54 protein-coding genes and 1 tRNA gene (1 of these 55 only partly in view) are annotated in these 55,798 nt (G+C 70.1%); 36 read left to right on the top strand and 19 right to left on the bottom strand.

Translation table 11 applies throughout. The features are described from left to right. Window positions 1-52: 52 nt before the first annotated feature. From ACIBVP_RS25520 to pdhA, 3 genes are read right to left on the bottom strand one after another with little or no spacing between them, the layout of a single operon-like run. Window positions 53-1,363, bottom strand: a complete 1,311-nt coding sequence (locus ACIBVP_RS25520; protein ID WP_396108824.1) for a dihydrolipoamide acetyltransferase family protein — start codon at window positions 1,361-1,363, stop codon at window positions 53-55. Window positions 1,364-1,366: 3 nt separating this feature from the next. Continuing rightward, window positions 1,367-2,383, bottom strand: coding sequence for an alpha-ketoacid dehydrogenase subunit beta (locus tag ACIBVP_RS25515; RefSeq protein WP_396108823.1), 1,017 nt, complete (start codon window positions 2,381-2,383; stop codon window positions 1,367-1,369). Beyond that, complete coding sequence (gene pdhA / locus ACIBVP_RS25510) at window positions 2,383-3,588, bottom strand: pyruvate dehydrogenase (acetyl-transferring) E1 component subunit alpha (protein ID WP_396108822.1); 1,206 nt, start codon at window positions 3,586-3,588, stop codon at window positions 2,383-2,385. The genes ACIBVP_RS25515 and pdhA overlap by 1 nt, the downstream gene beginning before the upstream one ends. 430 nt (window positions 3,589-4,018) lie before the next feature. Here pdhA and ACIBVP_RS25505 point away from each other — a divergent pair, with 430 nt between their 5' ends. Then, window positions 4,019-4,168 carry a hypothetical protein gene (locus ACIBVP_RS25505; protein ID WP_396108821.1) on the top strand — a complete coding sequence of 50 codons (150 nt, stop codon included), beginning with the start codon at window positions 4,019-4,021 and terminating at the stop codon, window positions 4,166-4,168. Between the two features lie 15 nt (window positions 4,169-4,183). After that, complete coding sequence (locus ACIBVP_RS25500) at window positions 4,184-5,614, top strand: M20/M25/M40 family metallo-hydrolase (protein WP_396108820.1); 1,431 nt, start codon at window positions 4,184-4,186, stop codon at window positions 5,612-5,614. Here the strand turns inward: ACIBVP_RS25500 and ACIBVP_RS25495 are convergent. Further along, window positions 5,599-6,651 carry an ADP-ribosylglycohydrolase family protein gene (locus tag ACIBVP_RS25495; RefSeq protein WP_396108819.1) on the bottom strand — a complete coding sequence of 351 codons (1,053 nt, stop codon included), beginning with the start codon at window positions 6,649-6,651 and terminating at the stop codon, window positions 5,599-5,601. The two genes, ACIBVP_RS25500 and ACIBVP_RS25495, sit on opposite strands and share 16 nt — an antisense overlap. Before the next feature lie 80 nt (window positions 6,652-6,731). Here ACIBVP_RS25495 and ACIBVP_RS25490 point away from each other — a divergent pair, with 80 nt between their 5' ends. Continuing rightward, the gene (locus ACIBVP_RS25490; RefSeq protein ID WP_396108818.1) at window positions 6,732-7,829 is read left to right on the top strand and encodes an MFS transporter; all 1,098 of its coding nucleotides are present in this window, start codon (window positions 6,732-6,734) and stop codon (window positions 7,827-7,829) included. Here ACIBVP_RS25490 and ACIBVP_RS25485 read toward each other — a convergent pair. Then, entirely contained in the window at window positions 7,818-8,567 is a 750-nt protein-coding gene (locus ACIBVP_RS25485) for an ESX secretion-associated protein EspG (protein WP_396108968.1), read from the bottom strand. The genes ACIBVP_RS25490 and ACIBVP_RS25485 overlap by 12 nt on opposite strands. A gap of 164 nt (window positions 8,568-8,731) precedes the next feature. Between ACIBVP_RS25485 and ACIBVP_RS25480 the strand changes: the two genes are divergently transcribed. The 8 genes from ACIBVP_RS25480 to ACIBVP_RS25445 all read left to right on the top strand — a co-directional run bounded on the left by ACIBVP_RS25480 (window position 8,732) and on the right by ACIBVP_RS25445 (window position 19,223). Beyond that, window positions 8,732-11,419 (top strand): MGH1-like glycoside hydrolase domain-containing protein, encoded by a 2,688-nt coding sequence (locus ACIBVP_RS25480; RefSeq protein WP_396108817.1) that lies wholly within the window; start codon window positions 8,732-8,734, stop codon window positions 11,417-11,419. Between the two features lie 93 nt (window positions 11,420-11,512). After that, window positions 11,513-12,502: an ABC transporter substrate-binding protein gene (locus tag ACIBVP_RS25475; RefSeq protein ID WP_396108816.1), complete on the top strand. Its 990-nt coding sequence runs from the start codon at window positions 11,513-11,515 to the stop codon at window positions 12,500-12,502. A 2-nt stretch (window positions 12,503-12,504) separates the two neighbouring features. Beyond that, window positions 12,505-13,425 carry an amino acid ABC transporter permease gene (locus ACIBVP_RS25470; protein ID WP_396108815.1) on the top strand — a complete coding sequence of 307 codons (921 nt, stop codon included), beginning with the start codon at window positions 12,505-12,507 and terminating at the stop codon, window positions 13,423-13,425. Continuing rightward, window positions 13,422-14,201 carry an amino acid ABC transporter ATP-binding protein gene (locus tag ACIBVP_RS25465; RefSeq protein ID WP_396108814.1) on the top strand — a complete coding sequence of 260 codons (780 nt, stop codon included), beginning with the start codon at window positions 13,422-13,424 and terminating at the stop codon, window positions 14,199-14,201. Before ACIBVP_RS25470 ends, ACIBVP_RS25465 begins: the two co-directional genes overlap by 4 nt. Window positions 14,202-14,299: 98 nt before the next feature. Beyond that, window positions 14,300-16,552: a hypothetical protein gene (locus ACIBVP_RS25460; protein WP_396108813.1), complete on the top strand. Its 2,253-nt coding sequence runs from the start codon at window positions 14,300-14,302 to the stop codon at window positions 16,550-16,552. 12 nt (window positions 16,553-16,564) lie between these two features. Further along, window positions 16,565-17,038, top strand: a complete 474-nt coding sequence (locus ACIBVP_RS25455) for an SRPBCC family protein (RefSeq protein ID WP_396108812.1) — start codon at window positions 16,565-16,567, stop codon at window positions 17,036-17,038. Between the two features lie 54 nt (window positions 17,039-17,092). Then, window positions 17,093-17,386, top strand: a complete 294-nt coding sequence (locus ACIBVP_RS25450; RefSeq protein WP_396108967.1) for a GroES family chaperonin — start codon at window positions 17,093-17,095, stop codon at window positions 17,384-17,386. A gap of 13 nt (window positions 17,387-17,399) precedes the next feature. Continuing rightward, window positions 17,400-19,223 (top strand): VanW family protein, encoded by a 1,824-nt coding sequence (locus ACIBVP_RS25445; RefSeq protein WP_396108811.1) that lies wholly within the window; start codon window positions 17,400-17,402, stop codon window positions 19,221-19,223. A gap of 68 nt (window positions 19,224-19,291) precedes the next feature. On the opposite strand, the gene ACIBVP_RS25440 is transcribed toward ACIBVP_RS25445, so the two are convergent. The 3 genes from ACIBVP_RS25440 to ACIBVP_RS25430 form a co-directional block, all read right to left on the bottom strand. Further along, window positions 19,292-19,570 (bottom strand): GlsB/YeaQ/YmgE family stress response membrane protein, encoded by a 279-nt coding sequence (locus tag ACIBVP_RS25440; RefSeq protein ID WP_396108810.1) that lies wholly within the window; start codon window positions 19,568-19,570, stop codon window positions 19,292-19,294. Window positions 19,571-19,720: 150 nt separating this feature from the next. Next, window positions 19,721-21,553, bottom strand: coding sequence for an acyl-CoA dehydrogenase (locus ACIBVP_RS25435; protein WP_396108809.1), 1,833 nt, complete (start codon window positions 21,551-21,553; stop codon window positions 19,721-19,723). 135 nt (window positions 21,554-21,688) lie between these two features. After that, the gene (locus tag ACIBVP_RS25430; RefSeq protein WP_396108808.1) at window positions 21,689-22,408 is read right to left on the bottom strand and encodes a LuxR C-terminal-related transcriptional regulator; all 720 of its coding nucleotides are present in this window, start codon (window positions 22,406-22,408) and stop codon (window positions 21,689-21,691) included. 148 nt (window positions 22,409-22,556) lie between these two features. Between ACIBVP_RS25430 and ACIBVP_RS25425 the strand changes: the two genes are divergently transcribed. From ACIBVP_RS25425 to ACIBVP_RS25405, 5 genes are read left to right on the top strand one after another with little or no spacing between them, the layout of a single operon-like run. Next, window positions 22,557-23,012, top strand: coding sequence for a DUF4304 domain-containing protein (locus ACIBVP_RS25425; RefSeq protein WP_396108807.1), 456 nt, complete (start codon window positions 22,557-22,559; stop codon window positions 23,010-23,012). A gap of 42 nt (window positions 23,013-23,054) precedes the next feature. Next, window positions 23,055-23,498: a helix-turn-helix transcriptional regulator gene (locus ACIBVP_RS25420; RefSeq protein ID WP_396108806.1), complete on the top strand. Its 444-nt coding sequence runs from the start codon at window positions 23,055-23,057 to the stop codon at window positions 23,496-23,498. A 10-nt stretch (window positions 23,499-23,508) separates the two neighbouring features. Continuing rightward, window positions 23,509-23,919 (top strand): VOC family protein, encoded by a 411-nt coding sequence (locus tag ACIBVP_RS25415; RefSeq protein WP_396108805.1) that lies wholly within the window; start codon window positions 23,509-23,511, stop codon window positions 23,917-23,919. Between the two features lie 36 nt (window positions 23,920-23,955). Then, on the top strand, window positions 23,956-26,340 hold the full coding sequence (locus tag ACIBVP_RS25410) for an ATP-binding cassette domain-containing protein (RefSeq protein WP_396108804.1): 2,385 nt from the start codon (window positions 23,956-23,958) through the stop codon (window positions 26,338-26,340). After that, complete coding sequence (locus tag ACIBVP_RS25405) at window positions 26,327-26,908, top strand: class I SAM-dependent methyltransferase (RefSeq protein ID WP_396108803.1); 582 nt, start codon at window positions 26,327-26,329, stop codon at window positions 26,906-26,908. Before ACIBVP_RS25410 ends, ACIBVP_RS25405 begins: the two co-directional genes overlap by 14 nt. 10 nt (window positions 26,909-26,918) lie before the next feature. Here ACIBVP_RS25405 and ACIBVP_RS25400 read toward each other — a convergent pair. Then, a tRNA-Gly gene (locus ACIBVP_RS25400) sits at window positions 26,919-26,992 on the bottom strand. A 49-nt stretch (window positions 26,993-27,041) separates the two neighbouring features. Here ACIBVP_RS25400 and dcd point away from each other — a divergent pair. Then, window positions 27,042-27,623: a dCTP deaminase gene (dcd, locus tag ACIBVP_RS25395; RefSeq protein ID WP_396108802.1), complete on the top strand. Its 582-nt coding sequence runs from the start codon at window positions 27,042-27,044 to the stop codon at window positions 27,621-27,623. On the opposite strand, the gene ACIBVP_RS25390 is transcribed toward dcd, so the two are convergent. Next, the gene (locus ACIBVP_RS25390; RefSeq protein WP_396108801.1) at window positions 27,579-28,775 is read right to left on the bottom strand and encodes an MFS transporter; all 1,197 of its coding nucleotides are present in this window, start codon (window positions 28,773-28,775) and stop codon (window positions 27,579-27,581) included. The two genes, dcd and ACIBVP_RS25390, sit on opposite strands and share 45 nt — an antisense overlap. Window positions 28,776-28,944: 169 nt before the next feature. Here ACIBVP_RS25390 and ACIBVP_RS25385 point away from each other — a divergent pair, with 169 nt between their 5' ends. The 7 genes from ACIBVP_RS25385 (at window position 28,945) to ACIBVP_RS25355 (ending at window position 34,758) form a co-directional block, all read left to right on the top strand. Then, window positions 28,945-29,655, top strand: a complete 711-nt coding sequence (locus ACIBVP_RS25385; RefSeq protein ID WP_396108800.1) for a DUF4097 family beta strand repeat-containing protein — start codon at window positions 28,945-28,947, stop codon at window positions 29,653-29,655. Window positions 29,656-29,804: 149 nt separating this feature from the next. Then, entirely contained in the window at window positions 29,805-31,661 is a 1,857-nt protein-coding gene (gene dnaK, locus ACIBVP_RS25380) for a molecular chaperone DnaK (protein ID WP_396108799.1), read from the top strand. Next, window positions 31,658-32,374 carry a nucleotide exchange factor GrpE gene (grpE, locus tag ACIBVP_RS25375; RefSeq protein WP_396108798.1) on the top strand — a complete coding sequence of 239 codons (717 nt, stop codon included), beginning with the start codon at window positions 31,658-31,660 and terminating at the stop codon, window positions 32,372-32,374. Before dnaK ends, grpE begins: the two co-directional genes overlap by 4 nt. Window positions 32,375-32,395: 21 nt before the next feature. Then, a complete protein-coding gene (gene dnaJ, locus ACIBVP_RS25370) occupies window positions 32,396-33,583 on the top strand; it encodes a molecular chaperone DnaJ (RefSeq protein WP_396108797.1) in 1,188 nt (395 codons plus the stop codon). Further along, window positions 33,583-34,011: a heat shock protein transcriptional repressor HspR gene (locus tag ACIBVP_RS25365; RefSeq protein ID WP_396108796.1), complete on the top strand. Its 429-nt coding sequence runs from the start codon at window positions 33,583-33,585 to the stop codon at window positions 34,009-34,011. Before dnaJ ends, ACIBVP_RS25365 begins: the two co-directional genes overlap by 1 nt. 82 nt (window positions 34,012-34,093) lie before the next feature. After that, on the top strand, window positions 34,094-34,363 hold the full coding sequence (locus tag ACIBVP_RS25360) for a type II toxin-antitoxin system VapB family antitoxin (protein ID WP_396108795.1): 270 nt from the start codon (window positions 34,094-34,096) through the stop codon (window positions 34,361-34,363). After that, entirely contained in the window at window positions 34,360-34,758 is a 399-nt protein-coding gene (locus tag ACIBVP_RS25355) for a type II toxin-antitoxin system VapC family toxin (RefSeq protein WP_396108794.1), read from the top strand. Before ACIBVP_RS25360 ends, ACIBVP_RS25355 begins: the two co-directional genes overlap by 4 nt. 8 nt (window positions 34,759-34,766) lie before the next feature. Here ACIBVP_RS25355 and ACIBVP_RS25350 read toward each other — a convergent pair whose 3' ends face one another. Next, entirely contained in the window at window positions 34,767-35,945 is a 1,179-nt protein-coding gene (locus ACIBVP_RS25350) for a globin domain-containing protein (protein WP_396108793.1), read from the bottom strand. A 319-nt stretch (window positions 35,946-36,264) separates the two neighbouring features. Here ACIBVP_RS25350 and ACIBVP_RS25345 point away from each other — a divergent pair, with 319 nt between their 5' ends. Together ACIBVP_RS25345 and clpB are read left to right on the top strand one after the other, a co-directional pair. Next, entirely contained in the window at window positions 36,265-36,918 is a 654-nt protein-coding gene (locus ACIBVP_RS25345; RefSeq protein ID WP_396108792.1) for a pyridoxamine 5'-phosphate oxidase family protein, read from the top strand. 288 nt (window positions 36,919-37,206) lie between these two features. Further along, window positions 37,207-39,798 (top strand): ATP-dependent chaperone ClpB, encoded by a 2,592-nt coding sequence (gene clpB, locus ACIBVP_RS25340; RefSeq protein WP_396108791.1) that lies wholly within the window; start codon window positions 37,207-37,209, stop codon window positions 39,796-39,798. Between the two features lie 54 nt (window positions 39,799-39,852). On the opposite strand, the gene ACIBVP_RS25335 is transcribed toward clpB, so the two are convergent. From ACIBVP_RS25335 to ACIBVP_RS25320, 4 genes are read right to left on the bottom strand one after another with little or no spacing between them, the layout of a single operon-like run. Next, window positions 39,853-41,973 carry an alpha/beta hydrolase family protein gene (locus tag ACIBVP_RS25335; protein WP_396108790.1) on the bottom strand — a complete coding sequence of 707 codons (2,121 nt, stop codon included), beginning with the start codon at window positions 41,971-41,973 and terminating at the stop codon, window positions 39,853-39,855. Between the two features lie 9 nt (window positions 41,974-41,982). Continuing rightward, window positions 41,983-42,966 (bottom strand): ABC transporter permease subunit, encoded by a 984-nt coding sequence (locus tag ACIBVP_RS25330; protein ID WP_396108789.1) that lies wholly within the window; start codon window positions 42,964-42,966, stop codon window positions 41,983-41,985. Beyond that, window positions 42,963-43,844 carry an ABC transporter ATP-binding protein gene (locus ACIBVP_RS25325; protein ID WP_396108788.1) on the bottom strand — a complete coding sequence of 294 codons (882 nt, stop codon included), beginning with the start codon at window positions 43,842-43,844 and terminating at the stop codon, window positions 42,963-42,965. Before ACIBVP_RS25325 ends, ACIBVP_RS25330 begins: the two co-directional genes overlap by 4 nt. Then, entirely contained in the window at window positions 43,841-44,230 is a 390-nt protein-coding gene (locus ACIBVP_RS25320; RefSeq protein ID WP_396108787.1) for a GntR family transcriptional regulator, read from the bottom strand. The genes ACIBVP_RS25325 and ACIBVP_RS25320 overlap by 4 nt, the downstream gene beginning before the upstream one ends. A gap of 120 nt (window positions 44,231-44,350) precedes the next feature. On the opposite strand from ACIBVP_RS25320, the gene ACIBVP_RS25315 reads away from it, so the two are divergent. The 6 genes from ACIBVP_RS25315 to ACIBVP_RS25290 all read left to right on the top strand — a co-directional run bounded on the left by ACIBVP_RS25315 (window position 44,351) and on the right by ACIBVP_RS25290 (window position 48,527). After that, entirely contained in the window at window positions 44,351-45,049 is a 699-nt protein-coding gene (locus ACIBVP_RS25315; RefSeq protein WP_396108786.1) for a hypothetical protein, read from the top strand. Then, window positions 45,049-45,828, top strand: a complete 780-nt coding sequence (locus ACIBVP_RS25310; protein WP_396108785.1) for an SDR family NAD(P)-dependent oxidoreductase — start codon at window positions 45,049-45,051, stop codon at window positions 45,826-45,828. Before ACIBVP_RS25315 ends, ACIBVP_RS25310 begins: the two co-directional genes overlap by 1 nt. Window positions 45,829-45,887: 59 nt before the next feature. Next, window positions 45,888-46,706 (top strand): phospholipid scramblase-related protein, encoded by an 819-nt coding sequence (locus ACIBVP_RS25305; RefSeq protein WP_396108784.1) that lies wholly within the window; start codon window positions 45,888-45,890, stop codon window positions 46,704-46,706. A gap of 92 nt (window positions 46,707-46,798) precedes the next feature. After that, window positions 46,799-47,353 (top strand): orotate phosphoribosyltransferase, encoded by a 555-nt coding sequence (gene pyrE / locus ACIBVP_RS25300; protein ID WP_396108783.1) that lies wholly within the window; start codon window positions 46,799-46,801, stop codon window positions 47,351-47,353. A gap of 188 nt (window positions 47,354-47,541) precedes the next feature. Further along, the gene (locus tag ACIBVP_RS25295; protein WP_396108782.1) at window positions 47,542-47,931 is read left to right on the top strand and encodes a DUF2784 domain-containing protein; all 390 of its coding nucleotides are present in this window, start codon (window positions 47,542-47,544) and stop codon (window positions 47,929-47,931) included. Next, window positions 47,877-48,527: a TrmH family RNA methyltransferase gene (locus ACIBVP_RS25290; RefSeq protein ID WP_396108781.1), complete on the top strand. Its 651-nt coding sequence runs from the start codon at window positions 47,877-47,879 to the stop codon at window positions 48,525-48,527. Before ACIBVP_RS25295 ends, ACIBVP_RS25290 begins: the two co-directional genes overlap by 55 nt. 1 nt (window position 48,528) lies before the next feature. Here ACIBVP_RS25290 and ACIBVP_RS25285 read toward each other — a convergent pair whose 3' ends face one another. Then, window positions 48,529-49,164 (bottom strand): BTAD domain-containing putative transcriptional regulator, encoded by a 636-nt coding sequence (locus ACIBVP_RS25285; RefSeq protein WP_396108780.1) that lies wholly within the window; start codon window positions 49,162-49,164, stop codon window positions 48,529-48,531. Between the two features lie 143 nt (window positions 49,165-49,307). Between ACIBVP_RS25285 and ACIBVP_RS25280 the strand changes: the two genes are divergently transcribed. Further along, window positions 49,308-49,520 (top strand): DUF397 domain-containing protein, encoded by a 213-nt coding sequence (locus ACIBVP_RS25280; RefSeq protein WP_396108779.1) that lies wholly within the window; start codon window positions 49,308-49,310, stop codon window positions 49,518-49,520. Between the two features lie 34 nt (window positions 49,521-49,554). Here ACIBVP_RS25280 and ACIBVP_RS25275 read toward each other — a convergent pair whose 3' ends face one another. Then, window positions 49,555-50,424, bottom strand: coding sequence for a helix-turn-helix domain-containing protein (locus tag ACIBVP_RS25275; RefSeq protein ID WP_396108778.1), 870 nt, complete (start codon window positions 50,422-50,424; stop codon window positions 49,555-49,557). 118 nt (window positions 50,425-50,542) lie between these two features. After that, window positions 50,543-52,681, bottom strand: a complete 2,139-nt coding sequence (locus tag ACIBVP_RS25270) for a molybdopterin-dependent oxidoreductase (RefSeq protein WP_396108777.1) — start codon at window positions 52,679-52,681, stop codon at window positions 50,543-50,545. A gap of 182 nt (window positions 52,682-52,863) precedes the next feature. Between ACIBVP_RS25270 and ACIBVP_RS25265 the strand changes: the two genes are divergently transcribed. The 3 genes from ACIBVP_RS25265 (at window position 52,864) to ACIBVP_RS25255 (ending at window position 55,166) form a co-directional block, all read left to right on the top strand. After that, entirely contained in the window at window positions 52,864-53,898 is a 1,035-nt protein-coding gene (locus tag ACIBVP_RS25265) for a glycoside hydrolase family 76 protein (RefSeq protein WP_396108966.1), read from the top strand. 10 nt (window positions 53,899-53,908) lie between these two features. Beyond that, window positions 53,909-54,652 (top strand): SDR family oxidoreductase, encoded by a 744-nt coding sequence (locus ACIBVP_RS25260; RefSeq protein ID WP_396108776.1) that lies wholly within the window; start codon window positions 53,909-53,911, stop codon window positions 54,650-54,652. Window positions 54,653-54,758: 106 nt separating this feature from the next. After that, window positions 54,759-55,166 (top strand): VOC family protein, encoded by a 408-nt coding sequence (locus ACIBVP_RS25255; RefSeq protein ID WP_396108775.1) that lies wholly within the window; start codon window positions 54,759-54,761, stop codon window positions 55,164-55,166. A gap of 76 nt (window positions 55,167-55,242) precedes the next feature. Here ACIBVP_RS25255 and ACIBVP_RS25250 read toward each other — a convergent pair whose 3' ends face one another. Then, window positions 55,243-55,798, bottom strand: partial view of a DedA family protein gene (locus tag ACIBVP_RS25250; RefSeq protein WP_396108965.1) — the 3' portion only. It continues 53 nt past the right edge of the window; 556 of the gene's 609 nt are visible here — the last part of the coding sequence; its start codon lies off the right edge, out of view; its stop codon occupies window positions 55,243-55,245.

The following is a 55,798-nucleotide window of genomic DNA, read 5'->3' as shown; positions in this document are numbered from 1 at the left end:
CGGATTCGAACGGTTCTGGGTGGGGCGTGCCGCGAACGGCACGCCCCAGTCGTCAGAACGTGATGGCCATGGCGGGGTCGGCCATGATGGCGCCGACGTCCGCCAGGAACTGTGAGCCCTGCTGGCCGTCGATCACGCGGTGGTCGAAGCTCAGCGACAGCTGGCACACCTTCCGCACCTTGATCTCACCGTCGACCACCCACGGCATGTCCTTGATCGCGCCCAGCGCGAGGATCGCGGACTCACCCGGGTTGATGATCGGTGTGCCGGTGTCCACACCGAACACGCCCACGTTGGTGATGGTGAACGTGCCGTTGAGCATGTCCGCGGGTGTCGTCTTGCCGTCGCGGGCGGTGTTGGTCAGCGCATCGAGCGCGACCGCCAGCTCCCGCAGCGACATGCCGTCGGCGTCGCGGATCTTCGGGACCACCAGGCCGCGCGGCGTCGCGGCCGCGATGCCCAGGTGCACGTAGTCCTTGTAGACGATCTCCTCGCCCGCCCACACCGAGTTGATGTCGGGCGTCCGCTTCGCCGCCAGGCACACGGCCTTCGCGGCGAACGTGAGCGGGGTGATCTTGACGTCGCGGAACGCGGGGTGCGTCTTCAGCTTGGCCCGCAGCTCCATCATCGGCGTGACGTCGACCGTCAGGAACTCGGTCACGTGCGGGGCGGAGTACGCGCTCTCGACCATGGCCTGCGCGGTCATCTTGCGCACGCCCTTGACCGGGACCCGCCGTTCGCGTTCGCCGGACGGAACAACCGGGGTGGCGGGGCCGCGGGCCGCCCGTTCGACGTCCTCGCGGGTGATCACACCCGAGCCGGCCAGCGACCGCAGGTCCACGCCGAGGTCCTTGGCCAGCTTGCGCACCGGCGGCTTCGCCAGCGGCACCAGCGACGCAGGCTCGACCAGCGCGGCCGGGGAGTCCGGCACGGTGACCGGCTCCGGTGCCGCGACCGGCGGCGGCGCGGTGGCGACCGGGGCGGGCGCCGCGTTCTTGCGCGGCCGCCGCTTCGCCGTCGACGCCTTCGGGCCGTAGCCGACGAGCATGGCCTGCCCGTTCGTCTCGGCGGGCGTGGCGGCGGCGGGTTCCTGCGCGGGCGGCGCCGCGGCGCCGCCCGGGTCCACGTCGATCGTCACGATCGGCTCGCCGACGTTGACCGTCTGACCCGGCTCCGCGTGCAGTTCCGTGACGACCCCGGCCCACGGGCACGGCAGCTCGACCGCGGCCTTGGCCGTCTCGATCTCGACGATGATCTGGTTGACCGCCACCTCGTCGCCCGGCTTGATGTGCCAGGTCAGGATCTCGGCGTCGACCAGGCCCTCCGCCGTGTCGGGCAGGGGGAACACCTTGAAGTCAGGCATGCCTCACCAGCCCAGCGAACGGTCGACGGCGTCCAGCACCCGGTCGAGGTCGGGGAGGAACTCCTCCTCGAGCTTCGACGGCGGGTACGGGGTGTCGAAGCCCGTGACGCGCAGGACCGGCGCCTCCAGGGAGTAGAAGCACTCCTCCTGCACGCGTGCCGCGATCTCCGACGTCAGCGACGCCTCGGACGGCGCCTCCGACACGACCACCAGGTGACCGGTGCGGCGCACCGAGTCGAACACGGGCGTCAGGTCCAGCGGGGAGAGCGTGCGCAGGTCGATGACCTCCAGCTCCTTGCCCTCCTCGGCCGCGGCGGCCGCCGACTCCAGGCACGTCTTCACCATCGGGCCGTACGTGGCGATGGTCGCGTGGGTGCCCTTGCGCAGCACGCGCGAGGCGAACAGCGGCTCCGGCTTCGCGTCGAAGTCCAGCTCCGCCTTCTCGTAGTAGCGCCGCTTCGGCTCGAAGAACAGCACCGGGTCGTCGCACCGGATGGCCTGCTGGATCATCCAGTAGGCGTCGACCGGGTTGGAGCACGAGACGACCTTGAGGCCAGCGGTGTGCGCGAAGTACGACTCGGGCGACTCCGAGTGGTGCTCGACCGCGCCGATCCCGCCGCCGAACGGCACGCGGATCACCATCGGCAGGTTGATCTTGCCCTGGCTGCGGAAGTGCAGCTTCGCCACCTGCGACACGATCTGGTCGAACGCGGGGAAGATGAACCCGTCGAACTGGATCTCGCACACCGGCCGGAAGCCGCGGATGGCGAGGCCGACGGCCGTGCCGACGATGCCGGACTCCGCGAGCGGCGTGTCCAGCACGCGCTGCTCACCGAAGTCCTTCTGCAGCCCGTCGGTGATGCGGAAGACGCCGCCGAGCTTGCCGACGTCCTCGCCCATGACGATGACCTTCGGGTCCGCTTCCATGGCGGCACGCAGGCCGAGGTTGAGGCTCTTGCCGAGCGTGACGGTCTGGGTCTTCATCGACTGCTCTGACTTGTTCATGACTGGCGCCGCCATCAGTGCCCACCCCCGTCGAACCCCGCCGCGTACTGGAGGAAGTTGTCGCGCTGCGCCTCCAGCACCGGGTTGCCCTCGGCGTAGACCTCGGAGAAGATCCGGCCGTGCTCCGGCTGGGGCATGTTCTGGCAGAACTCGCGCAGCTCGGCGGCGAGCGCGTCGGAGTCCGCCTGTACCTGGTCGAAGAACTCGTTCTCGGTGTCCATGTGGCGCACCAGGTGCACCCGCACCCGCTCGATCGGGTCCTTCAGCTTCCACGCCTCCAGCTCGTCGGACAGCCGGTAGCGGGTCGGGTCGTCGGTCGTGGTGTGCGCGTCCATGCGGTACGTGAACGCCTCGATCAGGACCGGGCCGTTGCCGTGGCGGCACTCGTTCAGCGCCCAGCGGGAGACGGCCAGGGTCGCGAGCACGTCGTTGCCGTCGACGCGGATGCCGGGGAAGCCGTAGCCGCGTGCGCGCTGGTACAGCGGCAGCCGCGACTGGCGTTCGGTGGGCTCGGAGATGGCCCACTGGTTGTTCTGGCAGAAGAACACGAGCGGCGCGTCGTACACCGAAGCCCACACGAAGCCCTCGTGCACGTCGCCCTGCGAGGTGGCGCCGTCGCCGAAGTAGCAGATCGTGGCCTCGCCGTCGTCGTCGCCGACCTTGCCCTCGAACCGCTGGCCCATCGCGTAACCGGCCGCGTTCAGCACCTGGTTGCCGATGACGATCGTGTACAGGTGGAAGCGGTTCGCGATCGGGTCCCAGCTGCCGTGGTCGGTGCCGCGGAAGATGCCGAGCAGCTCCGTCGGCTTGACGCCACGGGTCCACGCGACACCGTGCTCCCGGTAGCTCGGGAACGCCATGTCCTGGGGCTTCAGTGCCCGGCCCGAACCGATCTGCGCGGCTTCCTGGCCGAGCAGCGGCACCCAGATGCCGAGCTGCCCCTGCCGCTGCAGCGCGTTCGCCTCACGGTCCACCCGCCTCGTCAGGACCATGTCGCGGTACAGGTTCCGCAGGTCCTCGGCGGTGACGTCGGCGACGTAGGGGTCCCAATGGCTGTCGGCGACCCGTTCGCCTTCCGGCGTGAGGAGCTGTACCAGCTCCGGGCCACCTTCACTCGTTGCGCGCAATCCGGCGATCACCTGTTCCGCGGTCGGCTTGGCCGCGGTGGCGGCCGGTCCGACTCCGGGCTCCGGGTGCGTCCACTGTTCTGGGGACGACATGCGTTCTCCTAGTTGTCGACGCCGGGCGTTCGCTTGTGGCGTCCGCGCGGCCGCGCCACCGGCGGTCACCTGCCCGGGGTAGAGGGCGGTTCGACCGTCGCTGGCGCTGACGGTTTCGGCACTCATCCTGGCATGCGCTAGCTCGATCCGGTGAGGTCCGAACGTCGGCATCTGGCCGTCCGCGAGCCGCTGAGCTGCGGAAACCGTAGGACAACCGACTTTAGGACCTTCATCGGCCGGTGCGTGACCACCTCCTGGCGGGCAGTGAACGCGGCAGCTCAGAGCCGTCGCGGGGACCACGTCACCCGGGCTCCGCGTGGCGCCGGTTCCGGCGTCCGGCCGACCACCCCACTGCCCGAAGTGATCTGCGTCACTGGCCATGGTAGTCGTCTTCGCTCGACGACCACCGGAGGCGAACTACGCTGCGGTAATGGCGGACTGGCGAACCGAGCGCGTGCGCAGGGCTGAGGAGGCCCTCGACGAGGCCGCACAGGCGGCCGAGGAAATCCTCTCGTCGATCGCGCCCAGACCGGTGTCCGATCCGGAGCCGGAGCACACTGTGCTGCGCGATGCCTGGTAGTGGCACTATCGCCGGGTGGACGACGCACAGGTACGAACAACAGTTGACCGGACGTGGGACGCGGAGATCCTGCCGAGCCTGTCCGAGCTGGTGAGGATCCCCGCCGTGTCGGTGGCGTTCGACGCGAAGTGGGCCGAGAACGGCCACCTCGACGCCGCCGCCGAGCACGTGCGCGACTGGCTCGCCGCCCGCGACATCCCGGGCGCGACGGTCGAGATCCTCCGGTTGCCCGAACGCACCCCCGTGGTGTTGATGGACGTGCCCGCGTCCGAGGGCATGCCCGCCGACGGCGGGACCGTCCTGTTGTACGGCCACCTGGACAAACAGCCGCCGGTCGGTGGCTGGTCGGAGGGCCTCGGCCCGTGGACCCCGGTGGTCCGCGGCGACCGGCTGTACGGGCGCGGCGCCGCGGACGACGGCTACTCCGGTTACGCGGCGTCCGCCGCGATCGAGGCGCTGCGGGCGGCGGGCGGCAGGCACGCGCGCTGCCTCGTGCTCCTGGAACTGTCCGAGGAGTCCGGCAGCCCCGACCTGGACGCCTACCTGGACGCCTACCGGGAACGGCTCGGTGACATCTCGCTGGTCGTGTGCCTGGACTCCGGCGGCCAGGACTACGAGCGGCTCTGGCTGACCACGTCGCTGCGCGGCCTGGTGTCGACGACCGTGACCGTGCGGGTCATGGAGTCGGGCCAGCACTCCGGTTCGGCCAGCGGCATCGTGCCCAGCTCGTTCCGGATCATGCGGCAGCTGCTGGACCGCGTCGAGGACGCGGCCACCGGCGAGATCCTGCTGCCCGAGCTGCACGGCGAGATCCCGCCGGAGCGCGACGCGGAGATGAAGGCGCTGGCAGACCTCGACCCGGGCGCGGTGAAGTCGGCGTTCCCGCTGGTCGACGGCATGTCGGCGGCGTCGGACGACGACTACCGGCTGATGGTCGCCAACTCGTGGCAGCCGACGCTGTCGGTCATCGGCGCGGCGGGCCTGCCCGCACCGGAGGACGCGGGCAACGTGCTGCGGCCGTTCACCACGCTGAAGCTGTCCTTCCGCCTGCCGCCGTCGGTCGACCCGAAGGCAGCGCTCGCCGCGGTCGAGCGGACGCTGACCACGGACGTGCCCTACGGCGCGCAGGTCACCCTGTCCGCGCCCGAGGAGGGCCCCGGCTGGAACGCGCCGCCCACCGCGCCGTGGCTGCGGAACGCGCTCGACGCGGTGAGCGAGACGGTGTTCGGCGGCAGGCAGTGGCTGACCATGCGCCTCGGCGGCTCGATCCCGTTCATGGGGTCACTGGCGGAGGCGTACCCGAACGCGCAGTTCGTGGTCACGGGCGCGCTCGGGAACGACAGCAACCCGCACGTGCCGGACGAGTGGCTGCACATCCCGCAGGCCAAGCGCGTCACCGAGTCGGTGGCGCACGTCCTGGACGCCCACGCTCACCAGGCCGGATAGCGGTCACCCCAGGCCGGGGGCGCGTCGCCGAACTCGGCGAGCGCGTCCCTGGTCACCTGCTCGATCACGGCCCGCAGCTCCAGCTCGGCGAGCCACTCCGGCGGGATCGCCGTCGTGCCGTGCACGGCACCGAGGATGTTGCCGCAGATCGCTCCGGTCGAGTCGCTGTCGCCGGAGTGGTTCACCGCCAGCAGGAGCCCGTCCCGCATGTCCTCGGCGGCGAGCGCGGCGGCGACGGCGATGGCGAGGGCTTCCTCCCCGGTCCAGCCGCCGCCGAGCTGGTCGGCGATCGACTCCGGCGTGGGCCTGCCGTGCGCCACGGCCGCGTCGAGTGCCGCGACCTGCTCCTCGTGCCCTTCCCACGCGAGCAGCTTCGCCCTCGTCGCGGCGATCGCGTCCGGCAGCGAGGCGTCCCGCAGGAGAAGGTGCACGAGGTGCGCCAGCGCGCCCGCGGACAGGAAGCCGCTCGGGTGGCCGTGGGTCAGCAGTGCGTTGCCGATGGCCAGCGCGAAGCCGTCCTCGCCGTGCAGCGCGTACGGGGCGGCCCGCATGACACCGCCGCAGCCCTTGGAGTTGTTGAGGCGGTTGGCGAACGAGCCGCGCGGGTTGCCCCGGGCGAACGAGCGGAGCGCCTGCGTGACCGTGTTGCCGGGCGCGCGCAGGGCGAACAGGCCGGTGTTGGTGATCAGCCAGCCGTCCGGTTGGGGTTTCGTGGCGAACGCGCCGCCGTTGCGTGCCCAGTCCGGTTCGATCGCCTGCGTGTGGAGCCAGCGCTGGTAGGCGTGCTGCATGGCCGCGAAGGGGTCCGCGTGGTCGCCGCGGTGTCCCCGGATGAGCCCTTCCAGCGTGAACAGGGTCATCTGGGTGTCGTCGGTGATGGTGCCCCGGCCGCCGTACTCCTCCTCGTAACCGGTGGTGCCGTCCGGCCCGAACCGGCGGCGGATCGTCTCGATGGCGAGGAACTCGACTGGCGCTCCGAGGGCGTCCCCGACGGCGCCGGCGAGGATGCTGCCCAGAAAACGGTCGTCGTCGATCATGGGCCAAGGTTACGATCGACGGCATGCGTGCATGGTTCCGACATTGATCTGATCTGGCACCGAGGTTCCCGGCGGCACTGGTGGTGTCGCTGCTCCTCGTGCGCTTCTTCGACGAAACGGTCGCCTACCTGCCGTACGCGGCGGTGGAGTCCATCCGCGCGGACGTCGATCTGACGTACGCCCAGGCCGGCGTCCTGCTGTTCCTGTACCCGGGCATCGGTCTGTTGACCACGCCGCTCGGCGTGCTCGTCGACCGGGCCAACCGCAGGGTGCTGGCCGCGATCGGGGGCTTCGGTTACGGCGCCGGTCTGTTCGTCTTCGCCGCCGCGGGCGACTTCTGGACGTTGTTCGTCGCCGTGTGCGTGATGGGGACGCTCGGCGACCTGCTCGTGACCGCGGGCGAGGTGTCGCTCGTCGAGATCGCGGGCGACAACGCGGAACCCGCGTTGGCCCGCGCGAACCTGATGGCGGCCGTCGGTGACCTGATGGGTCCCGCGTTGCTGGCGACGGCGTTGTGGACCGGCCTCGGCTGGCGGGCCGCGTTCTGGGCCGCGGGCGTGATGATGGTGGCCTACGGCGTCGTGCTCGCCGTGCAGCGGCTGCCGCGCCCGGTCCGCGACGACGAGGAGCCGAGCGCGTTCGGTGCGCTGATGGCCGTGATCCGCGACCGCAGGGTGATCGTGGCCGGGCTGCTGGTCGCGACGATCGTCGCGTTCGACGACACGTTCATCGGGTTCGCGGTGGCGTTCCTGATCACCGACCACGACCTGAGCCCGGCGCTGGCGACGGTCGCGACGGGGGCCGGCCTCGCGGGCGGCGTGGCGGCGGCCGCGTGGGCGAGCCGCACGAGCGGCAGGCGGGTGGGGCTCCGCACGTGTTCGTTCGCCCTGCTGGCGGGCGTGGTCCTGCTGGTCCTGGTGCCGAGCACGGTGACGGCGGCGATCGCGATGGCGTTGGTCGGCGCGGCGGTCAACCTGGCGTGGATCATCCTGCAGGCGCGCTACATGACGTTGCGTCCCGGCGAGGCGGGGGCGACGTCGTCGGTGGCGGAGGCGGTGGCCCAGATCGGGGTGACGACCCCGCTGGTGATCGGCCCGATCGCCGACCACCTCGGGCTCGGCCCCGCGATGTGGCTGTACGTCGCGGTCGCGGTGGTGTTCGTGGCGTCAGCGCGCTAGCTCGGCCACCCGGGCGCCGATGTACTCGCCGGTCCCGGGCGCCACGTGGATCCACTCCTGACGCCGCGCATGGGTCACCGACAACGCCCACCGGCCCTCGACGGTGTCCAGCACGGTCAGCCACCGCTGCGACCGCTGCCGCTCCCCGCTCGCGTCCCGCCTGGCGGCGTAGAACTTGGCGACGGTGATCCGTTCGAGCCGCAGGAGCGCGTCCAGGTGCCGGGCGCCCTCGGGCCGCGCGGGCGCCGAACGCCGCATCACCCCGCCGTCGGTCCGTCCCCTCGGCGCGTGGAAGTCGTTCTGCGGCACGGAAAACGCCTCGCCGCGGGCGACGCCGACGTCCGGCAGCCGCCACACCAGCGTCTCCACCATCCGGTCGAGCTCACAGGGCTCGAACCGGACCCGCGTGCCGGACCGCACGACGAGGACCGCGGCACGTCCACGGGAGGCGACGAGAACCGAGTACGCCTCGTCAGCGGTGGTGATCCAGCCGTAGTACTCGAGGTTCGCGTGCTGCACGACACCGAGGAGGTCGAGGAACTCCCCGTAGTCCCGCCGCTCCCCGAGCCCGGCGTCCCGCAGCTCCTGCGCAACCGCCCGCTCCGCCTCCTCCGCGAACCGCGGCGAGACGTACCGCTCGCCTCCGGCGAACACCGGGTGCGGCTCTCCCATGCGCTCCTTGCGGATGAGACTGAGCAGCGGGTGGACGGAAAGCTCGACTCCGCGCCCCGTCCGCATCACCACTCGGCCTCGTTCGTCCCACGGCTCATTCCCGGCCTCCCCCAAGTCCCCCAGTGATCTCCCGGCTGCGCTCGGTAGCCGAGGATACGACAGACCTCATCGTGGTGCCGCCATATCGGGACTCGAGGTGACGACTTCCGGCGACGGGCATCATGGGGGCCATGGTCACCGACCGCACTGCTGAACACGGCCGGTTGGCCGAGTCGAACGAGATGACGTCGCCCTGGCGGTTCTGGGGTCCGTACGTCGCCGCGCGCCAATGGGGCACGGTGCGTGAGGACTACTCGCCGCACGGCGACGCGTGGGGGTACTTCACGTTCGACCACGCCCGGTCGCGGGCCTACCGGTGGGGTGAGGACGGGATCGCCGGGATCTGCGACCGGCACGGGTTCCTCAACTTCGCCGTCGCCCTGTGGAACGGGCAGGACGACATCCTCAAGGAGCGGTACTTCGGCCTCACCAACGGCGAGGGCAACCACGGCGAGGACGTCAAGGAGCACTGGTGGGTGCTCGACGGCACGCCGACCCACTCGTGGATGCGCGTGCTCTACCGGTACCCGCAGGCCGCGTTCCCGTACAAGGAGCTGCGTGCGCGGGCGGCCGAGGCGCGGCGCGACGAGCGCGAGCCCGAACTGGCCGACACGGGTGTGCTCGCCGAGAACCGGTTCTTCGACGTCCAGGTGACCTACGCCAAGGCGGCCCCGGACGACCTCTGTGTCGACATCACCGTCACCAACCAGGGACCCGAGGCCGCGCCCCTGCACCTGTTGCCACAGCTGTGGTTCCGCAACACGTGGTCGTGGGGCCGGGACGCGCGGCGGCCCGCGCTGATCGCGTCGACCGCGCAGGGCTGGACGCGCGTGGTCGCCGAGCACTCCCGGATCGGGCGGTACACGCTGCAGGTGAGCGGGTCGCCGACGATGCTCGTCACCGACAACGAGACCGACGAGATCGGGCTGTTCGGGCGCGGCCGCAACCCCAGCCGGTACACGAAGGCCGGGATCGACGACCACGTCGTGAACGGGATCGCCGACGCGTGCCAGGTCGTCGAGCCGGGCACGGCGTCGCAGCCGGGGACGAAGGCCGCCGCCTGGTACCACTTCGAGTCCGTGGCGCCGGGCGAGTCGGTGTCGGTGCGGCTGCGGCTGATCGCCGGGAACGGGCACGGGCGCGCGTTCGGCAGCACGTTCCGCGACACCATGGCCGCCCGCGAACGTGAGGCCGACGAGTTCTACGCCGCCACCATCCCCAACGAGGACCCGGCCGAGCGGGCGGTCGTCCGCAAGGCGCTCGCCGGTCTGCTGTGGACGAAGCAGATCTACCGGTTCCGGCTCCGGCACTGGCTGGAGGGCGACCCCGCCAACCCGCCCGCCCCTCGGGAGCGGACGCGGCCGGGCGCCCGCAACGTGCACTGGCGGCACCTCGACGTCGCCGACGTGCTGTCCATGCCGGACGAGTGGGAGTACCCGTGGTTCGCGGCGTGGGACCTCGCGTTCCACATGGTCCCGTTCGCGATGGTCGACCCGGCCTTCGCGAAGGACCAGCTGCTGTTGATGTGCCGCGAGTGGATGATGCACCCGGACGGCCAGCTGCCCGCCTACGAGTGGGAGTTCGGCGACGTCAACCCGCCGGTCCACGCGTGGGCCGCGCTGCAGGTGTACCTGGCCGAGCGGCACCGGACCGGAGCCGGCGACCGCGTGTTCCTGGCACGGGTGTTCCACAAGCTGCTGCTCAACTTCTCCTGGTGGGTCAACCGGAAGGACCCCGAGGGCAACTACCTGTTCGAGGGCGGCTTCCTCGGCATGGACAACATCGGGCCGGTCAACCGGTCCGAGCGGCTGGCGGAGGGGTGGCGGTTCGAGCAGTCCGACGCGACCTCGTGGATGGCCACCTACGCGCTGCACCTCATGCGCATCGCGCTGGAGCTGGCCCGCCACGACGAGGCCTACGAGGACGTCGCCACGAAGTTCGTCGAGCACTTCCTGTCGATCGCGCAGGTGTCGTCGCGGTTCGGTTCGGCGGCCCGCGGGATCTGGGACGAGCAGGACGGCTTCTGCTACGACCTCGTGTCCCGCACCCACGGGGACGGCTCGGTCGAGTCCACGCCGGTGCGGGTGCGGTCGATGGTCGGGCTCATCCCGCTGCTCGCGACCGCCGAGCTGGAGCCGTGGGTGTTCGCGGAGCTGCCGCACTTCGCGGCCCGGCTCAACTACCTGCTGCACCACCAGCCGGAGTTCGGCCAGTTCATCACCTGGCGGGCGGGCGGCGAGCGCAGCGCCCTGCTGTCGCTGCTCGACGACGGCAAGCTGCGCCGTGTCCTCGCCCGCATGCTCGACGAGGCCGAGTTCCTGTCCCCGCACGGCGTCCGGTCGCTGTCCGCGGCACACCGCGAGGGCATGGTGGTCAACGTGGCGGGCCGTGAGCACTGGCTGCGCTACGAGCCCGGCGAGTCGCACACGGCCATGTTCGGCGGCAACTCGAACTGGCGCGGTCCCGTCTGGTTCCCGACGAACGCCCTGCTGGTCCAGGCACTGCACACCATCGACGCGTTCCACCGCGGGGAGTTCACCGTCGAGCTGCCGACCGGCTCCGGCACGACGGTGCCGCTCGGCGACGCGGCCGACGAGCTGTCCCGGCGGCTCGCCGCCCTGTTCCTGCCCGACGAGAACGGTCGCAGGCCATCGGACGGCAAACGCGTCGAGGCGCGCGACGCCCCGCTGTGGGCCGAGCACGTCACGTTCAGCGAGTTCTTCGACGGCGACACCGGCGAGGGTCTCGGCGCGACCCACCAGACCGGGTGGACCGCCCTGGTCGCGGCCTTGATCACCGGGTGGCCGAGGGCATGGTGACCCGTCCGTAACATGCCGACACTGTGCCGAGTCGCGTCCCAAATGGCAGGATGCGTGCACTCAGACCGCCAGTAAGGCTCGAGGAGTGACGAAGTGTCCCGTACCCGCCTGACCGTGCTGACCGTGCTGTGCACCGCCGCGACCCTGTTCGCGGCCGGCTGCGGTGCCACGACCGAGAACCCTGCGGACCAGGGCGGCGGTGGCGGCAACGGTGGGAGCGAGTGCACCCCGGGCGAGCCGTCGGACGTGCCCGACCCGAAGCCGCTCGCCGTCGACGCCGCCGCGGACAGCGCGCTCGGCGCCAAGGTCCCGGCCGCGGTCAAGGCCGACGGCAAGATCGTCATCGCCACCGACGCCTCGTACGCGCCCAACGAGTACACCCTCGAGGGCTCCGACGAGCCGATCGGCATGGACATCGACCTCGGGCGCGCGATCGGCAAGGTGCTCGGCGTCGAGGTGGAGTACGTCAACTCGTCGTTCGACGGCATCCTCGCGGGCATCCAGGCCGGCCGCTACGAGCTCGGCATGTCGTCCTTCACCGACACCAAGGAGCGCGAGCAGACCGTCGACTTCGTCACCTACTTCGAGGCGGGCACCTCGACGATGGTCCGCAAGTGCAACCCGAAGAACATCCAGACCATCGAGGACCTGTGCGGCAAGCCCGTCGGCGCGCAGAACGGCACCACCCAGCTCGACCAGCTGACCAAGCCCGACGCCGAGGGCTCGATCGTGAAGGCGTGCCAGGACGCGGGCAAGGAGCCGCCGACGGCGCAGGGCTTCCCGCTGCAGACCGACGTGAACGCGGCGTTGCAGGCGGGCCGGATCGACGCGTACATGGCGGACAGCCCGGTCGTCGACTACGCGGTGAAGAAGACCGGCGACGCGTTCGAGAAGATGGGTGAGGACACCGACACCGCCCCGTACGGCATCGCGATCCCGAAGAACGCGGGCACCATGAAGGAGGCCCTGCAGGGCGCGGTCCAGAAGCTCATCGACGACGGTTCGTACCAGGAGATCCTCGACAACTGGGGCACCGGCGGCGGCGCCATCGAGGAGTCGAAGATCAACGGGGCCATCTACTGAGCATGGCGTCTTCCGACACCGACCAGCAGGAGGGCCGGCTCCCGCCCGAGAAGATCGTGGCGGTGCCCGTGCGGCACCCCGGCCGCTGGATCGCGGCCGTGGTGCTGCTCGTCCTGGCCGCGATGCTGGTCAACAGCCTGGTGACGAACCCGGCCTGGCGCTGGGACGTGGTGTGGCACTTCCTGTTCTCCGGCCGGGTGCTGGACGGACTGCTGATCACCCTGCAGTTGACCGCGCTCGCGATGGTCATCGGCGTGGTGCTCGGCGTCGTCGTGGCGGTCATGCGGCTCTCGCGGAACCCGATCGTCTCCGGCATCGCGTGGCTCTACGCCTGGTTCTTCCGCGGCACGCCGGTACTGGTGCAGGTCATCTTCTGGTCGTTCATCGCGATCCTGTACCCGGTGCTGTCGCTGGGTGTCCCGTTCGGCCCGGAGTTCGTCTACTTCGACTCCAACCTGCTCATCCCGGTGTTCGCGGGAGCGGTGCTCGGCTTCGGCCTGAACGAGGCCGCCTACATGTCGGAGATCGTCCGCGCGGGCATCCTGTCGGTCGACCAGGGACAAACGGAGGCCGCCGAGGCCCTCGGCATGACCCGCCTCAAGATCCTCCGCCGGATCGTGCTGCCGCAGGCCATGCGGGTGATCATCCCGCCGACCGGCAACGAGACCATCTCGATGCTCAAGACCACGTCCCTCGCGAGCGTGATCGCGGTCGGCGACCTGTTCCGCCAGGTCCAGTTGATCTACGGCAGCAACCTCCAGCAGATCCCGCTGCTCGTCGTGGCGAGCATCTGGTACCTCGTGCTGACGTCGTTGCTGTCGGTTGTCCAGTACTTCATCGAGCGCCGGTACGCCCGAGGTGTGGTACCCGCCCGCAAGGCGGGGTTCTTCGGGCTCGGCCGGCCGAAATCGGGGCTGGCATGACCGAGCAGACCGGCACGCCCATGGTCAAGTCGGAGGGCGTGCACAAGCACTTCGGGCGGCTGGAGGTGCTCAAGGGCATCGACCTGCAGGTCATGCCCGGCGAGGTGATGTGCGTGATCGGCCCGTCCGGGTCGGGCAAGTCCACGTTCCTCCGGTGCATCAACCACCTCGAGAAGCTCACCGCGGGCAAGCTCTGGGTCGACGGCGAGCTCGTCGGCTACCGGCAGAAGGGCGACAAGCTCTACGAGCTGCGCGACCAGGAGGTCGCCGCGAAGCGCCGCGAGATCGGCATGGTCTTCCAGCGGTTCAACCTGTTCCCGCACATGACCGCGTGCGAGAACGTGATGGAGGCCCCGGTCCAGGTCAAGGGCATCGCCAAGGCGAAGGCCAGGGACAGTGCGCTCGACCTGCTCGACCGCGTCGGCCTCGCCGACAAGGCCCGGTCCTACCCGCGGGAGCTGTCCGGCGGCCAGCAGCAGCGGGTCGCCATCGCGCGGGCGCTCGCCATGGACCCGAAGCTGATGCTGTTCGACGAGCCGACCTCCGCGCTCGACCCCGAGCTGGTCGGCGAGGTGCTCGCGGTCATGCGCCAGCTGGCCGAGGACGGCATGACGATGGTCGTGGTCACCCACGAGATGGGCTTCGCCCGCGAGGTCGGCGACTCGCTCGTGTTCATGGACGGCGGCGTGGTCGTCGAGCAGGGCACCCCGCGCGACGTCATCGCCAACCCGCGGCACGAACGCACGAAGTCGTTCCTGGGCAAGGTGCTGATGTAGGACCGGGACCCCTCCCGCGCCCGGTGTGCAACATTTGATCCACAGGTTGCCGCGGCGGGGGAACCGTGCGTGACCGGGTCGCGTCGGAGTGTCGCGCCATGCACGTGCGTACTGAGGGGCGGTTGATGACCGAGGAGCCACCTGGCCGCAGGCTGGAACCGTTCGACCCGCAGCCGCCCGAGTGGGCGAGGGTGCGGGCCGAGGAGATCGTGCGCCAGATCTTCGCGTTCGAGCCCGGTCCGGGTGGGTCGCGCCCCGCGGGTGCGTGGGGGCGCAGGCGAGCCACCACGCCGCCCGTCCTCCGGTTCACGGACAAGTACATCGTCGGTGTCCTCGACCTGCGGGCGGTCGAGTTCCCGCACCTGCTCGAGTTCGTCCGCTGCCGGTTCGAGGACCCGCCGGACCTGCGGCAGACCAACCTCGCCGGCTGCGAGTTCGCGACCTGCAGGTTGCCCGGCCTGGAGGGCCGCAACCTCTACAGCGACAACGACCTGCGGTTCGTCGGCGGCACCAGGATCGAGGGCCGGGTCGACCTCACGGACGCCGAGATCAGCGGCTCGCTCGAACTGACCGGCACGAAGCTGGTCAACGTTGGCGGGTACGCGCTGCACGCCGACCGGCTGCAGCTCGCGGGCGCGCTCCTGGCCGCGAACGTGGACGTGCGCGGCCAGATGCGGATCCCCGGCCTGCGCACCGGTGGCAACGTGAACCTGGCCGGTGCCCTGCTCGAGAACCCGGAGGGGTACGCGCTGGACGGCAACGGCCTCCAGGTCGGCGGGAACTTTCAGTGCGTCGCGTCGAGCATCCGGCGGTTCACCGCGATCGGGCGGCTGTCCCTGCCGAGCGCGCGGATCGAGAGCGACTTCTCCCTGCGTGGCGCGCTGCTGCGGCCCGCGGACGAGGACTACAGCGACGGCGGCAACCAGCGGTTCTTCGACCCGAGGGCCACGCTGATCGCCGACCGGATGCAGGTCTCCGGGAACGTGGACCTGGACAAGGACTTCACCAGCACCGGCACGCTGCGGATCGTCAACGGGCGGATCGGCGGCTCGCTGCGCCTGTCCGGCGCCACCATCGACATGTCCGAGCGTGCGGAGCCGTTCGAGGAGCGGACCGGCATGACGGACGCCCCCGGGCCGTACCGCTACCGCGCGCTGCACCTCGACGGCACCGAGATCGACGGCGGCATCGACGCGCGGAACACCCGGATCGCGGGGCAGGTGCGGCTGGTCGACGTGAACACGCGCGGCAGCGTCGTGCTGGACGGTTCGGTGCTGAGCAACCGCGGCGGCGACGTGGTCGAGGGCCGCCGCTTCACGACCGGCGGCAACCTGGACGCCCGCGGCCTCGTGGTCTTCGGGTCGATCCTGCTGCCGGAGGCCGAGATCGGCGCCAACTTCGACCTCCGTGCCTCCCGGCTGCTCAGCCCGGGCAGGTACCGGCGCGACCAGTCCCAGAAACCGTCGGTCGACCTGCGTGTCGCCCAGATCGGCCGCGACCTCGTCTGTGCCCGCGGCGACGGTCAGCCGTTCTCCGCGCACGGCGAGATCCGGATCCGGCGGGCGGAGATCGGCAGGCAGACGAACTTCCAGGGCGCCGAGCTCGGCTCCCGGCTCAACGTCACCGCGATCAACGCCTTCGGCCTGATCACCCAGGAGCTGCGGGTCGACGTCGCCGCCGCGCCACGCGGCCACGTGAACCTGCAGCACGCCCGCTGCGCGAACCTGGCCGACAACGACAAGTTCTGGGACGCCTCCGGGCACATCGCGCTGCACGACTTCCGCTACGACGCGCTCGCCAAGCCGATCGAGCTGGACGACGACGCGCAGGTCAAGCACCGGCTCAAGCTGCTGCGCAACGCCATGGGCGACAACTACCGGCCGGGGCCGTACGACCAGCTCGCCACGATGCTGCGTGCGGGCGGCAACGAGGAGCACGCCTCGACCGTGCTCATCGACAAGCAGCGCTGGCGGTACGCGGCGCTCGCCGACGGGTACCGCCTGCTCGGCTTCCCGGTGGTGCTGTGGAGCTGGCTGCAGCGGTGGATGGTCGGCTACGGCTACCGGCCGATGCGTGCCCTGCTGTGGCTGGTCGCGCTGCTGATCGCGGGGTCGGTGTGGTTCTCGCTGCAACCGGTGCCGGTCGAGTCCAACGCCGACGACAAACTCGTGTGGAACCCGGTGCTGTTCACGATCGACCAGCTCGTCCCGATCGTCGACTTCGGGCACAAGAACCGGTGGCACTTCGACGGCGCGTCCCAGTGGATCACGGCCGGGCTCGTCGCGTCGGGGTGGATACTCGCGACCACCGTCGCCGCGGGCATCACACGGATGCTGCGCCGCTCGTCCTGAGCCGGAGGAACGATGATCGAACCGAGCGCGTCCGCGCGGACCGTGGTCGACGCGTCACCCGACGTGGTGTACGCGCTGGTCAGCGACCCGCCGAAGATGTCGGAGCTGACCGAGGAGCTCGACCGCGCCACCTGGCTCGGCGGGGTCGGCGAGGCGGCGGTCGGCGCCCGGTTCCGTGGGCACAACAGGCGGGCGTGGCGGCGCTGGAGCACCACGGCGACGGTCACGGACGCCGAGCCGGGGCGGCGGTTCGCGTTCGAGGTGTCCTCCTTCGCGGGCATTCCGGTGTCCCGCTGGCAGTACGACATCGTGGCGGCCGGGGTGGGGTGCGTCGTCGAGGAGCGCACGTGGGACCGGCGGCCCGCCTGGTTCAGGCCGTTCGCGAACCTCGTCACGGGTGTGCGGGACCGTGCGGATCAGAATCAGCGCAACATGGAGCACACCCTCGCGCGACTCAAGTCGGCAGTGGAGGCGGCACGCGGTTAGCCGGGGGTCGGCGGTTACCATTCCTCGGTGCCAGAACTCAAACTCGAGATCCAGATGCTGCACGACAGGGTGCTGGTGCAGCTCACTCCCGAGGAAGGGGAACGGCGCAGCACCGGTGGCATCGTCATCCCGGCGACCGCGCAGATGGCTCGGCGTCTGGCCTGGGGTGACGTGCTGGGCGTCGGCACGAGCGTGCGGAACGTGAAGGTCGGCGACCGGGTCCTGTTCAACCCCGAGGACCAGCTCGAGGTAGAGGTCCACGGGCAGACCTACCTGGTGATGCGCGAGCGCGACCTGCACGCGATCGCGAGCGAGCGGATCGAGCACGGCACGGGTTTGTATCTCTAGGGGAAGGCAAGTCGTGGAGCACCAATGGCCGGAGTCACACGCCGAGAAGACCGAAGTGCTCACGCCGGTCACGCGAACCCCTGGTGACGAGCCGACGGTCAGGATTCAGGCACCCGGGCAGCCCGCGGGTGACGCGCAGGGCAAGAAACTGCGCAAAGCGGGCATCATCGCGGGCGCGGTCTTCGCCGCCCTGGTCGTCCTCTACGGCGTGGACCTGCTGCTGAGCAGCGGGGAGGTGCCGCGCGGGGTCAGCGTGGTCGGCATCGACGTCGGCGGCGAGTCCCACGAGGACGCGGAGCGGATCCTGCGTGACGAGATCGAGCCGCGGCTCGAGAAGCCGGTGCAGGTGCGCGGCGGCGACGTCGACGTCGAGGTCAACGCGGCGGACGCGGGCCTGGCCATCGACTGGGAGGCCACCCTGGCCCGCACCGGTGAGCAGCCGCTGAACCCGATCACGCGGCTGACGTCGTTCTTCAGCACGCAGGAGATGGGTGTCGTCACCGAGACCGACGACAAGAAGCTGGACGCCGCCGTCAAGGCGCTCCAGCCGAAGATCGACCGCAAGCCCGCGGAGGGCACGGTCAAGTTCGACGGGGTCGAGCCGGTCGCGGTGGACCCCAAGCCCGGCCAGAAGCTCGACGTCGCCGGTGCGCGCCAGGCACTCGTCGACCACTGGGCCACCGGGAAGGCGGTGCAGCTGCCGGTGAGCATCACCAAGGTCAAGACGACCGCGGCCGGCGTGCGGAAGGCCGTCGACGAGGTCGCCAAGGCCGCGGTGTCCGGACCGGTGGTCGTCCACGGCGAGGGCAAGGACGCGACGATCGAGCCCGCCGTGATCGCGGGCGCGCTGGTGTTCAAGCCCGCCGACGACGGCGGGCTGACGGCGAGCATCGACCAGAAGAAGCTGGTGGCCGCGGTCGGGCCGCAGCTCAAGTCCACCGAGATCGAGGGCAAGGACGCGGAGATCGTCTTCAGCTCCGGCGCGCCGAAGGTCGAGCCGTCCGTCGACGGCAAGGCCGTCGACTGGGGCAAGACGCTGAAGCCGGTCATGGACGTCCTGAAGAAGTCCGACGGCCGGGAGCTGAAGGCCACGTACGCGCCGAAGCCGGCCAAGGTGACCACCGACGCCGCGAACAAGCTCGGCATCAAGGAGGTCATCGGCGAGTTCACCACCCAGGGCTTCGCCGCGGACTCCGGTGTCAACATCCGTGTGGTCGCCGCCGAGGTCGACGGCGCGATCGTGAAGCCGGGTGAGACGTTCAGCCTCAACGGTCACACCGGCCCGAGGACCAAGGCCCAGGGCTACGTCGAGGCGGGCGTGATCAAGGACGGCGCACCGGGCCGCGAGGTCGGCGGCGGCATCTCCCAATTCGCCACGACCCTCTACAACGCGGCGTACTTCGCGGCGATGGAGGACGCCGGGCACAAGGAGCACAGCTACTACATCAGCCGCTACCCGGCGGCGCGTGAGGCGACCGTGTTCCAGGACCACGCGGGCAACAGCGTCATCGACCTGAAGTTCAAGAACAACTCGGAGACCGGCGTGGCCATCCAGACGATCTGGACGCCGTCGACGATCACCGTGAAGCTCTGGGGCACGAAGAAGTACGAGGTCGAGTCCGTCACCGGCGGCCGCACGGACCAGACGGCGCCGCAGGAGAAGAAGGGCCCCGAGGAGAACTGCAAGGCCAGCAACGGCGCGCCCGGCTTCACCACCTCCGACACCCGGATCATCCGCGACGCGGGCTCGGGTCGCGAGGTCTCCCGCCACACCAGAACCGTCCGGTACAACCCGCAGCCGAAGATCGTGTGCGAGGCGCCGAAGCCACCCGAGTGATCGGGGAACGCGCAGGCCGAGGGGCCTCCGGAACACGGGTTTCGGAGGCCCCTCGCTGATTCAGGGCGCTAGGCGCGTGCGCGAGCCTTCGGGTACAGCGACGCCGCCAGCGTCACCGCGACCACGGCCGCGATGATCTGGAAGATGTGACGCCACCAGTCGATGCCCGGGGTGTCCCGCACACCCACCCAGCCTGCGATCAGGTTGCCTATCAGTGCGCCGACGATGCCTGCCACGATCGTCAACCAGAACGGGATCTTCTGTTCACCAGGAGCCAGGAGTCGTCCGAGGATGCCCAGGACGATGCCCGCGATGAGAAGTCCGATGATTGCGCCTACTGACCACATGAGTGCTCCTCAGCCAGAGGGTTGGTGGCCTCAGCAGTACCACCTATCGGCCGTGGTCACACCTTGAGCGTGACCTGATCGTTTCCTTGGCCGAGGACGACACCGGCCGCGGGTCGCCAGGACCCGCGGCCGGTGCGTGCGTTCAGTCGGTCAGAAGGCCGACTCGTCGATCTCCATCAGGGCGTTGTCCGCCGCCTCGACGATCTTGCGGCCCGCGGACAGCTCGGGCAGGACGTTCTTGGCGAAGAACGTCGCCACCGCGACCTTGCCCTCGTAGAAGGCCTTGTCCTTCTCGGCGGCGCCCTCGTCCAGGCGGGCGATCGCGATCTCGGCCTGGCGCTGCAGCAGCCAGCCGATCAGCAGGTCGCCGACCGCCATCAGGAACCGCACGCTGTGCTGGCCGACCTTGTAGACGCTCGCCGCGTCGTTCTGGGACGCGGTCAGGTAGCCGATCAGCGAGCCCAGCATGCCCTGGACGTCCTCGAGGGCCTGCTTGAGCAGCTGGCGGCCCTCCTTGAGCCTGCCGTTGCCGCCCTCGGACTCGATGAACTTCGTGATCTCGCCGGCCACGTGGGTCAGCGCCTGGCCCTTGTCGCGGACGATCTTGCGGAAGAAGAAGTCCATCGACTGGATGGCGGTGGTGCCCTCGTACAGCGAGTCGATCTTCGCGTCGCGGATGTACTGCTCGATCGGGTAGTCCTGCAGGAAGCCGGAGCCACCCAGGGTCTGCAGCGACTGGGCCAGCTGCTCGTAGGCCCGCTCGGACCCGACGCCCTTCACGATCGGCAGCAGCAGGTCGTTGACCCGGTTCGCGAGGTCCTGGGCCTCCTCGTCACCCTCGCCCGTCCACACCTGGTCCTGGAACGTCGCCGTGTACATGTACACGGCACGCAGGCCCTCGGCGTACGCCTTCTGCATCATCAGGCTGCGGCGGACGTCCGGGTGGGCGGTGATGGCCACCCGCGGGGCCGTCTTGTCGAGCATCTGGGTGAGGTCCGCGCCCTGCACGCGCTCCTTGGCGTAGTCCAGCGCGTTCAGGTAGCCGGTGGACAGCGTCGCGATGGCCTTCGTGCCGACCATCATGCGGGCGTACTCGATGACCTGGAACATCTGCGCGATGCCGTTGTGCACCTCGCCGACCAGCCAGCCCTTGGCGGGCGTGTCGTGCTGGCCCAGCGACAGCTCACACGTCGTGGACGCCTTGATGCCCATCTTGTGCTCGATGTTGGTCACGTAGGCGCCGTTGCGCTCGCCCAGTTCGCCCGTCTCGGTGTCGAAGTGGAACTTCGGGACCACGAACATCGACAGGCCCTTGGTGCCGGGGCCGCCGCCCTCGGGGCGCGCCAGCACCAGGTGGATGATGTTCTCGGACAGGTCGTGCTCACCCGAGGTGATGAACCGCTTCACGCCGTCCAGGTGCCACGAGCCGTCCTCCTGCTGGACGGCCTTCGTGCGGCCCGCGCCCACGTCGGAGCCCGCGTCCGGCTCGGTCAGCACCATCGTGGCGCCCCAGCCGCGGTCGATCATGAACTGGGCCCAGCGCTTCTGCTCGTCCGTGCCGTTGCGGAACAGCACCTGCGCCATGTTCGGGCCGGACATGTACATGAACAGCGGCGGGTTCGCGCCCAGCATCAGCTCGGCGGACGCCCACTGGACGGTCGGGGGCAGGCCGAGACCACCGAGGTCGTCGGTCAGGCCGATCCGCCACCAGTCGCCGTCCCACATCAGCTGGTAGGCCTTCTTGAACGACTCGGGGAGCTTCGCGGAGAAGGTCTTCGGGTCGTACGTCGGCGGGTTGCGGTCGGCGTCCGCGAACGACTCCGCCAGCGGGCCCGTGGCCAGCCGGTTCAGCTCCGCGAGCACACCACGCGCGGTCTCCTCGTCGGACTCCGCGAGAACACCCTTGCCCAGCCGGTCCTGGACGTTGAACACCTCGAACAGGTTGAACTCGAGGTCGCGGACGTTGCTCTTGTAGTGGCCCATCTCCTGGCTCCCCGTTCTCCGCGGTTCCGCGAAAGATCTGCTACCCGTCGGTAACTTCAGGATATTACTAGCCAGTAGAGCACGGCAAGCACACCGCTCGAGAAGGTGACTTTCGGCAGGTGGGAGGGGTGTAAGTCAGTTCACGCCGGGCCGTGAGCGGTGTGCGGCGCCATCCAACGTGAGCACACCGGAACGGAACGCGACGGCCACCGCGTGCGTGCGGTCCCGCGACGCGAGCTTGCGCAGGATGCTCTTCACGTGCGTCCTGACCGTCTCCACCGAGACGAAGAGGACGTTCGCGATCGCCTGGTTCTCCAGGCCGTCGGCGATCAGCTGCAGCACCTGGTGCTCGCGCTGCGACAACGGCTGGCGGGCGCCGTTCGGGCGGAGGGGGCCGGCGACCGGGGCCGTGAGGTTGACGGTCAGCGCGGCGTCGACGTAGCGCCCGTCCGGTTGGCACACGCTCTGGATGGCCTTCACGAGCTGCGGTGGCTGCGCGGTCCGGAGCACGACCCCGCGCACGCCCCCGGTGACGGCGCCAGCGACGTACTGGGTGGTCCGGCGAGCCTCGTCGACCATCAGCACGACCCCGAGGTCGCGGTTGGCGGCCAGCAGGTGGCTCAGCTGTCCGCGCGGGTCGAGTCCCGAGTCGACGAGCACGACGTCCGGCCGCAGCCGTTCACACAACCGCAGGCCCACCGAGGGGCTCTCCGCCGCACCGACCCAGCGCAGCCCCGGTGTGCGGTGCACGAGCGCGGACAGGCCTTCGCGGACGAGCGGGACACCGTCGATGAGCGCGACGCCGACGGCGCTGTGCGCCGTGCGCCCCGTCGGCGGGTTGGTGTTCGGTGTCATCTTCTCGTCCTCCTGCCGGCACTACTCCGGACAGGGGACGACTGAGTTCGGCGCGCGTGACGCGGTCGGTGAGTTTGTTCTCACGATCCATTCTGGATAGCGAACGCTTAGCACTCCACGGGTTCGCGACGCTACTGTTAGTGGCAATATGGAATCCGAGATCGAGCGCAACGCGCAGGACTGGTTCAGGTTCATGGTCGACACGAACCTGGCCCCGGGCTTACGCGCGCTCGGATTCTTCGGCGTCGGCCGCCGCTTCCGCATCGAGGGCCCGAACCACTGGGGCGAGGTCGCGGTCGAGCAGGCACGTTCCTTCACGGCGCGGGCCGTCCGCTTCACCCTGCACATCGGTGTCATGTCCCGGGACGAGTGGGCCGAGCAGCTGCGGGTGCGCCCGTACTACCCGGCGAGCGAGGCGGCGAAGGCCCAGTGGATGGGCTGGCAGGCCCCGATCGGCTCGGTGGTCGAGGTCGGCGGTTACCCGATCGGTGAGCTGTGGTGGGAGCTGGAGGTCGGGCGGCCGTTCCAGGCGCTGGCACGCGAGGTGCTCACGACGGTCCGCGAGTACGCCCTGCCCGCCATGCGCGAGCACATGGACGCCTGAGCGGGCTTATCGTCACCCGCGCACCTGTGGCACCATCGCGTCGTGACCGGCAGACCCGCGCCCGCGCAGCGCCTTCGCGACCTCGCGCTGCTGCGCCGGGTCCGCGACCGGATGGACCGGGAGTACGCGAATCCGCTGGACGTCGAGGCACTGGCGCGTGGCGTGAACATGTCGGCCGGGCACCTCAGCCGTGCGTTCAAGACCGCGTACGGAGAGTCGCCGTACTCCTACCTGATGACGCGGCGCATCGAACGGGCCATGGCCCTGCTGCGTGTCGGTGACATGAGCGTCACCGAGGTCTGCTTCGCGGTCGGCTGCTCGTCGCTCGGCACGTTCAGCACCCGCTTCACCGAACTGGTCGGCGTGCCGCCCAGCACATACCGGCGTGAGGCGCGGCAGGCGACGGAGGGCATGCCGCCGTGCGTGGCGAAGCAGGTCACGAGACCGGTCAGGAATCGAGAAGCACAGGCCGCGGGCCGCTCCTAGTGTGACCGCCATGGACATCACGATTCACTCCGCGTACCTCCCGCACAACGACCGGGACGAGTCGCTGGCCTTCTACCGCGACATCCTCGGCTTCGAGCTCCGCAAGGAGGTCGGCTACAACGGCCTGTACTGGCTCACCGTCGGCCCACCGAACCAGCCGGAGACGTCCATCGTCCTGACGCCGCCCGCCGTGGACCCCGGTCTCACCGATGACGAGCGCAACACGATCATCGAGATGATGGCCAAGGGCACCTACGGCGGGATCAACCTGGCGTCCAAGGACCTCGACGGCCTCTTCGAGCACCTGCAGGCCAAGGGCGCCGAGATCGTCCAGGAGCCGACCGACCAGCCGTACGGCATCCGCGACTGCGCCGTCCGTGACCCCGCGGGCAACCTGCTCCGCATCCAGCAAGTGGCCTGAGCCCGGCCCGCCCCACCCTTGGAGACAGACAGACCCATGCCGCCGAAGACCGCCAAGCAGGCGCCCGCCGCCCACGCCGCCGACAGCCACGACCTGATCCGCGTGCACGGCGCACGCGTGAACAACCTCAAGGACGTCAGTATCGAGCTGCCGAAGCGCAGGCTGACGGTCTTCACGGGGGTGTCGGGCTCGGGCAAGAGCTCCCTGGTGTTCAGCACGATCGCCGCCGAGTCGCAGCGGTTGATCAACGAGACGTACAGCGCGTTCGTGCAGGGCTTCATGCCGTCGCTGGCCCGCCCCGAGGTGGACGTGCTGGAGGGGCTGACGACCGCGATCATCGTCGACCAGCAGCGGATGGGGTCCGACCCGCGGTCGACGGTCGGCACCGCGACGGACGCCAACGCGATGCTGCGGATCCTGTTCAGCAGGCTGGGCACGCCGCACATCGGGTCGCCGCAGGCGTTCTCGTTCAACGTGGCGTCGATCAGCGGCGCGGGCGCGGTGACGCTGGAGAAGGGCGGGCAGAAGTTCAAGGAGCGCCGGGAGTTCTCCATCACCGGCGGCATGTGCGCGCGCTGTGAGGGCCGGGGCAGCGTCAACGACATCGACCTGACGCAGCTGTACGACGAGTCGAAGTCGCTGAACGAGGGCGCCATCACGATCCCGGGCTACAGCATGGACGGCTGGTACGGCCGGATCTTCAGCGGCTCCGGGTTCTTCGACATGGACAAGCCGGTCCGCAAGTTCACGAAGAAGCAGCTGTTCGACCTGCTCTACAAGGAACCGACCAAGATCAAGGTCGAGGGGATCAACCTGACCTACGAGGGCCTGGTCCCGAAGATCCAGAAGTCGATGCTGTCCAAGGACGTCGACTCCCTGCAGTCCCACGTCCGGGCGTTCGTCGAGCGGGCCGTCACGTTCCAGACCTGCCCGGAGTGCGACGGGACCCGGCTCTCGGAGCTGGCGCGGTCGTCGAAGGTCAAGGGCGTCAGCATCGCGGACGCGTGCGCGATGCAGATCAGCGACCTCGCCGAGTGGGTGCGCGGGGTCAGGGACAGGTCGGTGGCGCCCCTGCTGGAGAAGCTGGGGCACACGCTGGACTCGTTCGTGGAGATCGGTCTGGGCTACCTGTCGCTGGACCGGCCGGCGGGCACGCTGTCCGGTGGTGAGGCGCAGCGCACCAAGATGATCCGCCACCTCGGCTCGTCGCTCACCGACGTGACCTACGTGTTCGACGAGCCCACGATCGGATTGCACCCGCACGACATCGAACGGATGAACAACCTGCTGCTCCGGTTGCGGGACAAGGGCAACACGGTCCTGGTGGTGGAACACAAGCCGGAGACCATCGCGATCGCCGACCACGTGGTCGACCTGGGGCCGGGCGCGGGCACCGGCGGTGGCGAGGTGTGCTTCGAGGGCACGGTCGACGGGCTGCGCGCGAGCACGACGGTGACCGGTCGCCACTTCGACGACCGCACGGTGCTGAAGGACGACGTGCGGACGCCGACCGGCGCGCTGGAGGTGCGTGGCGCGTCGACGCACAACCTGCGGGACGTGGACGTCGACATCCCGCTCGGCGTGCTGGTGGTCGTGACCGGGGTGGCCGGGTCGGGCAAGAGCTCGCTGATCCATGGTTCTGTCGAGGGTCGCGAGGGCGTCGTGGTCGTGGACCAGACCCCGATCCGCGGATCGCGCCGCAGCAACCCGGCGACCTACACGGGCCTGCTGGAGCCGATCCGCAAGGCGTTCGCCAAGGCCAACGGCGTGAAGCCGGCGCTGTTCAGCGCCAACTCCGAGGGCGCGTGCCCGGCGTGCAACGGCGCCGGGGTCATCTACATGGACCTCGGGATCATGGCCACGATGGAAACGACGTGCGAGGAGTGCGAGGGCAGGCGTTTCCAGGCGTCGGTGCTGGAGTACAAGTTCGGCGGCCGCAACATCAGCGAGGTCCTGGCGATGCCGGTCGCGGAGGCCGAGGAGTTCTTCGCGAACGGCGAGGCGGCCACCCCGGCGGCGTACAGGATCCTCGACCGCCTGGAGGACGTCGGCCTGGGCTACCTGACCCTGGGCCAGCCCCTGACCACCCTCTCAGGGGGCGAACGTCAACGCCTGAAGCTGGCCACCCACATGGGCGAGAAGGGCGGAATCTACGTCCTGGACGAGCCGACCACAGGCCTGCACCTGGCGGACGTGGAGCAGTTGCTGGGCCTGCTGGACCGCCTGGTCGAGTCCGGCAAGTCGGTCATCGTCATCGAGCACCACCAGGCGGTGATGGCCCACGCGGACTGGATCATCGACCTGGGCCCGGGCGCGGGCCACGACGGCGGCCGGATCGTCTTCGAAGGCACCCCGACCGACCTGGTGAAGAACCGCAAGACCCTGACCGGCGAACACCTGGCGACGTATGTCGGCGTCTGACTGGGACGCGGAGGCGGCCAGGTTCGACGAGCAACCGGACCACGGCCTGCGAGCCCCGGAGATACGGTCGGCGTGGCGGGAGCTGCTGTTGTCGGCACTCCCACCCGCACCCGCCCGCGTCGCAGACCTCGGCTGCGGCACAGGCAGCATCACACTGCTGCTGGCGGAAGAGGGCTACGAGGTGACCGGCGTGGACCGGTCACCGGCCATGGTGGCAGCGGCCGCCGCCAAGGTCGCCGGCGTGGCGGAGGTCCGGGAAGGCGACGCCGCGTTCCCACCACTGGAACCGTCGTCGTACGACGTGGTCTTCGCCAGGCACGTGCTGTGGACACTGCCCGACCCCGAAGCGGTGGTGGGCCGGTGGCTCGAACTGCTACGCCCAGGCGGCCGCCTCGTACTGGTGGAGGGCCGCTGGCACACAGGCGCGGGCCTGACAGCAGCCCGCTGCCGGGAACTGGTCACCCCACACAGCGGCGAGGTCTCAGTACACAACCTGAACGACCCACAACTGTGGGGAGGCCCCATCACTGACGAGCGCTACCTGCTTGTCAGCCAACAAAAGGGCTGATGAGAAGCGTTGGAGCGGATGACGGGAATCGAACCCGCGTTCTCAGCTTGGGAAGCTGATGTTCTACCATTGAACTACATCCGCAGTGTGCCGCCAGATCCTATACGACGACGGCTCTCGCTAGGGTAGGCGGGTGTTGTTGAGTGATGGTGACCTCCGCAAAGAGCTGGCTTCTGGTCGGTTGGGGCTGGATCCGTTAGACGAGGCGATGATCCAGCCGTCGAGTATCGACGTGCGGCTTGACCGGTTCTTCCGTGTCTTCAACAACACGAAGTACACGCACATCGACCCGCGTCAGCAGCAGGACGACCTCACGGCACCTGTCGAGACGGTCGACGACCAGCCGTTCGTCCTGCACCCCGGGGAGTTCGTGCTCGGGTCGACCTTCGAGTCGGTCAACCTGCCCGACGACCTCGCCGGGCGGCTGGAGGGCAAGTCGTCCCTGGGGCGCCTCGGCCTGCTGACCCACTCGACCGCCGGGTTCATCGACCCCGGGTTCACCGGGCACATCACACTGGAACTGAGCAACGTCGCGAACCTGCCGATCACCCTGTGGCCCGGCATGAAGATCGGGCAGCTCTGCCTCTTCCGGCTCACGAGCCCCGCCGAGAACCCCTACGGCTCCACGGTCGCGGGCTCCCGCTACCAGGGACAACGCGGCCCGACGCCGTCACGGGCGTACCTCAACTTCCACCGCGTCGAGACGCGCCGCTGACTCGCCCGCCACCGGCGTCAGCGCCGCGCCCGCCGCGGGGAACACGGCGGCCAGGGCCAGTGCGAGCGGGTAGCCGAACGCGGTGATCAACGCACTGAACAGCGGTGCGGCGGCCATGGCCACGATGTTCTGGCCCGTGTTCTGCACGCCGAGGGCGCGGCCCGCCCAGAACGGGCCCGCCAGCTCGGCGGTGGCGGTGAAGCCGAGACCGTTGTCCGTCACCGACACGACCAGTGCCGCCAGCAACGCGGCGATCGCCAGCCACGGCAGGTCCAGCGCGTCGCCGACGCCCCACAACACGATGGTCGTGAGGGCGCCGAACGCGATGAGGCGCATCGGGCGCAGGCGGCTTCCCGCCCGGTCGGACCACACGCCGGCCAGGATGCGGCCCGCCGCGCCCGCGATCTGCACGACCGCGACGAGTTGCCCCGCCGCCACCGGGCTCCAGCCCCGCTCCGACACGAGGTAGGTCACCGCGAACGTCGCCGCCACGAACTGGGGCACCACGAGCATCGCGCTGGCCGTGTGCAGGCGGACCAGCGTGGTCGCGACCCGGCCGGTGTACGGCGACTCGGCGGCCGCCACCGTCCGTTCCGGGCGGGGTGGGTCCACGACCACGAACCACACGAGCAGCGCCGACAGGAGACACAGCACCGCGGGCAGTGCGACCGCGGTCGCGACGCCGAAGTGGTGCGCCAGCGGTGGCAGGGTCGCCGCGGCGATGCCGACGCCGACGGGCTGCGCGGTCTGCCGGATGCCCATGGCGAGCCCGCGCTCGCGTGCGCTGAACCAGCCGAGCACCACCCGTCCGCTCGCCGCGTTCACCGACGCCGACGCGGCTCCGGCGACCAGCAGCCCCAGTCCGAAGAGCACGAACCCCGGCAGCGTCAGGCTCACGAGCAGCAGCACACCGGTCAGCGCGAGCCCGGTCGTCATCACGACCCGCTCGCCGAACCGGTCCGCGGCCGCGCCCCACGAGATCAGCGCCGGCAGCAGGCCGAGCAGCGGCGCCGAGATCAGCACACTGGCCGAGGTCAGGGACAGGCCGTGGTCGGTCCGCAGCGCGGGGATGAGGAACGGGAGACCGTAGAGGAAGCTCGACGTGGTCGCCTGTGCCAGGAGTCCGGTGGCGAGGATGAACCAGCGTCGCATGGTCGCACCGTAACTCCCCTCTCCTGAATAGTGGGAACGATTTCCCGGCATGTGAGACGCCCGGGTGAGGGTTTCCCCAGGGGCGACTCGGGGGCGTCCCGGATGTCCGGGCCCCGCGGTCGGCCATAACGTCGTGCCCACACAGGAAAGCTGAGCGGAGGCGTGGCAGATGGGGAGCATGCGCGTGGTGGCGGGGATCACGGTCGGAGCGGCCGGTCTCGTCCTTGCCGGATGCGGGTGGGTCGGGCAGGACAGCTTCGACGACCGCGAGACGCTCGGTCAGACGATCACCGAGGTGCGGTTCGCCAACGACTCGGGCGACGTCGCCATCAAGGTCGGTGACACCGCCGAGGTCGCGCGTACCGTCAGGTACGGGGGCGACATGCCGGGCAAGAGCCACCGCGTCGAGGACGGTGTGCTGGTCATCGAGGCGTGCCCGGTCCGCGACTGCTCGATCGACTACGAGCTGACCGTCCCGGCCGACGTGCGGGTCAGCGGTGAGGTCCAGTCGGGCACCGTCGAGGTCACGGGGGTGGCGACGGTGAACGTGACGGCGGAGTCGGGCGACATCACGGTCCGGGACGTGGTCGGCCAGGTGAACGCCTCGGTCCAGTCCGGCACGCTCGACCTGAGCGGTATCGGGGGCGCGGTCGTGGCCGGTGCCGAGTCGGGTGACGTGCGGGTCGGGCTCGACGCCGTGAACAGCGTCTCCGTCGAGACGCAGAGCGGGAGCATCGACGTGACCGTGCCGAGTGGCGCGTACCACGTCACGGCGTCCACCGAGAGCGGCGACATCGCCAACGACCTGGAGGACGACCCGTCCGGCACACCCATCGAGGCGAGCGCGCAGAGCGGCGACGTCACCATTCGCACCGCGTAGGGAACACGGCGGGCCGCCCGGTCGTTGAGGGGTTCAGAAAGGTTGAGCGCGAGGGGCTCAAGTCTGGTTTGACGATTGATCAGATCCGACGGCAAACTTGAGCGGTATTCACTCAACCCAGCCAGGAGCAGAAAGCAGGAGGGAAACCAATGGCGCGAGCGGTCGGTATCGACCTGGGGACGACCAACTCCGTCGTCGCTGTCCTCGAGGGCGGTGAGCCGACGGTGATCGCCAACTCCGAGGGTTCGCGGACGACCCCGTCCATCGTCGCCTTCGCCAAGAACGGCGAGGTGCTGACCGGTCAGCCGGCGAAGAACCAGGCCGTGACCAACGTGGACCGCACGGTCCGTTCGGTCAAGCGGCACATGGGCACCGGCTGGTCGACGGAGATCGACGGCAAGTCCTACAGCGCGCAGGAGATCAGCGCCCGTGTGCTGATGAAGCTGAAGCGCGACGCGGAGGCCTACCTCGGCGAGCCCATCACCGACGCGGTCATCACCGTCCCGGCGTACTTCGAGGACGCCCAGCGCCAGGCCACCAAGGAGGCCGGGCAGATCGCCGGCCTGAACGTGCTGCGGATCGTGAACGAGCCGACCGCGGCCGCGCTGGCCTACGGCCTGGACAAGGGCGAGAAGGAGCAGACCATCCTCGTGTTCGACCTCGGTGGTGGCACGTTCGACGTGTCGCTGCTGGAGATCGGCGAGGGCGTGGTCGAGGTCCGCGCCACGTCCGGTGACAACCACCTCGGTGGCGACGACTGGGACCAGCGGATCGTCGACTGGCTGGTCGAGAAGTTCAGGCAGTCCTCCGGCATCGACCTCACCAAGGACAAGATGGCGCTGCAGCGCATCCGTGAGGCCGCCGAGAAGGCGAAGATCGAGCTTTCCAGCAGCAACAGCGCCAACATCAACCTGCCGTACATCACGGTCGACGCGGACAAGAACCCGCTGTTCCTCGACGAGACGCTGTCCCGCGCCGAGTTCCAGCGGATCACCAGCGACCTGCTGGACCGCACCCGCGCGCCGTTCAACAACGTGATCAAGGACGCCGGCATCAAGGTCGGCGACATCGACCACGTGGTGCTGGTGGGTGGCTCGACCCGCATGCCGGCCGTGACCGAGCTGGTCAAGGAGCTGACGGGCGGCCAGGAGCCGAACAAGGGCGTGAACCCGGACGAGGTCGTCGCCGTCGGCGCGACCCTGCAGGCCGGTGTCCTGCGCGGTGACGTCAAGGACGTCCTGCTGCTGGACGTCACCCCGCTGTCGCTGGGCATCGAGACCAAGGGCGGCGTGTTCACCAAGCTCATCGAGCGGAACACGACCATCCCGACCAAGCGGTCGGAGATCTTCTCCACCGCGGACGACGGCCAGACCACGGTCGGCATCCAGGTCTTCCAGGGTGAGCGCGAGATCGCGGTGCACAACAAGAAGCTGGGCACCTTCGACCTCACGGGCATCCCGCCGGCACCGCGCGGCGTGCCGCAGATCGAGGTCACCTTCGACATCGACGCGAACGGCATCGTCCACGTCAACGCGAAGGACCTCGGCACCGGCAAGGAGCAGTCGATGACGATCACCGGCGGCTCGGCGCTGCCGAAGGACGACATCGACCGCATGGTCAAGGACGCCGAGGCGCACGCCGAGGAGGACAAGCGCCGCCGCGAGGAGGCCGAGACCCGCAACCAGGCCGAGACGCTCGTCTACCAGACGGAGAAGTTCGTCAAGGACAACGACGAGAAGATCCCTGCCGAGGTCAAGGACAAGGTCAACACCGCGATCAAGGAGGCCGAGGAGTCGCTGAAGGGCACCGACATCGCGGCCATCAAGACCGCGATGGAGAAGCTCGCGACCGAGTCGCAGGCCATGGGCTCCGCGATCTACGCGCAGACCGGCGCCACCCAGGACGCGGGTGCCGCGGGCGGTGAGCAGGCCGGTGGCCAGCAGCAGTCCGCGGGCGCCGAGGACGTCGTGGACGCCGAGATCGTCGACGAGGACGGCAAGAAGTGACTACCCCGTCGCAGCCGCGATCGACCGACGACCACGGAGAGGAGCCACGCGTAGTGGTGCGCGACCGGCGTCGAATTGATCCGGACACCGGCGAGGTCCGGCCGCCCGCCCCCGAACAGGAGGCGGGCGCGCCGGAGGCCGAGGCCGGTGCCGCACCCGAGACCGCCGTCGAGGCGGAGGTCGTGCCGAGTCAGGAGGCGGAGCTGAAGGCGCAGCTCGACGAGCGGACCGCGGACCTGCAGCGACTGCAGGCCGAGTACGCCAACTACCGCAAGCGGATCGACCGGGACCGCGAGTCCGTGGTCAACACCGCGAAGGCGTCGGTGGCGGGCGAGTTGCTGGCCGTGCTCGACGACATCGAGCGCGCCGCCCAGCACGGCGACCTGACCGGTGCGTTCAAGGCGGTCGCCGACAAGCTCGTGGTGACACTGGAGCGCACGGGCCTGGAGGCGTTCGGGCACGAGGGCGAGCCGTTCGACCCGTCGGTGCACGAGGCCGTCCAGCACGACACGTCACCGGACGTCGCCGGGCCGACCGTGACCGCGGTGCTGCGCCGCGGCTACCGGTTCGGTGACCGGATCGTGCGGGCCGCGCTGGTCGCGGTCACCGACCACGAACCGGGTCAGGCCGATGCGGCGCCCGCCGACCAGTCCGAGGACGAGGCGTCGGCAGGCTGGTTCGACCCGAACGACAAGACGAACGAGCAGATCTGATCCGGAGGGAGGGGACGTCCGGTGAGTGCGCGGGACTGGATCGACAAGGACTTCTACCGCGAGTTGGGCGTCTCGTCCGACGCCACCGACGCCGAGATCAAGAAGGCGTACCGCAAGCTCGCTCGTGAGCTGCACCCCGACGCCAACCCGGGCAACGCCCAGGCGGAGGCGCGGTTCAAGGCGGTCTCCGAGGCCTACGGGGTCCTCGGCGACGCGGAGAAGCGCAAGCAGTACGACGAGGCCCGCCGGCTCTTCGGAGCCGGCGGGTTCCGCCCCGGCGGCTTCGGCGGTTTCGGCGGGGGCGGCGGCGGATCGACGTTCGACTTCAGCGACATCTTCGCCGGCACGCAGACCGGCGGCGGTGCCGCGGGCGGCGGGTTCAGCGATCTGCTCGGCAACCTGTTCGGCCGCCGAGGCAGCGGAACGGCTGCCACCAACCGCGCGCGGCGGGGCGCCGACGTGGAGACCGAGGTGCGGATCGACTTCGTGGAGGCGGTGAAGGGCGCGACCGTCCCGTTGCGCCTGTCGAGTCCCTCCACGTGCGACACCTGCCACGGCTCCGGCGCCAAGCCGGGCACGACGCCACGCACGTGTCCCACGTGTGCGGGCGCGGGCCTGGTCAGCCGGTCGCAGGGCGCGTTCGCGTTCAGCGAGCCGTGCCGGGACTGCCGCGGGACGGGCCGGATCGTCGACGACCCGTGCCCCGAGTGCGGCGGTGACGGCGTCAGCACGAAGCAGCGGACCCTGACCGTGCGCATCCCGCCGGGCGTCGACGACGACCAGCGGATCCGCCTCGCGGGCCAGGGCGAACCGGGCAACGGCGGCGGCAACGCGGGCGACCTGTACGTGCGGGTGCACGTCGCGCCGCACGCGGTGTTCGGCCGGTCGGGCAACGATCTGACGTTGAAGGTGCCGGTGACCTTCGCCGAGCTGGCGCTGGGCACGACACTGGAGGTGCCGACACTCGAGGGCAAGGTCGCCCTGCGGGTGGCTCCCGGCACGGCCAGCGGCCGGGTCCTGCGCGTGCGCGGCAAGGGCATCGTCCGGCGCGACGGCCAGGCGGGCGACCTGCTGGTGACCCTGCAGGTGGCGGTTCCGTCCACCATGGACGACAACGCCAAGGCCGCGCTCGAGCAGTACGCGGCCGCGACCGCGGAGCACGACCCCCGACCGGATCTGACCGCGATGCTGACCGAACGGAGTCGGTGATGACCGGGTTCCCGTTCCCGCCCGGAGCGGACGAGGACACACCCGTCTTCGTGATCTCCGTGGCCGCCGAGCTGTCCGGGCTGCACGCACAGACCCTGCGCGGCTACGACCGGATGGGCATCGTCTCTCCCGGCCGCACGTCCGGCGGCGGCCGCCGGTACTCCATGCGGGACATCGCCGTGCTCCGCGAGGTGCAGCGGCTGTCCCAGGAGCACGGCGTCAACCTGGCCGGGATCAAGCGCATCATCGAACTCGAGAACGAGGTCGACGCGCTGCGCGCCAGGGTGGCGGAGCTGACCGAGGAACTGGCGGCGGTCCACGCGGCCGCCGAACAGGCCGCGGCCGCCATCCACCGCTCCTACCGGAACGAACTGGTGCCGGTGACGCGCCAGACCGCACTGGTGGTGTGGAAGCCACGCAAGAAGTAGCTGTACAAACCGGGCGGCGCTTTCGGTCAACGCACCGGAAGCGCCGCCCGGCGCGTTACACCATTGTTGGTACCTTTACACCATGGCCTTGAACATCAAGGATCCGGAGGCTGAGCGACTTGCCGCTGAGGTCGCCGCCCTGACCGGTGAAAGCAAGACCGCCGCCGTCCGCGTCGCCCTTCGTGAACGCCGTGAGCGGTTGACCGCCCGGAGCGGGCCGCGAGCCCGGACTCTCCGACGTTTCCTCGAGGACGAGATCTGGCCGCGAGTACCGACCGAACTCCAGGGCCAGCCGCCGATGACGAAGGCCGAACGTGAAGAGATCCTCGGCTATGGCCCGGAGGGCGTGTGATCATCGACAGCTCGGCCGTCGTGGCGGTCATCCTGCGGGAAGAGGGCAGCGAACGCGTTCTCGAGGCGCTCGAGACCGCGGATGCCTGTCGGGTCGGCGCGCCCACTCTCGTGGAAACGGCGATGGTGCTGACCGGCAGGCTGGGTGACGAGGGCCGGACGATGCTTCTGTCTCTCTTGCGAGAAGTGAACGTCGACGTGCTGTCGTTCAGCGACGCGCACTGGCGGACCGCGCAGAGCGCGTTCGTCCGCTACGGCAAGGGACGTCATCCGGCAGCACTGAACTTCGGCGACTGCCTCACGTACGCGACGGCATACGTCGCGGGCGAGCCGCTTCTCTGTGCAGGTGACGACTTCGCGCAGACGGATCTCGAACTGGCGATCAAGCCCGCGTGACCGGTAGATCAGTCCACGGTGAACGGGTCGTACGTGATGCGGTCCAGCGCTGTTCCCGCGACCAGCATCCGCGACACCGTCGACCGGACCATGGCCGGTGAGCCGGACACGAGCACGTCGTGGTCCTGCCAGGCACCGTAGCGGGTGACCACGTCCGCCAGCGTGCCCTTCTCCACCGCGGGCAGCGTCGAGTCCGACTCCAGCACCGGAACGACCTTCAGCCACGGGTTGGTCGTCGCCGTGTTCTGGAGGATCTCCAGGTCGTACAGGTCGGCGCGGACACGGCCGCCGAAGAAGAGCTGGACCTTCGGGTTCTCGCCCCACTGCGCCAGGTGCTCGACGATCGCGCGCATCGGGGCGATGCCGGTGCCGCCCGCGATCATCAGCACGTCCCGGCCGGACTCGCGGTTCACCGCCAGGCGGCCCATCGGCGGGCCGATGCGCCACACGTCGCCGACCTCGCCGTGCGTCACGATCGCGCGGGAGACCCAGCCGGTCTGCACCGCGCGGATGTGGAACTCCAGCAGGCCGTCCTCGCGTGGCGCGGTGGCCGGGGTGAGGTAGCGCCACATCCTGGGCCGCTGCGGCACCTCGATGCTCAGGTACTGCCCCGGCTGGTACGGCACCGGCTGGTCCGGGCGCACCCGGACCACCGCCAGGTCCCTCGTCAGGCGGTGGCGTTCGACGACGGTGCCGTTCCACCAGGCGGGGCCGTCGTCGGCGGTCGACGCCTCCAGCATCGCCCTGGCCATGATCGTGTACGCCTCGGCCCACGCCCGTTCGACCTCGTCGGTCCACGCGGGCTTCGCGTACTGCTTGATCGCGGCGAGCAGCGCCATGCCGACGGCCTCGAAGTGGCTCGGGATCACGCCGAACTTGCGGTGGTCACGGCCGAGCTGCCGCAGGAAGGGCAGCAGGTCGTCCGGGCGGTCCACCATCTGGACGATGTGGACGAGGGCGCGCAGCAGCCGCGAGCGCTGCACCTCCATGTTCACCGGGAACATCTCCCGGGTGGCGGGCGCGATGCCGAACAGCGTCGCGTAGAAGTGCTTCGCGACCAGGTCGGCGTGCGGTTCCGCGACGGTCCAGCTGTCACGGACCAGGCGCACCATCGTCGCGAGTGGTTCCTCGCTCTGCTGCCGGCCGTCCTGGTTGGGTAACGGGCTTACCACGGCGTTGGCTGTCATGGTCGGGACACAGTCCACCTCTCGGCGTCCGGGGCTCGACGCCAGGTCACCTCGGACGTCATCCGTCCCCGACATCGAGACACTAGACGGAAACTCCCCGGTTGTCCGCCCTCCTTCCACTTTCGTGTGATTGGCAACTACGTGGAGTGGTCAGTTGGAACGTTCGGGCGACATGCCGGGGACGTGTTCGCATTTACCTCGCCGTTATGAAACCGTGTCCGCCGTGCGTCCTGATCTGGTGACTCCCACGGGCGTCGCTGATGCGGCCCTCCTCGACCTAGAGATCGCGGAACCCCCGGTAACGGCGCCGCCACCGCCAGTGGACCCCCCGACGGTCCAATTTCACCCGATCGGCTCACTTTCGGTACCAGGGTGCGATGGCGAGCGGCTGCTGCAGCGGGCCTACGGCACGACCGACCGTGCCGAGCGCTTCTACCGCGACCAGGTGCTCGACCACCTGAACCCCGAGATGGTCGAGTTCGTCGGGCGGATGGAGATGGCGTTCGTCGGCACGGCCGACGCCGCCGGCGAGTGCGACTCCAGCTTCCGCGCGGGCCCGCCCGGCTTCCTGCACGTCCTCGACCCACGGCGCGTCGCCTACCCCGAGTACCGGGGCAACGGCGTGCTGGCGAGCCTCGGCAACATCAGCGAGAACCCGCACGTCGCCGTGCTGATGATCGACTTCGTGCGGGACCTGATCGGGCTGCACGTCAACGGCCGCGCCGGCATCATCGACGACACCGAGCTGCGGCGCGACCACCCCGGCCTCCCCGCCGGCGACGAACGCGGGCGCACCCCCGAGCGCTGGGTCGTCGTGCACGTGGAGGAGGCCTACGTCCACTGCCGCAAGCACATCCCGCGGTTGCGGCCGGTCTCCCGCGACCGGGACTGGGGCACCGACGACACGCGGCGCAAGGGTGGGGACTACTTCAACGTCCGCGCGCGCCAGAACGCGCCCGCACCGCTGAGCTGATCGCGGCGCGTGCGGAGCGAACCGTCCAACACATCACTCGGGTGGCGGTAGCGCGCCACGCCGGGAACTCTTGACCTTGGCGCCGAGGTGCATCGTGCACACCTGCCTGTGGATAAACACCTGGGGTTTGTGGACAGGTGGGTACCTGTTGTGGACAACCCTGTTAGGACATGTGGGTGAGGCGGAACCAGGCCATCGTGACCTTGCGCTAAGTCGAGGTTGAGCGGAACACGCTCAACTTTGCTGACGTTAGGCATAGTGAGTCAGAACGTTGCACGTGAGGGGACCATGGACGCTTTCAACCCGACGACCAAGACCCAGCAGGCCATCTCGGCCGCGGCGCAGGCCGCGACGGTGGCGGGCAACCCCGATGTGAAGCCCGTGCACCTGCTCGGCGCGCTGCTCGCGCAGGGCGACGGGCTGACCGCGCCGCTGCTGCAGGCGGTCGGTGCCGACCCGAACGTGGTGCGCAAGGAGCTGGACCAGCTGGCGAACTCGCTGCCGTCCGCGACCGGCTCGACCGTGTCCGCGCCACAGCTCGACGGTGAGGCACTGCGCTCGGTCACGCACGCGCAGAAGCTCGCGACCGAGATGGGCGACGAGTACGTCTCCACCGAGCACCTGCTGGTCGGCCTCGCCGCGCAGGGCGGTGCGGTCGGTCAGCTGCTGAACCGGCACGGCGCGACCCCCGAGGCGCTGCGTGAGGCCTTCGCCAACGTGCGCGGCTCGGCGCGGGTCACCAGCCCCGACCCCGAGTCGACCTACAAGGCGCTCGAGAAGTACGGCCTCGACCTCACCGACCGGGCGCGCAAGGGCGAGCTGGACCCGGTCATCGGCCGGGACGCCGAGATCCGCCGGGTCGTGCAGGTGCTGTCGCGGCGGACCAAGAACAACCCGGTGCTGATCGGTGAGCCGGGCGTCGGCAAGACCGCGATCGTCGAGGGGCTCGCCCAGCGGATCGTGGCCGGTGACGTGCCGGAGTCGCTGCGGGGCAAGAAGGTCGTGGCGCTGGACCTCGGGTCCATGGTCGCCGGCGCGAAGTTCCGCGGCGAGTTCGAGGAGCGGCTGAAGGCCGTCCTCAAGGAGATCACCGACTCGGCGGGCCAGGTCATCACGTTCATCGACGAGCTGCACACGATCGTCGGCGCGGGCGCGACCGGCGAGGGCGCGATGGACGCGGGCAACATGATCAAGCCGATGCTCGCCCGAGGTGAGCTGCGGATGGTCGGCGCGACCACGCTCGACGAATACCGCGAGCACATCGAGAAGGACGCCGCGCTGGAGCGCCGCTTCCAGCAGGTGCTGGTCGGCGAGCCGTCCGTCGAGGACACCGTCGGCATCCTGCGTGGCCTCAAGGAGCGCTACGAGGTGCACCACGGTGTGCGGATCACCGACGGTGCGCTCGTCGCCGCGGCCGCGCTGTCCGACCGGTACATCACCGCGCGCTTCCTGCCGGACAAGGCCATCGACCTGGTCGACGAGGCCGCGTCCCGCCTGCGCATGGAGATCGACTCCCGGCCGGTCGAGATCGACGAGGTCGAGCGGGCCGTGCGGCGCCTCGAGATCGAGGAGATGGCGCTCGAGAAGGAGGACGACCCCGCGTCGCGGGAGCGGCTGGCCGCCCTGCGCGGTGAGCTGGCCGAGAAGCGGGAGGCGCTGACCGCGCTGACCGCCCGCTGGCAGAACGAGAAGGGCGCCATCGAGAAGGTCCGCGACCTCAAGGAGGAGCTGGAGCAGCTGCGCGGCGAGTCGGAGCGGGCCGAGCGCGACGGTGACCTCGGTCGTGCCGCCGAGCTGCGGTACGGGCGTATTCCGACGCTGGAGAAGGACCTGGAGGCCGCCACCGCGACCGCCGAGCGGGCCGAGGAGCAGGCCATGCTGAAGGAGGAGGTCGGCCCGGACGACGTCGCGGACGTCGTGTCCGCGTGGACCGGCATCCCGGCGGGCAGGCTGCTCGAGGGCGAGACCGCGAAGCTGCTGCGCATGGAGGAGGCCATCGGCGGGCGGGTCGTCGGCCAGGCCGAGGCCGTGCGGGTCGTGTCCGACGCGGTGCGGCGCGCACGCGCCGGTGTCGCGGACCCGGACCGGCCGACGGGCTCGTTCCTGTTCCTCGGCCCCACCGGTGTCGGCAAGACCGAGCTGGCGAAGGCCCTGGCGGAGTTCCTGTTCGACGACGAGCGGGCCATGATCCGCATCGACATGTCCGAGTACTCGGAGAAGCACTCGGTCGCGCGGCTGGTCGGCGCGCCGCCCGGCTACGTCGGCTACGACCAGGGCGGCCAGCTCACCGAGTCCGTGCGGCGGCGCCCGTACAGCGTGGTGCTGCTGGACGAGGTCGAGAAGGCGCACCCGGACGTGTTCGACGTGCTGCTGCAGGTCCTCGACGACGGTCGCCTGACCGACGGGCAGGGCCGCACGGTCGACTTCCGCAACACGATCCTCGTGCTGACGTCGAACCTCGGTTCGCAGGCGATCGCGGACGTGACGCTCGACGAGCAACAGCGCAGGGACGCCGTGCTTTCGGTGGTGCAGCGGCACTTCAAGCCGGAGTTCCTGAACCGGCTCGACGACGTGGTCGTGTTCGGCTCGCTCGCGACCGAGGAGCTGACGTCCATTGTGGACATCCAGATCGCCGCGCTCGGCCGTCGCCTGACGGCCCGCCGCCTCACGCTGGACGTGAGCCCGGCGGCGCGGGACTGGCTGGCCATCAACGGTTTCGACCCGGTGTACGGAGCGCGTCCGCTGCGGCGGCTGGTGTCGTCGGCCATCGGTGACCAGCTAGCGAAGTCGTTGCTGTCGGGCGAGATCCGCGACGGCGACACGGTCCGCGTGGACGTCACCCCGGACAACGCGGCGCTGATCGTCGGCCGCGCCCTGTAGGTGATGAAGGGGTCCTTCCTCACGCCGTGCGTGAGGAAGGACCCCTTCATGTCATCAGGCGCAGAAGGAGATCTCCGGGTACTCCGGTGACGGCGCCGTCAGCAGTGGTCGCTCCTCGCCACGCAGGTTCCGGTCCAGGAACGCGCCGACGTACGCCCGCGTGATCGCCTGCACCCGCTTCCCGTCGACGGTCGCGCCGAGGTCGACGCCCAGCTGGTCGGCCAGCAGACCGACGTCGGTGAACGACGCGTGCTGCGCACCGTGCAGCGTGAGCCACCGCTTCCACGCGGTCAGGTGCCGCCAGTCGTCCTTGACGAACGGCTCAGAACAGGACGGGAACGGCGCACCTGGCGGGTACTTGATCAGGTACAGGAACGGGCGATCCAGGTTCTCGGTCAACGGGATGTACGCCCGGCCGTCGATGTCGAACCCGGCCGTGATCCGCTCGTCCGCGACCAGCGCGGTGGTCGCGCTGCCACCGCCCGCCGAGTGACCGCCCATCGCGATCCGCGCCGGATCGATCCGCCGGTACCGGCGAAGCAGCTCGTCGAGCACGAACGACACGTCCTTCGCCCTGCTCCGCGCCAGTGTCTCCCAGAACCCCGGCAGGTGGTCGACCTCGCACGACGCGCAGCCGACGAACCGCCCGTCGGGGAAGCTCGTGCCGTAGTTCTCGTACGTGTGACCGACGACCGCGACGAAGTAGCCGTGGCTCGCGAGGTCCTCGGCCAGCGCGGTGAGCGTCGCGCGTGGCTTCGTGTAACCCGGCGACAGCACCACGAGCGGCGACCGGCCGACGGGCCGGGCGTTCCGCACGGAGTTGGTCCGCACGGTCGTCAGCAGGTCCGGCGGCAGGTCGGTGAGGCCGCCGTCCTCCAGCAGCGCCGCCGATTCCGCCGCGGTCACGTACGCGGTCTTCTCGCCGTGCGACCTCGCCGTCGGGTAGAACAGCGTGACCATCAGCTCCCGGTAGGGCACCGAAGGCACCCACGGGTCGGGCCTGGACGTGTCCTTCAGGTACAGCGACCTCGAACCGACCGGCCGCTGCCCCGTCGGCTCCGGCAGCGTGAGGTTCTTCGGGAACGTCACCTCGGGGTACCGCGACGACGGTTCGTCCAGCAGCGGCTGGGCTTTCCCGCGCAGGTGCAGGTCCAGGAACGCCCGGACGTAGGTGCGTGTGATGGCCTGCGTCCGCTCGGCCGTGGTGGTGGCCCCGGTGTCGAAACCCATCTGTTCCAACAGGATCCCGACGTCGGTGAACGACACGTGCTTCGCGCCGTCGACGAGCAGCCAGCGTTTCCAGCCGGTCATGTCCGCCCAGCTGGTCTCCCAGGTGCCGGCCGGTGCGCCGCTGCCCGGCGTGTACTGCTCCGCCCGGCCGAGGAACAGGAACGGCTTCGCCAGCCCGCTTTCCGGGATGACGTCGTGGGTGCTGCCGTCGACGTCGAACCCGGCCCTGATCCGGGAGTCGGTGAGCAGCGCGGGAACGCCGCTCGCGCCACCGGCGGAGTGACCGCCCATCGCGATGCGGGACGGGTCGATCTGCCGGTACCGGCGGAGCAGTTCGTCGAGCGTGAACGACACGTCGTCCGCCCGGCCCTGGGTCAGCCTGATCCAGTCCGACTCGTCCTTGGCCATCTCGCACGTGACGCACGTGGTGATCCGCCCGTCGGGGAAGGACTGCCCGACGTTCTCGTGGGTGTGGCCGACGACCGCGACCAGGTAACCGTGGCTCGCCAGGTCCTCGGCCGTCGCCGTGAGCGTGGCGCGGGGCTTGCTGTGGCCGGGCGACAGCACGACCAGCGGCAGGCTCCGTGGCCGTCCCGAGAGCGGGGCGTTCTGGACGGCGTTGGTGTGCACCGTGCTCAGCAGGTCGGGGGGCAGGTCGGTGAGACCGCCGTCCGCCAGCAACAACCGGGACTCGTCCGGCGTCATGTACCGCGCCTTCGGTCCGTGGGAGGACGCGGTCGGGTAGAACAGCGACACCATCAGTTCCCGGTAGGGCACGTCGGGCAGCCACGGGTCGGGTCTGGACGTGTCCTTCAGGTACAGCGCGGTCGTCCCGACCGCCTGTGTCCCCGTCGGTGCGGGTAGCCGGAGTGCCTGGTCCGCGGTCGCGGTGGGCGCCGCGGGCACGGTGAGCGCGAGCGCGGTCAGGACGGTGACGGTACGCATGGATCCCCCTCACACATGGCGAATTCGTCGGTAGCAGAACCAGGCCAGCAGCGCGGAAAGGGCGAGGAACAGGCCGGTCTCCAGCCATTGCAGCGGCCAGAAACGGCTGCCGGGCTGGTAGGTGACGCGCTGGGAGTAGCCGAGATCGGCCAGTTTCCCGATGCACGCCTTGATCTGTGCGATGTCCGGCAGGCGATCCTCGCTCGCCGGGGGCGGCAGGCAATCGCCCACCTCGGGCAGCGGGCGGACCGCGGTGCCCGTCGAGTCGACGGTCTCGTTGGCGAGCATCCACGCACCCGGCGGCTTCGGGAAGACGATCTCCTCGATCACGCCGCTCTCGTTCCCCTTGATGCCCATGATCGAGCTCGGCTCGATGGCGATCGTCTCCTCGACCGGCGGCAGCACGTACGGCCGGACGAACAACGGCACCGCGACCATCACGGCCGTGAACACGACGAGCGTGACGGCCATGGCGGCGACCGTGCGGCGCAACAGGACGCCGACCGCGACCCCGAGCACGAACGCGAACGCGGCGTACCCGACCGGCGCGATGCCGCGTGCCGCGAAGAACACCGGTGACATGCGTGTCAACGCGAAGTACTCGGTCTCCTGCGCGGCCGCGGCGTCGATGGGGCCCGCCCACCAGCTGACGGCGGCGCTGAGCAGACCGGCGGCGATCACGGCCGCCACGACACCGACGCCCAGCTTCGTCGTGAGCCAGCGGCCGCGGGTGATGCTCTGGTTCCACACGAGGTTGTGCGTGCCGGTCTCCAGCTCGCGCGCCACCAGCGGCACGCCCCAGAACACGCCGATGACGGCCGGCAGCGCGTACACCATGATCGACGTGCCGCCGTACATCACGTCCATGTCGGAGAAGTCCGTGCGGTTCACCAGGTTCTGGCCGGTGATCGCGAGGAACGCGCACACCGCGACGACCGCCGCGTACACCGAAGCGGCCGGGATCCGGAACTGCCGCCAGGTCAACCAGGTCATCGCAGGACCTCCAGTGCGGGGCGGGCGGTGACCGGGTTGCTCATGTACTCGAGCACCAGGTCCTCCAGGGTGAGGCTCCCGACCGTCCACGTTGGATCGAGGACCGGTCCGTCCGTGCGCACGACGACCGTGGTCTGCCGGTCGGTGTGGCTCGACGAGATCACGTGCTGGTCCGACGGCAGCGTGTCGAGGTCGCGCCGGGGGCCGCTCAACCGGTGGTGCGTGGCGAGCAGGTCCTCGACGTCGCCTGCGATCCGCACCTGCGAGTCGACGAGCACGATCATGTGGTCGCACACCCGCTCCAGGTCCGCGACCAGGTGGGACGACAGGACGACCGACACGCCGTGCTCCGCGACCGCCTCCATGAGGTCGGACAGGAACTCGCGGCGCGCGAGCGGGTCGAGCGCGGCGACCGGTTCGTCGAGCAGCAGCAGCTCGGGCCGTTTCGCGATGCCGATGGTGAGCGCGAGCTGTGCGCGCTGACCGCCGGAGAGCTTTCCGGCCTGCTGCTTCGGGTCGAGCCCGATCCGCTCGATCCGCCGCTGCGCGAGCTTCGCGTCCCAGTTGGGGTTGAGCCGCTCACCGAGCCGCAGGTGGTCCTCGACGGTCAGTCCCGCGTAGACCGGCGTGCTCTGCGCGACGTAGCCGACCTTCGCCAGCTGCTCGGGGCCGCTGCCCGGCAGGCCGCCGCACACCTCGATGGTCCCGGCGGTCGGTTCGAGCATGCCCGCGGCGAGGTTCAGCAGCGTCGACTTGCCCGCCCCGTTCGGGCCGACGAGACCGGTCACGTGACCCGGCTCGATCTCCAGCGTGCAGCCGGCGAGTGCCCACCGGCGCTTGTACTTCTTGCCCAGTCCCTGGGCCCGCAGGACGGTCACGCTATGTCCTCTCTCGCGGCGTCGCGAAACGTGGACATGAACAACGCCTCGATGCTCTCGTCGTCGAGACCGGCCTTGCGGGCCTTGGCGAGCCAGCGCCGCAGGTCCTGGCGCAGCGGGCCGTGGGCGAGCGTGTTGTGGGCGAGCGTGGCCGTCACGAACGTGCCCACGCCCGGCCGTGCCGCGACGAGCCCTTCGTGTTCCAGCTCCCGGTACGCCTTGAGCACGGTGTTCGGGTTGATCGCGAGTGCGGCGACCACGTCCTTGACCTTCGGCAGCTGGTCGCCTTCGCGGAGCAGGCCCAGCCGGAGCGCGTGCCGCACCTGTTGGACCACCTGTTGGTAGGGCGACAGGCCGGACCTGCCGTCCAGGTGAAACTCGATCACGACTTCCTCCATTTATCTAGCTACCTAGCACTATAGATAAACAGGCGGCCGGTGCGCTACTACGAGTGACAAGGGGCCTGTGATCTTCGTTCCGGCGCCATGACGGCTACTCTTTGGCGGGTGGGCATACCGGCATGGGTGTGGTTCGTCGTGGCGGTGGTCGCCGGGCTGGCCGGCGCCGCGCTGTTGCTGCGTGACCGCGCCCGCCTGACCTCGCGAAACCGGGAGCGCCGCCGCTGGGCCGCGCTGCGGGGCTGGCAGTTCGCGGAAACCGACCACCTGCTGCCGACCCAGTGGGAAGGCGGCGCGATCGCGTTCCACGGTGGTGGTGTCGCGCGCGACGTGGTCGCCGGGTCGACCTTCACCGCCGACGGACGCCGCAAGGTGTACGTGTTCGACCTGGAGTCGAACGGCCGCGTCGTCGCGGTGGTCGTCGCCGTCCAGTGCCGCCGCGTGCTGCCCGCCGTGGTCGAGCTGTGGCTGCCGAGCGCACCGTTCCAGCGCGACACGATGCCCGAGCTGCTCGGCCCCGTCGGCCAGCGCTACGCGTTCGTGTCCGACATCAACTCCGCGCGCGGCCTGATCACCCCGGACCTGGTGGACGCGACGGAGGAGATCGGCGCGGACATCCCGGTGGCGTGGATCGAGGCGGGCTGGGTGCTGGCGAGCGTCGCACCGCACGCGTCACCGTCCCGCCTGGAACGGCTGCTGCGTGGCGTCGGCGAGATCGCGGACGTCATCGACCCGTTCGACGCCGAGATCGACCCGGTCGGCGAACAGGAGCACCCGTCAGGACGTCACGGGGAGCGCCAGGACTGATGCCGACAGCGCTTGTCACCGGGGCCACCGCCGGGATCGGGGCCGCCTTCGCCAGGAAGCTCGCCGCCGAGGGCTGGGACCTGGTCATCGTCGCGCGCACCAAGGAGCGGCTCAAGGAGGTCGCCGCCGAGCTGTCCGACCGGCACGGCGTCACCGTCACGCCCATGGCCGCGGACCTGTCCGTCGCCAGAGCCCGCAAGCGGGTGGAGGAGCGGCTGCAGAACGCGGAGCAGCCGATCGACCTGCTGGTCAACAACGCGGGCTTCGGTACCCGGGGCGCGTTCGCCACCACCGGCCTCGACCACCTGCAGGCCCAGCTGGACGTGAACGTCACGAGCGTGCTGCGGCTCACCCACGCGGTGCTGCCCGGCATGATCGACCGCGGCCACGGCGCGGTCGTCAACGTGTCGAGCGTGGCGGGCTTCTTCCCGGCCACCGGCCCGACCTACGGGGCGTCGAAGGCGTGGGTCACCGCGTTCTCCGAGGGCATGGCCGTGAACCTCGCGGGCACGGGCGTGCGGGTGATGGCGCTGTGCCCCGGGTTCACGAAGACGGAGTTCCACGACCGTGCGGGCGACGACAAGGCGCCCCTGCCGGACCGCCTGATGCTGGACGCGGACCGCGTGGTGGCCGACTGCCTGCGTGACCTCCGGCGCGGACGGACGCGGTCGGTGCCGGGTGCCATGTACAAGGCGCTGCTGGCCGTGCCCAGGCTGCTGCCGAGCGCCGTGCTGCGGCGCCTGGAGGCCCGGGTGACGAGTGGCCGCGACCGCACCTGACGTACGTGAGTATTCGGACAATGGCTGCGCCACGCCGTTCGCGGTGACAAGCTGCCCCCATGACGCAGCCGCCTGGTTGGTACCCCGAGCAGCCCGGGTCCACCGTTCTCCGTTGGTGGGACGGTCAGCAGTGGACACAGCACACGCAGCAGGCCCAGCAACAACAGCCGCGCAGCGACGCCAGCGCCTGGGAGATACAGGTCGGCAGGGGACCTGACCCGGACAAGATCCGGGAGCAGACCCGTGCCGCAGGCGTCGGGCAGGCCGGGTACGGCGGCGGGACGTTGTTCACCGAGCCCGTGCTCGTGGTCAACCAGAAGGTCAAGCTCATCGAGATGGCCAACGAGTACGCCGTGTTCGACCAGCACGGGCGGCAGCTCGGGTCGGTCGCCCAGGTCGGGCAGAACGCGTTCAAGAAGGCCGTCCGGTTCCTCACCAGCTACGACCAGTTCCTCACCCACCGCCTCGAGGTGCGGGACGTCAACCACCAGCCGGTGCTGATGCTGACCAGGCCCGCGAAGGTGTTCAAGTCGCGGATCATCGTGCAGCGGCCGGACGGGTCCGAGGTCGGCCAGATCGTGCAGGAGAACGTGTTCGGCAAGATCCGGTTCTCGTTCGTCGTCGGCGAGCACCAGATCGGCGGGATCCAGGCGGAGAACTGGCGCGCGTGGAACTTCGCCGTCCTCGACCACACCGGCGGTGAGATCGCCCGCATCACGAAGACGTGGGAGGGCTTCGCGAAAACCGCGTTCACGACCGCGGACAACTACGTGGTGCAGGTCCACCGGCCACTGCAGGACCCGTTGGCGAGCATGGTGGTCGCCTCCGCGCTGACCGTCGACACCGCACTCAAGCAGGACGAACGCGGCTTCGGGTGACGTGGTGGATCGGCCGTGCCGCCGTCCGGCCGCGTGTGACTTCTGGCGTGCCGCTACGCCATCGGCCCTGGTCCGTGAGACAGTGTGGACCTGTGCGCACCCTCGACCTCACCGCAAAGGGCGAGCTCGCCCGCCTCGTCACGGAACTAGCCGTCGTGCACGGGCGCGTGACGCTCGCTTCCGGCAAGGACGCCGACTACTACGTCGACCTCCGCCGGGCCACCCTGCACCACGCGGCCGCCCCGCTCATCGGGCGGCTGCTGCGCCAGCTCACCGCGGACTGGGACTACGTCGCCGCCGGCGGGCTCACCCTCGGCGCGGACCCGGTGGCGTACGCCATGATGCACGCCGCCGCGACCGCGGGTGAGGTGCTCGACGTGTTCGTCGTGCGCAAGGAGGCCAAGGCACACGGCATGCAGCGACGTGTCGAGGGCATCGAGGTCGCCGGGCAGCCGGTGCTGGCCGTCGAGGACACCTCGACCACCGGCGGCAGCGTGCTCACCGCGGTCGACGCGCTCGAGGAGGCCGGGGCCAAGGTCGTCGGCGTCGCGACCGTCGTGGACCGGGACACCGGTGCCCGCGAGGCCATCGAGGCACGCGGCCTTCCCTACCGCTACCTGCTGAACCTCGCCGACCTGGGTTTGTGAGCGAGCGGCCCGCGGACCGGGACATGCCGGCAGCGGAACGCCATCGAGGAGTCGTGGCGGCGGGTCGACGTCGAACTGCGGCGCAGACCGCTCGGCCGACCCGCCGCATCACCCGCCGCAAGCCCGCCACCAGCACCGCAGCAGCCGAGACGGCCTCCTCAGGGGTGATTTTTCGGTAGCGTGAACGTATGCCCGGATTACTCGCCAATGTCACCACGGTGGTGCATTTCGTAGCGCTGCTGTACATCGGGCTAGGCGGGTTCCTGGCATGGCACTGGCGAAGATCGATCTTCGTGCACGTGTTCTTCGCGGCATGGGGCGTCCTGGTCAACGTCACGCCGGTCCCGTGCCCCCTGACCGCCCTGGAAGACTGGTTCCGCGGCATGCAGGGCCTCGGCCCGCTGCCCGGCGGTTTCAACGAGTACTACATCTACGACGAGATCATTCCCCGCCCGCTCCTGCCGGTCGTCGCGGTGGGTGCCATCGTCCTGCTGGTCGTGTCGTACGTGGGAGTGTGGGTGCGGTGGCGGAGGAGTCCGGTCCAACGGAGTGGGAGTTCGGCGAGCCGGTCGGCGTAGGCCCGTGGCCGGGTGACTGGCCGGCCGACGACCGCTACGACCCCGCCCTGCTCACCGACGGCGACCGCCGCAACGTCGTCGACCACTACCGCTACTGGCGTCGTGACGCCGTCGTCGCGGACCTCGACACCCGCCGCCACGACTTCCACGTCGCCATCGAGAACTTCCAGCACGACCACAACATCGGCACGGTCGTCCGCACCGCCAACGCGTTCGCGGCCCGCGCGGTCCACATCGTCGGCCGCCGCCGCTGGAACCGCCGCGGTGCCATGGTCACCGACCGGTACCAGCACGTGCACCACCACCCGGACATGGCCGCGCTGCTGGACTTCGCCACCGCCGACGGGCTCGCGGTCGTCGCCGTGGACAACACCCCGGGCGCGGCCCGCCTGGAGACGGTGTCGCTGCCACGCCGCTGCGTCCTCGTGTTCGGCCAGGAGGGCCCCGGCCTCACCGAGGACGCCCGCAAGCAGGCCACCCAGGTCGTGTCGATCGCCCAGTTCGGCTCGACGCGCTCCATCAACGCGGGCGTGGCGGCGGGCATCGTCATGCACGCGTGGATCCGCGAACACGCCGACCTCGACAAGGCCTGGTGAATCAGTGGCTCTCCACCTTGCTGATCCACGTCCGTAGGTCCAGCATCGGCTTCGGCACCGACACACCCAGTTCGACCACGTGCTCGTGGTAGCGGTGGTACAGCTCGACGGCCTCGTCCCGCTTGCCGGTGACGTCGAGCGCGTACATGGTGAGCCCGACGACCTCGGTGTCCGCCAGCCGCTCGTGCGACAGCCGGACCAGGTCGGGGACGTAGTGCCCGACCCGGCCGAGCCTGCACTCGACGCGGACCAGCGCGACCTCCCCGGCCCGCCGTTCCTCGCGCAGCGCGTGGCGGCACTTCGCGATCCGGCGGCCCGTGAGCCCGGCGAGCGGCTCGCCCGCGCACTGCTCGACCACGGCACGCAGGCGTGCCGCCGCCGTGCGGTCGTCGAGCCGCCCGGCCGCGGCGACCTGTGCGCTCAGCCGGTGCACGTCGACCTGGTCGGCCGCGATGTTCAGGCGCCACAACTGGTCCCGGTTGACCAGCGCCTGCCGGAACCCCAGCGCCGCGAGCCTGCGGCGCAGGTCGGCCATGAGCGGGTCGATGTCGTCGAACGAGCCGTCGTCGCCGAGCCAGTCGGCGAGCTCGAGACGGGAGACCGCCCGCCCCCTGGCGAGCAGGAGCGGCACCACCATGCGTTGTTCGTCGGCGGGGCCGAGAACTGCACGTGCGTTTTCCCGTGCCGTTCCGACCTCGCCGAAGAGGTGAAACATGACATTTTCGGGCGAAAGAATGCCGGCCTCTTTCGTCATCTTCTGCCTTCGGTTTCCATGGAGTCATGTACGGCATCGAGAACTGGATACGAGCGCACGCCACCTTCGTGAAGAGCAGCTTCAGCGAGGGCGGCAACTGCGTCGAGGTGACCAGGACCGAGGTCATCGGCGTGCGAAACTCGAAGGATCCCGACGGACCGGTCCTGCTGATCACCCGGAGCGGGTGGGAGACGTTCGCGCGCGGATTAATCTCGCGCTCACCGAGGTGCCGCGGATAATTCCTGGATTCGAACCATGGGGGACTCCGTCGTCCTATTCGTCGTGACTGTTGCGGAGCGCGGTGGCGACGCCCCGGAGGAATTCCCGGGCGTCGTCACCGAAGAGCGCCGTGCGGCACAGATCGGACCAGCGGGAGCGGTACAGCGCCACGTGCTCGGCGGTGTCGACGGTCATGTCGGCGTGGATGGTCTCGACGGTGACCGTCGCGTCGTCAGCGTCCTCGTCGCCCTCGTAGACGACGAAGTTGTGGGTCGTGAGCGCGGTGGCCTCGACGTCCAGCGGGATGACGCCGACGGTGACGTTCTCCAGCGTGCTGATGGACCCGATGCGGTCGAGCTGCGCCACCTGCAGTGAGACCGGCCCGGGACGCCACCGCAGCGCGGTCTCCGTGATCAGGAAGTCGAAGTGCCGGTTCGTCTCGTACAGCGCGAGCTGGCGGTTCATCCTGCCCGCGACGTCGGCGGCGGGATCGGCGCCGTCGTACTGCCTGCGGAACATGGTGATCACGCGGCGCGCGTACTCGGCCGTCTGCAACAGACCCGGCACCAGGGCGGGCTGGAACGTGGCGATCCTCGTCGCGGTCGACTCGAGGTGGTGGATGCTGTCCTGCAGGTTGCGGCGCTGCCGCACGGCCGTGCGCCACGGGTGGATCTCGTCGTAGGCGGCCTCGATCAGGGCGGCGAGCCGCTCCTGCGTCTCGGCGGACACCCCCAGCTCCTTTCCCCAGGCCGTGACCTCCGGCAGCGACGGAACGACGGCGCCCGACTCGATCCGGGACACCTTGGACTGGCTGATGCCGATCCGTCGCGCCAGGTCACGGCCGGACACCCCGGCGAGGTCGCGGACTCGCCGCAGCTCCGCCGCCAGCAGCTCCCTGCCCGCCAACTCACCGGAGGTGTCCATGTCCCCGTGAACCTTCCCGGTCATCCAAGCCCGGGATGATCCAAGATGATGCGTGATGATGCAGCATCAGAACAAACGCGCACGTGCATTGTCAAGCGCGTTCCTGAATCACATCGAATCAGACGGGTTCGATCTCCACGGGGATGCCGTTGAGGGCCGCCGTGCCCGACAGCGCGTCGAGCAGCCGGTCGTCCGCCAGCACGTTCGTGTTCACGCCCGCGTGGGCCTTCGCCACCGTCGCGCGCGTGCCGTCCACGTCGTGTCCCCACCCGTGCGGGATGCTCACCACGCCCGGCCGGATCGCGTCCGTGACCTCCACCGGGATCTTGATCTCCCCGGCACGTGAGCGGACCACCGCCGTGCCGCCGTCGGCGAGGCCGAGCCTGCCCGCGTCCGCCGGGTGCAGCTGTGCCGTGCACCGGTTCTTCCCGCGCACCAACGGTTCCAGGTTGTGCATCCACGAGTTGTTCGAGGACAGCTGGCGTCGTCCGATCAGCAGCAGCTCCCCGTTCACCGGCGTGGCCAGCACGTCCGCGAGGCGCGGCACGTCCGCCGTGATCGCCTCGGGCGCCAGCTCGATCCGGCCCGACGGCGTGCCGAGCACGTCCGGGATCCTCGGCGTGAGCGGCCCGAGGTCGACGCCGTGCGGCGCGGCCTCCAGGTCGGCGAGCGCCAGGTCGTACGGGCCGCCGCGCAGCATGATGTCGATCAGCCGTTCCGGCCCGCGCCGGTCACCGACGGGGACGTCGTGGCGCTTGGCCAACTCGCCGGCCACGAAGTCGTCGAGCCCGTCGAGGTCCGCGTTCGCGCCCATGCCGGTCACGATCGCGGTGAGGCGCAGCAGGGTCTGCCACTCCTGCGGCACGTCCGTCGGCAGCGTCGCGGGCGTCCAGTTCGCGACGTTGCGGACCGCGAGCTGGTACAGCGCGACGTCGTAGTGCGGGCGTTCCAGCGGCGTCGGCCCCGGCAGCACGACGTCCGCGTGCCTGCTCGTCTCGTTCAGGTACACGTCGAGCGACACCATGAAGTCCAGGTTCCCCAACGCTTCCGTGAGCCGGTCGGCGTTCGGTGTGGACAGGCACGGGTTGCCGCACACGGTGATCAGCGCCCGCACCTGGCCGTTGCCGGGGGTCGTGATCTCGTCGGCCAGTGTCGCGACGGGCAGCTCGCCGACCACCTCGGGCAGCCCGCGCACGCGGCTGTGCCACCGGCCCGTCCGGAACCCGCGTCGCTTCGCCGAGCGTGCGTTCGACTGGCCCGCCGCCGCGAGCGGGAACATGGCGCCGCCCTCGCGGTCCAGGTTGCCGGTCAGCACGTTGAGCACGTCGATCAGCCAGCTCGCGAGCGTGCCGAAGGCCTGTGTGGTGGTGCCGATCCGGCCGTACACGGCGGCCCGCTCGGCGCCGGCCAGCTCGTGTGCCATGCGCCGGATGTCGTCGGCGGCGATGCCCGTGTGGGTCGCGACCGCGTCCGGGGTGAACGGCTCCGCCAGCGCCCGCACCTCGTCGACGCCGTCGACCGGCAGGCCCCGCGTGTTCACCTTCTCCGCCGCGAACAGCTCGTTGACCAGCGCGAACAGCAGCAGCGCGTCGGTGCCGGGGCGGATCGCGTGGTGCTCGTGGGCGATCTCCGCGGTCCGTGACCGCTTCGGGTCGACCACCACGAGCTTGCCGCCGCGGTCGCGCAGCGCACGGAGCCTGCCGCGCACGTCCGGCGCGGTCATGAGGCTGCCGTTGGACACGAGCGGGTTCGCGCCCAGCATCAGCAGGTGATCGGTCCGGTCCAGGTCGGGCACGGGGATCGTGAACCCGCCGCCGAACATGTGCCCGGCTGAGAAGTGCTTCGGCACCTGGTCGACGGTGCCCGCCGTGTAGAAGTTCTTGGTGCCCAGCGCCTTGTAGAACGCGGGGCCGTACAGCGCGGTCGACGTGTTGTGCACCGCCGGGTTGCCCGCGTAGACCGCGACCGCGTCCCGCCCGTGCTCCGCCATGATCGGCACGAGCCTGCGCTCGATCTCGGCGAACGCCTCGTCCCAGGTGGCCTCGACCAGCTCGCCGTCGCGGCGCACGAGCGGCGTGCGCAGCCGGTCCGGGTCGTGGTGGAGCGCGCCGAGGGACACGCCCTTGGGGCAGACGAACCCGTGGGAGAACACGTCGGCGTCGTCCCCACGCACGCCGGTGACCCGGTCGCCCTCGATCGTCACCGCCAGCCCGCAGGTCGCTTCGCACAGAGGACACGTCACCGGCGTGGTGGTCATGGGCCTCACTGTGACACAGGACGGTGACATCACCCTCCTGGCGGAAACATCAGAACCGATTCAGCACGCACGATGTAGAGGTGACGCAACGCGCCGACTATGCGAAGAGCACAGCGGAGGGACCGCCGTCCCTCTGGGGTGCGCGTGCGGCGGTCGCGGAACGCGCGGTCCTCGCCAGGCACCTGCGCCGCGTGTGGGCACTGCCCGGCACCCGGCTCGGCGTCGCGGGCTGGCCCCAGTCGTTGGACAACCGCCTGCACATCCACTGGAACTACTGGTGGCAGGCGCACCTGCTCGACTGCCTCGTCGACGCGCAGGAACGACAGCCGAACGCGGCCCGCGCGGGCACCATCAAGAAGCTCGTGCGCGGGGTGCGGGTGCGCAACCTCACCGGCTGGACCAACGACTACTACGACGACATCGCGTGGCTCGGCCTCGCGCTGATGCGTGCGCACGACTGCGAGGGCGTGCCGATCACCAGGCCGCTGACCGCGATCGCCGCCCAGCTGCGGGACGGGTGGACCGACCACGGCGGCGGCGGCATCTGGTGGCGGCGCAAGGACATGTTCAAGAACGTCCCGGCCAACGGTCCCGCCGCGATCCTGTTCACCCGCTGGTCGACCCGCGGCGGTGAACGCGCCGACCCGCAGCGGGCCAGGTCCATGACCGAGTGGATGTCGCAGGTGCTGGTCGACCCGGAGACCGGCCTGCTGTGGGACGGCGTGTACGTCGAACCGGACGGGGCCATCAAGGACATCGTCAAGGTCATCTACACCTACTGCCAGGGCGTGTACCTCGGCGCCTGCGTCGAGCTGGCGGAAGGTGACGCGTCCGGGGTCTGGGTGGAGCGGGCGGCGCGCACCGTCGACGCGGTCGCCGCACACCTCAACGACCACCACGTGCTGCGTGGCCGGGGCGGCGGCGACGGCGGCCTGTTCGCGGGCATCCTGGCCAGGTACCTCGCGCAGGCGGCGCTGCGCCTGCCGTCGCCGGAGGCCGCGTCGACCGCCCGTGAGCTGGTCGTCTCCTCAGCGCTGGCGGCGTGGCGGAACCGGGCGCTCGCCCGGTCGGGGCCGTTGTTCGGCCCGGAGTGGTCGCAGCCCGCGCAGGTGCCGAGGTCGGCCGGGCACCGCAGGGTCGAACGGGATCTGTCCGTTCAGCTGTCCGGTTGGATGGTGCTGGAAGCCGCGGCACTGCTGGAGCGCGCGGCCGGATAGGTTTCGCCGTGTGGGTGTGGTGATCGTGACCGGCGGCGGCCGGGGCATCGGGGCGGCGGTGGCGCGTCGGCTGGCGCGCGAGGGACACGACGTGGTCATCGGCTACGCGAACGACCACGACGCGGCCCGTGCCGTGGTCGCGGACGTCGAGGCAGCGGGCACGCAAGCGCTTGCGGTACCGGGCGAGGTGGCCGACGAGGGCGACGTGCGACGGCTGTTCGAGTCGGCCGCGTCGCTCGGTCCCGTCACGGGAGTGGTGTGCAACGCGGGTATCACGGGTAACACCCCGGGGCGGCTGGACGAGCAGGACGCGGCGACGGTGCGCCGCGTCCTGGACGTGAACGTGTTGGGAGTGTTCCTGTGCAACCGGGAGGCGGTGCGGCGCATGTCGACCCGCCACGGCGGGACCGGCGGCGCGATCGTGAACGTGTCGTCGACCGCGGCCGGGCGCGGCTCTCCCGGCGAGTGGGTGCACTACGCGGCGAGCAAGGCGGCGGTGGAGACCCTGACGTACGGCCTGGCCCAGGAGGTCGCGGCGGAGGGCGTCCGGGTGAACGCGGTGGCCCCGGGCACGGTGCACACGGACCTGCACGCGGCGGCGGGCATGCCCGACCGGGCGACGGAACGAGCACCGCTGATCCCCATGAAACGGGCGGGCGAACCGGAGGAGATCGCGGAGGGCGTGGTGTGGCTGCTGTCCCCCGCCGCGTCGTTCGTGACCGGTGCCACACTGCCGATCAGCGGCGGCTACTGACCGGGTATCGGCCTGCAGAAGATCCGATAACGGCGCGGGTTTTGCCGGACGCCTGCGGCAGTATGGCGGAGTCGGCCCACCGCCGCCCGGGTCGGGAAGGACTCAGATGCCCACGCTGACCGGTGTACACCACGTCGCCCTGACCGTGACGGACGTGGATCGCAGCGTCCCGTGGTACGAGCGAGTGCTGGGATTCGAGTCGGTCGGCTGTGACGAGCAGCCCAACGGGATGCGGAAGGCGTTCCTCCGGGGCCCGGGCTTCGGGATCACGCTCACCCTCGTGCAGCACCCCGTGTCGGAGCACTCCCTGTTCGACGAGCGCAGGCCGGGTCTGGACCACCTGACGTTCTCCGTGCCGAACCCCACGTGCCTGCGCGAGTGGACGGACCGCCTCACCGAGCACGGCGTGACGTTCTCCCCCATAACGGAGGAGCACACGGCCCCCGGCACGGAGGTCATCTCACTCCGCGACCCGGACGGCATCCAACTGGTCCTGTGGGCCCGCGACCCCTGATTCGTTTGCTTCGGCCTGTAATCGTTTGCTCGTGCGTGGGCTTGCGCCCGGCTTTGCACGGGGTCGGGACACCGTGTCAGTCTCGTACGGCTGCCACGGCGGCTTCCACCGGTGGTTTGTGCATCTCCTGCCGGTAGCGGATCACGCCGTACGCGGTGCCGACCACGAAGAACGCGATGCTGCCCCACAGCGCGACCGCCTTGAGCCACGGCATGTGTGCCAGCAGCCCGGCGCCGTAGTACCCGAGCAGCACCAGCGTCGGCACCCACGCCAGCCCGCCGATCGTGGTGGCCAGCAGGAACCGGCGCGTGTCCATCTTCGCCGCGCCCGCGATCAGCGGTGCCAGCGTCCGGATCCACGGGATCCACCGCGCCAGCACGATCGCCCAGAACCCGCGTCTGTCGAGGAACTTCCTTGCCTTGTCCAGGTTCTCGAGGTTCAGTACGCGCCCACCTCGGCGCGCGATGATCGTGTGTCCCGCCTTGTGCCCGATGTAGTACCCGACCAGGTTGCCGACCACCGCGGTGACCATCGCGGCCACCGACAGGGCCCACGCGTGCACCTCACCGTCGTGTTCGGCCAGCACCACACCCGCCGCGAACAGCAGCGAGTCACCGGGCAGGAAGAGCCCG

This window comes from Actinophytocola sp. NPDC049390, assembly GCF_044466355.1.
Lineage (GTDB): Bacteria > Actinomycetota > Actinomycetes > Mycobacteriales > Pseudonocardiaceae > Actinophytocola.
The sequence above is the reverse complement of the archived record's forward strand: the minus strand, read 5'-3'. Positions and strand labels throughout refer to the sequence as shown.

Excerpts from the sequence above, each read along its gene's own strand:
- ACIBVP_RS25465 (WP_396108814.1), top strand. The coding sequence starts at position 13,422 with ATGACCGAGCAGACCGGCACGCCCATGGTCAAGTCGGAGGGCGTGCAC.
- dnaK (WP_396108799.1), top strand. The coding sequence starts at position 29,805 with ATGGCGCGAGCGGTCGGTATCGACCTGGGGACGACCAACTCCGTCGTC.
- ACIBVP_RS25255 (WP_396108775.1), top strand. The coding sequence starts at position 54,759 with ATGCCCACGCTGACCGGTGTACACCACGTCGCCCTGACCGTGACGGAC.
- pdhA (WP_396108822.1), bottom strand. The coding sequence starts at position 3,588 with ATGTCGTCCCCAGAACAGTGGACGCACCCGGAGCCCGGAGTCGGACCG.
- ACIBVP_RS25480 (WP_396108817.1), top strand. The coding sequence starts at position 8,732 with ATGGTCACCGACCGCACTGCTGAACACGGCCGGTTGGCCGAGTCGAAC.
- ACIBVP_RS25390 (WP_396108801.1), bottom strand. The coding sequence starts at position 28,775 with ATGCGACGCTGGTTCATCCTCGCCACCGGACTCCTGGCACAGGCGACC.
- ACIBVP_RS25520 (WP_396108824.1), bottom strand. The coding sequence starts at position 1,363 with ATGCCTGACTTCAAGGTGTTCCCCCTGCCCGACACGGCGGAGGGCCTG.
- ACIBVP_RS25460 (WP_396108813.1), top strand. The coding sequence starts at position 14,300 with ATGCACGTGCGTACTGAGGGGCGGTTGATGACCGAGGAGCCACCTGGC.
- ACIBVP_RS25295 (WP_396108782.1), top strand. The coding sequence starts at position 47,542 with ATGCCCGGATTACTCGCCAATGTCACCACGGTGGTGCATTTCGTAGCG.
- ACIBVP_RS25270 (WP_396108777.1), bottom strand. The coding sequence starts at position 52,681 with ATGACCACCACGCCGGTGACGTGTCCTCTGTGCGAAGCGACCTGCGGG.
- ACIBVP_RS25455 (WP_396108812.1), top strand. The coding sequence starts at position 16,565 with ATGATCGAACCGAGCGCGTCCGCGCGGACCGTGGTCGACGCGTCACCC.
- ACIBVP_RS25330 (WP_396108789.1), bottom strand. The coding sequence starts at position 42,966 with ATGACCTGGTTGACCTGGCGGCAGTTCCGGATCCCGGCCGCTTCGGTG.
- ACIBVP_RS25385 (WP_396108800.1), top strand. The coding sequence starts at position 28,945 with ATGGGGAGCATGCGCGTGGTGGCGGGGATCACGGTCGGAGCGGCCGGT.
- ACIBVP_RS25280 (WP_396108779.1), top strand. The coding sequence starts at position 49,308 with ATGTACGGCATCGAGAACTGGATACGAGCGCACGCCACCTTCGTGAAG.
- ACIBVP_RS25275 (WP_396108778.1), bottom strand. The coding sequence starts at position 50,424 with ATGGACACCTCCGGTGAGTTGGCGGGCAGGGAGCTGCTGGCGGCGGAG.
- ACIBVP_RS25285 (WP_396108780.1), bottom strand. The coding sequence starts at position 49,164 with ATGGTGGTGCCGCTCCTGCTCGCCAGGGGGCGGGCGGTCTCCCGTCTC.
- ACIBVP_RS25360 (WP_396108795.1), top strand. The coding sequence starts at position 34,094 with ATGGCCTTGAACATCAAGGATCCGGAGGCTGAGCGACTTGCCGCTGAG.
- ACIBVP_RS25410 (WP_396108804.1), top strand. The coding sequence starts at position 23,956 with ATGCCGCCGAAGACCGCCAAGCAGGCGCCCGCCGCCCACGCCGCCGAC.
- ACIBVP_RS25440 (WP_396108810.1), bottom strand. The coding sequence starts at position 19,570 with ATGTGGTCAGTAGGCGCAATCATCGGACTTCTCATCGCGGGCATCGTC.
- ACIBVP_RS25305 (WP_396108784.1), top strand. The coding sequence starts at position 45,888 with ATGACGCAGCCGCCTGGTTGGTACCCCGAGCAGCCCGGGTCCACCGTT.
- ACIBVP_RS25415 (WP_396108805.1), top strand. The coding sequence starts at position 23,509 with ATGGACATCACGATTCACTCCGCGTACCTCCCGCACAACGACCGGGAC.
- ACIBVP_RS25515 (WP_396108823.1), bottom strand. The coding sequence starts at position 2,383 with ATGGCGGCGCCAGTCATGAACAAGTCAGAGCAGTCGATGAAGACCCAG.
- ACIBVP_RS25485 (WP_396108968.1), bottom strand. The coding sequence starts at position 8,567 with ATGCGGACGGGGCGCGGAGTCGAGCTTTCCGTCCACCCGCTGCTCAGT.
- ACIBVP_RS25450 (WP_396108967.1), top strand. The coding sequence starts at position 17,093 with ATGCTGCACGACAGGGTGCTGGTGCAGCTCACTCCCGAGGAAGGGGAA.
- ACIBVP_RS25435 (WP_396108809.1), bottom strand. The coding sequence starts at position 21,553 with ATGGGCCACTACAAGAGCAACGTCCGCGACCTCGAGTTCAACCTGTTC.
- ACIBVP_RS25405 (WP_396108803.1), top strand. The coding sequence starts at position 26,327 with ATGTCGGCGTCTGACTGGGACGCGGAGGCGGCCAGGTTCGACGAGCAA.
- ACIBVP_RS25430 (WP_396108808.1), bottom strand. The coding sequence starts at position 22,408 with ATGACACCGAACACCAACCCGCCGACGGGGCGCACGGCGCACAGCGCC.
- ACIBVP_RS25310 (WP_396108785.1), top strand. The coding sequence starts at position 45,049 with ATGCCGACAGCGCTTGTCACCGGGGCCACCGCCGGGATCGGGGCCGCC.
- ACIBVP_RS25335 (WP_396108790.1), bottom strand. The coding sequence starts at position 41,973 with ATGCGTACCGTCACCGTCCTGACCGCGCTCGCGCTCACCGTGCCCGCG.
- ACIBVP_RS25505 (WP_396108821.1), top strand. The coding sequence starts at position 4,019 with ATGGCGGACTGGCGAACCGAGCGCGTGCGCAGGGCTGAGGAGGCCCTC.
- ACIBVP_RS25365 (WP_396108796.1), top strand. The coding sequence starts at position 33,583 with ATGACCGGGTTCCCGTTCCCGCCCGGAGCGGACGAGGACACACCCGTC.
- ACIBVP_RS25425 (WP_396108807.1), top strand. The coding sequence starts at position 22,557 with ATGGAATCCGAGATCGAGCGCAACGCGCAGGACTGGTTCAGGTTCATG.
- ACIBVP_RS25495 (WP_396108819.1), bottom strand. The coding sequence starts at position 6,651 with ATGATCGACGACGACCGTTTTCTGGGCAGCATCCTCGCCGGCGCCGTC.
- ACIBVP_RS25470 (WP_396108815.1), top strand. The coding sequence starts at position 12,505 with ATGGCGTCTTCCGACACCGACCAGCAGGAGGGCCGGCTCCCGCCCGAG.
- ACIBVP_RS25350 (WP_396108793.1), bottom strand. The coding sequence starts at position 35,945 with ATGACAGCCAACGCCGTGGTAAGCCCGTTACCCAACCAGGACGGCCGG.
- clpB (WP_396108791.1), top strand. The coding sequence starts at position 37,207 with ATGGACGCTTTCAACCCGACGACCAAGACCCAGCAGGCCATCTCGGCC.